The 55766-nt window shown below is 47.9% G+C and carries 63 protein-coding genes and 1 pseudogene (2 of these 64 cut by a window edge); 26 read left to right on the top strand and 38 right to left on the bottom strand.

Annotated features, from left to right (window positions below):
- Both ACYVAM_RS27515 and ACYVAM_RS27510 read right to left on the bottom strand, forming a co-directional pair.
- On the bottom strand, window positions 1-1041 hold the 5' portion of the coding sequence (locus tag ACYVAM_RS27515; RefSeq protein WP_461073116.1) for a Y-family DNA polymerase. The gene continues 243 nt to the left of window position 1, outside the view; only the first 1041 of its 1284 coding nucleotides appear in the window; the start codon lies at window positions 1039-1041; the stop codon falls past the left edge of the window.
- A complete protein-coding gene (locus ACYVAM_RS27510) occupies window positions 1016-1495 on the bottom strand; it encodes a LexA family protein (RefSeq protein WP_461073114.1) in 480 nt (159 codons plus the stop codon). Before ACYVAM_RS27510 ends, ACYVAM_RS27515 begins: the two co-directional genes overlap by 26 nt.
- Before the next feature lie 113 nt (window positions 1496-1608).
- On the opposite strand from ACYVAM_RS27510, the gene ACYVAM_RS27505 reads away from it, so the two are divergent.
- Complete coding sequence (locus ACYVAM_RS27505; RefSeq protein ID WP_461073112.1) at window positions 1609-1908, top strand: hypothetical protein; 300 nt, start codon at window positions 1609-1611, stop codon at window positions 1906-1908.
- 99 nt (window positions 1909-2007) lie between these two features.
- Here ACYVAM_RS27505 and ACYVAM_RS27500 read toward each other — a convergent pair whose 3' ends face one another.
- Both ACYVAM_RS27500 and ACYVAM_RS27495 read right to left on the bottom strand, forming a co-directional pair.
- A complete protein-coding gene (locus tag ACYVAM_RS27500; RefSeq protein ID WP_461073110.1) occupies window positions 2008-2319 on the bottom strand; it encodes a hypothetical protein in 312 nt (103 codons plus the stop codon).
- 100 nt (window positions 2320-2419) lie between these two features.
- On the bottom strand, window positions 2420-3148 hold the full coding sequence (locus ACYVAM_RS27495; RefSeq protein ID WP_461073108.1) for a hypothetical protein: 729 nt from the start codon (window positions 3146-3148) through the stop codon (window positions 2420-2422).
- Window positions 3149-3997: 849 nt separating this feature from the next.
- Between ACYVAM_RS27495 and ACYVAM_RS27490 the strand changes: the two genes are divergently transcribed.
- A complete protein-coding gene (locus tag ACYVAM_RS27490) occupies window positions 3998-5116 on the top strand; it encodes a RepB family plasmid replication initiator protein (protein ID WP_461073106.1) in 1119 nt (372 codons plus the stop codon).
- 530 nt (window positions 5117-5646) lie between these two features.
- On the opposite strand, the gene ACYVAM_RS27485 is transcribed toward ACYVAM_RS27490, so the two are convergent.
- The 16 genes from ACYVAM_RS27485 to ACYVAM_RS27410 all read right to left on the bottom strand — a co-directional run bounded on the left by ACYVAM_RS27485 (window position 5647) and on the right by ACYVAM_RS27410 (window position 18881).
- Window positions 5647-6279 (bottom strand): hypothetical protein, encoded by a 633-nt coding sequence (locus ACYVAM_RS27485; protein WP_461073104.1) that lies wholly within the window; start codon window positions 6277-6279, stop codon window positions 5647-5649.
- A 26-nt stretch (window positions 6280-6305) separates the two neighbouring features.
- On the bottom strand, window positions 6306-7325 hold the full coding sequence (locus tag ACYVAM_RS27480; protein ID WP_461073102.1) for a hypothetical protein: 1020 nt from the start codon (window positions 7323-7325) through the stop codon (window positions 6306-6308).
- Window positions 7326-7479: 154 nt separating this feature from the next.
- Entirely contained in the window at window positions 7480-7896 is a 417-nt protein-coding gene (locus ACYVAM_RS27475) for a TraQ conjugal transfer family protein (protein WP_461073100.1), read from the bottom strand.
- Entirely contained in the window at window positions 7893-8489 is a 597-nt protein-coding gene (locus ACYVAM_RS27470; RefSeq protein ID WP_461073098.1) for a conjugal transfer protein TraO, read from the bottom strand. Before ACYVAM_RS27470 ends, ACYVAM_RS27475 begins: the two co-directional genes overlap by 4 nt.
- Window positions 8486-9352, bottom strand: coding sequence for a conjugative transposon protein TraN (gene traN / locus ACYVAM_RS27465; protein WP_461073096.1), 867 nt, complete (start codon window positions 9350-9352; stop codon window positions 8486-8488). Before traN ends, ACYVAM_RS27470 begins: the two co-directional genes overlap by 4 nt.
- A 115-nt stretch (window positions 9353-9467) precedes the next feature.
- On the bottom strand, window positions 9468-10709 hold the full coding sequence (traM, locus tag ACYVAM_RS27460; RefSeq protein ID WP_461073094.1) for a conjugative transposon protein TraM: 1242 nt from the start codon (window positions 10707-10709) through the stop codon (window positions 9468-9470).
- Window positions 10710-10711: 2 nt separating this feature from the next.
- Window positions 10712-11026: a hypothetical protein gene (locus ACYVAM_RS27455; RefSeq protein ID WP_461073092.1), complete on the bottom strand. Its 315-nt coding sequence runs from the start codon at window positions 11024-11026 to the stop codon at window positions 10712-10714.
- Window positions 11023-11667 carry a conjugative transposon protein TraK gene (gene traK, locus ACYVAM_RS27450; RefSeq protein ID WP_461073090.1) on the bottom strand — a complete coding sequence of 215 codons (645 nt, stop codon included), beginning with the start codon at window positions 11665-11667 and terminating at the stop codon, window positions 11023-11025. Before traK ends, ACYVAM_RS27455 begins: the two co-directional genes overlap by 4 nt.
- A gap of 2 nt (window positions 11668-11669) precedes the next feature.
- Window positions 11670-12839, bottom strand: coding sequence for a hypothetical protein (locus ACYVAM_RS27445; protein ID WP_461073088.1), 1170 nt, complete (start codon window positions 12837-12839; stop codon window positions 11670-11672).
- A 152-nt stretch (window positions 12840-12991) separates the two neighbouring features.
- Complete coding sequence (locus ACYVAM_RS27440) at window positions 12992-15493, bottom strand: TraG family conjugative transposon ATPase (protein ID WP_461073086.1); 2502 nt, start codon at window positions 15491-15493, stop codon at window positions 12992-12994.
- A complete protein-coding gene (locus tag ACYVAM_RS27435) occupies window positions 15441-15797 on the bottom strand; it encodes a DUF4133 domain-containing protein (protein ID WP_461073084.1) in 357 nt (118 codons plus the stop codon). Before ACYVAM_RS27435 ends, ACYVAM_RS27440 begins: the two co-directional genes overlap by 53 nt.
- The gene (locus ACYVAM_RS27430; RefSeq protein WP_461073082.1) at window positions 15797-16117 is read right to left on the bottom strand and encodes a DUF4134 family protein; all 321 of its coding nucleotides are present in this window, start codon (window positions 16115-16117) and stop codon (window positions 15797-15799) included. The genes ACYVAM_RS27435 and ACYVAM_RS27430 overlap by 1 nt, the downstream gene beginning before the upstream one ends.
- Window positions 16118-16531: 414 nt before the next feature.
- The gene (locus ACYVAM_RS27425; protein WP_461073080.1) at window positions 16532-17068 is read right to left on the bottom strand and encodes a hypothetical protein; all 537 of its coding nucleotides are present in this window, start codon (window positions 17066-17068) and stop codon (window positions 16532-16534) included.
- 14 nt (window positions 17069-17082) lie between these two features.
- A complete protein-coding gene (locus ACYVAM_RS27420; protein ID WP_461073078.1) occupies window positions 17083-17667 on the bottom strand; it encodes a hypothetical protein in 585 nt (194 codons plus the stop codon).
- Window positions 17660-18130 (bottom strand): hypothetical protein, encoded by a 471-nt coding sequence (locus ACYVAM_RS27415; RefSeq protein ID WP_461073076.1) that lies wholly within the window; start codon window positions 18128-18130, stop codon window positions 17660-17662. Before ACYVAM_RS27415 ends, ACYVAM_RS27420 begins: the two co-directional genes overlap by 8 nt.
- Complete coding sequence (locus ACYVAM_RS27410) at window positions 18123-18881, bottom strand: ParA family protein (RefSeq protein ID WP_461073074.1); 759 nt, start codon at window positions 18879-18881, stop codon at window positions 18123-18125. Before ACYVAM_RS27410 ends, ACYVAM_RS27415 begins: the two co-directional genes overlap by 8 nt.
- Window positions 18882-19333: 452 nt before the next feature.
- On the opposite strand from ACYVAM_RS27410, the gene ACYVAM_RS27405 reads away from it, so the two are divergent.
- The 4 genes from ACYVAM_RS27405 to ACYVAM_RS27390 are packed head-to-tail and all read left to right on the top strand — an operon-like array spanning window position 19334 to window position 23499.
- Window positions 19334-19756, top strand: coding sequence for a plasmid mobilization protein (locus ACYVAM_RS27405; protein ID WP_461073072.1), 423 nt, complete (start codon window positions 19334-19336; stop codon window positions 19754-19756).
- Window positions 19757-19763: 7 nt separating this feature from the next.
- A complete protein-coding gene (locus tag ACYVAM_RS27400) occupies window positions 19764-21062 on the top strand; it encodes a relaxase/mobilization nuclease domain-containing protein (RefSeq protein ID WP_461073070.1) in 1299 nt (432 codons plus the stop codon).
- Window positions 21059-23068 (top strand): type IV secretory system conjugative DNA transfer family protein, encoded by a 2010-nt coding sequence (locus ACYVAM_RS27395; protein ID WP_461073068.1) that lies wholly within the window; start codon window positions 21059-21061, stop codon window positions 23066-23068. Before ACYVAM_RS27400 ends, ACYVAM_RS27395 begins: the two co-directional genes overlap by 4 nt.
- On the top strand, window positions 23068-23499 hold the full coding sequence (locus ACYVAM_RS27390; RefSeq protein WP_461073066.1) for a hypothetical protein: 432 nt from the start codon (window positions 23068-23070) through the stop codon (window positions 23497-23499). Before ACYVAM_RS27395 ends, ACYVAM_RS27390 begins: the two co-directional genes overlap by 1 nt.
- Here the strand turns inward: ACYVAM_RS27390 and ACYVAM_RS27385 are convergent.
- Window positions 23403-24185, bottom strand: coding sequence for a M23 family metallopeptidase (locus tag ACYVAM_RS27385; protein WP_461073064.1), 783 nt, complete (start codon window positions 24183-24185; stop codon window positions 23403-23405). The genes ACYVAM_RS27390 and ACYVAM_RS27385 overlap by 97 nt on opposite strands.
- A 103-nt stretch (window positions 24186-24288) precedes the next feature.
- Here ACYVAM_RS27385 and ACYVAM_RS27380 point away from each other — a divergent pair, with 103 nt between their 5' ends.
- The 3 genes from ACYVAM_RS27380 to ACYVAM_RS27370 all read left to right on the top strand — a co-directional run bounded on the left by ACYVAM_RS27380 (window position 24289) and on the right by ACYVAM_RS27370 (window position 27284).
- A complete protein-coding gene (locus ACYVAM_RS27380) occupies window positions 24289-25221 on the top strand; it encodes a DUF3945 domain-containing protein (RefSeq protein ID WP_461073062.1) in 933 nt (310 codons plus the stop codon).
- A 22-nt stretch (window positions 25222-25243) separates the two neighbouring features.
- Window positions 25244-26968, top strand: a complete 1725-nt coding sequence (locus tag ACYVAM_RS27375) for a toprim domain-containing protein (protein WP_461073060.1) — start codon at window positions 25244-25246, stop codon at window positions 26966-26968.
- Window positions 26969-27041: 73 nt separating this feature from the next.
- Window positions 27042-27284 carry a hypothetical protein gene (locus ACYVAM_RS27370; RefSeq protein WP_461073058.1) on the top strand — a complete coding sequence of 81 codons (243 nt, stop codon included), beginning with the start codon at window positions 27042-27044 and terminating at the stop codon, window positions 27282-27284.
- 47 nt (window positions 27285-27331) lie between these two features.
- Here the strand turns inward: ACYVAM_RS27370 and ACYVAM_RS27365 are convergent, their stop codons facing one another.
- Genes ACYVAM_RS27365 through ACYVAM_RS27355 form a run of 3 tightly spaced genes read right to left on the bottom strand, consistent with a single transcriptional unit; the run spans window position 27332 to window position 30589 of the window.
- A complete protein-coding gene (locus ACYVAM_RS27365; protein ID WP_461073056.1) occupies window positions 27332-28051 on the bottom strand; it encodes a LytR/AlgR family response regulator transcription factor in 720 nt (239 codons plus the stop codon).
- A gap of 19 nt (window positions 28052-28070) precedes the next feature.
- Window positions 28071-29516, bottom strand: a complete 1446-nt coding sequence (locus ACYVAM_RS27360; RefSeq protein WP_461073054.1) for a sensor histidine kinase — start codon at window positions 29514-29516, stop codon at window positions 28071-28073.
- 14 nt (window positions 29517-29530) lie between these two features.
- Window positions 29531-30589: a GNAT family N-acetyltransferase gene (locus ACYVAM_RS27355; RefSeq protein ID WP_461073052.1), complete on the bottom strand. Its 1059-nt coding sequence runs from the start codon at window positions 30587-30589 to the stop codon at window positions 29531-29533.
- 197 nt (window positions 30590-30786) lie between these two features.
- On the opposite strand from ACYVAM_RS27355, the gene ACYVAM_RS27350 reads away from it, so the two are divergent.
- The 10 genes from ACYVAM_RS27350 to ACYVAM_RS27305 all read left to right on the top strand — a co-directional run bounded on the left by ACYVAM_RS27350 (window position 30787) and on the right by ACYVAM_RS27305 (window position 37488).
- The gene (locus ACYVAM_RS27350; protein WP_461073050.1) at window positions 30787-31092 is read left to right on the top strand and encodes a hypothetical protein; all 306 of its coding nucleotides are present in this window, start codon (window positions 30787-30789) and stop codon (window positions 31090-31092) included.
- A 185-nt stretch (window positions 31093-31277) separates the two neighbouring features.
- On the top strand, window positions 31278-31478 hold the full coding sequence (locus ACYVAM_RS27345; RefSeq protein WP_461073048.1) for a hypothetical protein: 201 nt from the start codon (window positions 31278-31280) through the stop codon (window positions 31476-31478).
- 67 nt (window positions 31479-31545) lie between these two features.
- Window positions 31546-31857 carry an SH3 beta-barrel fold-containing protein gene (locus ACYVAM_RS27340; RefSeq protein WP_461073046.1) on the top strand — a complete coding sequence of 104 codons (312 nt, stop codon included), beginning with the start codon at window positions 31546-31548 and terminating at the stop codon, window positions 31855-31857.
- A 79-nt stretch (window positions 31858-31936) separates the two neighbouring features.
- Window positions 31937-32650 (top strand): hypothetical protein, encoded by a 714-nt coding sequence (locus tag ACYVAM_RS27335; RefSeq protein WP_461073044.1) that lies wholly within the window; start codon window positions 31937-31939, stop codon window positions 32648-32650.
- Window positions 32651-32709: 59 nt separating this feature from the next.
- A complete protein-coding gene (locus ACYVAM_RS27330) occupies window positions 32710-33294 on the top strand; it encodes a hypothetical protein (protein ID WP_461073042.1) in 585 nt (194 codons plus the stop codon).
- Between the two features lie 68 nt (window positions 33295-33362).
- Window positions 33363-34763 carry a DUF4942 domain-containing protein gene (locus ACYVAM_RS27325; protein WP_461073040.1) on the top strand — a complete coding sequence of 467 codons (1401 nt, stop codon included), beginning with the start codon at window positions 33363-33365 and terminating at the stop codon, window positions 34761-34763.
- A gap of 328 nt (window positions 34764-35091) precedes the next feature.
- Entirely contained in the window at window positions 35092-35442 is a 351-nt protein-coding gene (locus ACYVAM_RS27320; protein ID WP_461073038.1) for a DUF3846 domain-containing protein, read from the top strand.
- A gap of 81 nt (window positions 35443-35523) precedes the next feature.
- Window positions 35524-36150 carry a PD-(D/E)XK nuclease-like domain-containing protein gene (locus ACYVAM_RS27315; protein ID WP_461073036.1) on the top strand — a complete coding sequence of 209 codons (627 nt, stop codon included), beginning with the start codon at window positions 35524-35526 and terminating at the stop codon, window positions 36148-36150.
- A 12-nt stretch (window positions 36151-36162) separates the two neighbouring features.
- The gene (locus ACYVAM_RS27310) at window positions 36163-36501 is read left to right on the top strand and encodes a hypothetical protein (RefSeq protein WP_461073034.1); all 339 of its coding nucleotides are present in this window, start codon (window positions 36163-36165) and stop codon (window positions 36499-36501) included.
- Between the two features lie 579 nt (window positions 36502-37080).
- Window positions 37081-37488: a hypothetical protein gene (locus ACYVAM_RS27305; protein WP_461073032.1), complete on the top strand. Its 408-nt coding sequence runs from the start codon at window positions 37081-37083 to the stop codon at window positions 37486-37488.
- A 265-nt stretch (window positions 37489-37753) separates the two neighbouring features.
- Here the strand turns inward: ACYVAM_RS27305 and ACYVAM_RS27300 are convergent, their stop codons facing one another.
- Both ACYVAM_RS27300 and ACYVAM_RS27295 read right to left on the bottom strand, forming a co-directional pair.
- The gene (locus ACYVAM_RS27300; protein WP_461073263.1) at window positions 37754-38722 is read right to left on the bottom strand and encodes an IS3 family transposase; all 969 of its coding nucleotides are present in this window, start codon (window positions 38720-38722) and stop codon (window positions 37754-37756) included.
- Window positions 38677-39054: a transposase gene (locus ACYVAM_RS27295; protein WP_461073030.1), complete on the bottom strand. Its 378-nt coding sequence runs from the start codon at window positions 39052-39054 to the stop codon at window positions 38677-38679. The genes ACYVAM_RS27300 and ACYVAM_RS27295 overlap by 46 nt, the downstream gene beginning before the upstream one ends.
- Before the next feature lie 178 nt (window positions 39055-39232).
- Between ACYVAM_RS27295 and ACYVAM_RS27290 the strand changes: the two genes are divergently transcribed.
- From ACYVAM_RS27290 to ACYVAM_RS27280, 3 genes are all read left to right on the top strand, one after another.
- Window positions 39233-39565, top strand: coding sequence for an arsenosugar biosynthesis-associated peroxidase-like protein (locus ACYVAM_RS27290; protein ID WP_100994095.1), 333 nt, complete (start codon window positions 39233-39235; stop codon window positions 39563-39565).
- A gap of 113 nt (window positions 39566-39678) precedes the next feature.
- Window positions 39679-40725: an arsenosugar biosynthesis radical SAM (seleno)protein ArsS gene (gene arsS / locus ACYVAM_RS27285; protein WP_100991995.1), complete on the top strand. Its 1047-nt coding sequence runs from the start codon at window positions 39679-39681 to the stop codon at window positions 40723-40725.
- 7 nt (window positions 40726-40732) lie between these two features.
- Window positions 40733-42154: a dihydrolipoyl dehydrogenase family protein gene (locus tag ACYVAM_RS27280; RefSeq protein ID WP_100991994.1), complete on the top strand. Its 1422-nt coding sequence runs from the start codon at window positions 40733-40735 to the stop codon at window positions 42152-42154.
- On the opposite strand, the gene ACYVAM_RS27275 is transcribed toward ACYVAM_RS27280, so the two are convergent.
- The 4 genes from ACYVAM_RS27275 to ACYVAM_RS27260 form a co-directional block, all read right to left on the bottom strand.
- Window positions 42132-43004: a sterol desaturase family protein gene (locus ACYVAM_RS27275; protein WP_461073027.1), complete on the bottom strand. Its 873-nt coding sequence runs from the start codon at window positions 43002-43004 to the stop codon at window positions 42132-42134. The genes ACYVAM_RS27280 and ACYVAM_RS27275 overlap by 23 nt on opposite strands.
- A gap of 14 nt (window positions 43005-43018) precedes the next feature.
- Window positions 43019-43513: a DUF6169 family protein gene (locus tag ACYVAM_RS27270; protein WP_100991992.1), complete on the bottom strand. Its 495-nt coding sequence runs from the start codon at window positions 43511-43513 to the stop codon at window positions 43019-43021.
- Complete coding sequence (locus ACYVAM_RS27265; protein WP_100991991.1) at window positions 43503-43712, bottom strand: hypothetical protein; 210 nt, start codon at window positions 43710-43712, stop codon at window positions 43503-43505. Before ACYVAM_RS27265 ends, ACYVAM_RS27270 begins: the two co-directional genes overlap by 11 nt.
- 79 nt (window positions 43713-43791) lie before the next feature.
- The gene (locus ACYVAM_RS27260) at window positions 43792-44559 is read right to left on the bottom strand and encodes a TIGR04283 family arsenosugar biosynthesis glycosyltransferase (protein WP_100991990.1); all 768 of its coding nucleotides are present in this window, start codon (window positions 44557-44559) and stop codon (window positions 43792-43794) included.
- An 87-nt stretch (window positions 44560-44646) separates the two neighbouring features.
- Here ACYVAM_RS27260 and ACYVAM_RS27255 point away from each other — a divergent pair, with 87 nt between their 5' ends.
- Window positions 44647-46221, top strand: a complete 1575-nt coding sequence (locus ACYVAM_RS27255) for a hydroxymethylglutaryl-CoA reductase (protein WP_100991989.1) — start codon at window positions 44647-44649, stop codon at window positions 46219-46221.
- Window positions 46222-46277: 56 nt separating this feature from the next.
- Here ACYVAM_RS27255 and ACYVAM_RS27250 read toward each other — a convergent pair whose 3' ends face one another.
- Together ACYVAM_RS27250 and ACYVAM_RS27245 are read right to left on the bottom strand one after the other, a co-directional pair.
- Window positions 46278-47015 (bottom strand): SDR family NAD(P)-dependent oxidoreductase, encoded by a 738-nt coding sequence (locus ACYVAM_RS27250; RefSeq protein WP_100991988.1) that lies wholly within the window; start codon window positions 47013-47015, stop codon window positions 46278-46280.
- Window positions 47016-47020: 5 nt separating this feature from the next.
- Window positions 47021-48337, bottom strand: coding sequence for a family 1 glycosylhydrolase (locus tag ACYVAM_RS27245; protein ID WP_461073023.1), 1317 nt, complete (start codon window positions 48335-48337; stop codon window positions 47021-47023).
- Between the two features lie 183 nt (window positions 48338-48520).
- Between ACYVAM_RS27245 and ACYVAM_RS27240 the strand changes: the two genes are divergently transcribed.
- Entirely contained in the window at window positions 48521-49489 is a 969-nt protein-coding gene (locus ACYVAM_RS27240) for a glycoside hydrolase family 43 protein (RefSeq protein WP_100991986.1), read from the top strand.
- Here the strand turns inward: ACYVAM_RS27240 and ACYVAM_RS27235 are convergent.
- Complete coding sequence (locus ACYVAM_RS27235) at window positions 49474-50295, bottom strand: purine-nucleoside phosphorylase (RefSeq protein WP_100991985.1); 822 nt, start codon at window positions 50293-50295, stop codon at window positions 49474-49476. The genes ACYVAM_RS27240 and ACYVAM_RS27235 overlap by 16 nt on opposite strands.
- 92 nt (window positions 50296-50387) lie before the next feature.
- Between ACYVAM_RS27235 and ACYVAM_RS27230 the strand changes: the two genes are divergently transcribed.
- Complete coding sequence (locus ACYVAM_RS27230; protein WP_100991984.1) at window positions 50388-50969, top strand: TIGR04282 family arsenosugar biosynthesis glycosyltransferase; 582 nt, start codon at window positions 50388-50390, stop codon at window positions 50967-50969.
- Between the two features lie 31 nt (window positions 50970-51000).
- Here ACYVAM_RS27230 and ACYVAM_RS27225 read toward each other — a convergent pair.
- Window positions 51001-52025, bottom strand: a pseudogene (locus ACYVAM_RS27225) (TolC family protein); the annotation flags it as partial.
- Here ACYVAM_RS27225 and ACYVAM_RS27220 point away from each other — a divergent pair.
- The gene (locus ACYVAM_RS27220) at window positions 52024-52479 is read left to right on the top strand and encodes a DUF6691 family protein (protein ID WP_100991983.1); all 456 of its coding nucleotides are present in this window, start codon (window positions 52024-52026) and stop codon (window positions 52477-52479) included. The pseudogene ACYVAM_RS27225 and the gene ACYVAM_RS27220 overlap by 2 nt on opposite strands.
- 38 nt (window positions 52480-52517) lie before the next feature.
- On the opposite strand, the gene ACYVAM_RS27215 is transcribed toward ACYVAM_RS27220, so the two are convergent.
- The 4 genes from ACYVAM_RS27215 to ACYVAM_RS27200 all read right to left on the bottom strand — a co-directional run.
- On the bottom strand, window positions 52518-53177 hold the full coding sequence (locus ACYVAM_RS27215; RefSeq protein ID WP_100991982.1) for an MBL fold metallo-hydrolase: 660 nt from the start codon (window positions 53175-53177) through the stop codon (window positions 52518-52520).
- Between the two features lie 195 nt (window positions 53178-53372).
- The gene (locus ACYVAM_RS27210; RefSeq protein WP_317046657.1) at window positions 53373-53846 is read right to left on the bottom strand and encodes a CHRD domain-containing protein; all 474 of its coding nucleotides are present in this window, start codon (window positions 53844-53846) and stop codon (window positions 53373-53375) included.
- A gap of 850 nt (window positions 53847-54696) precedes the next feature.
- Complete coding sequence (locus tag ACYVAM_RS27205; RefSeq protein WP_100991981.1) at window positions 54697-55278, bottom strand: DUF305 domain-containing protein; 582 nt, start codon at window positions 55276-55278, stop codon at window positions 54697-54699.
- 50 nt (window positions 55279-55328) lie between these two features.
- A protein-coding gene (locus ACYVAM_RS27200) for a DUF305 domain-containing protein (RefSeq protein ID WP_100991980.1) crosses the window boundary here: on the bottom strand, window positions 55329-55766 show its 3' portion. It continues 192 nt past the right edge of the window; 438 of the gene's 630 nt are visible here — the last part of the coding sequence; its start codon lies beyond the right edge, outside the window — the gene reads right to left on this strand; its stop codon occupies window positions 55329-55331.

Here is a 55766-nt window from a genome sequence, read left to right as displayed (position 1 = left end):
CTGGTAATTGAAGCCAAAGCGAAAAATGGCTTTCAGGCCCGATTCCGCGTATTTGAGTAGTTCGGATGTACTACTGGTGGGATGAGGCAGAACGAGGGTAATGCTGTTACTGTACTGTTTGGCGGGTAGCCCATTGCCGGGCGTTTTTCGGAACCGATCGGTGTGCAGAAACACGGTCACCGCACCGCACAGCGAATCCTGTTTACGCAAATTTTCGCAGCACCGGGCTAAGTGGGTGGTCAGAGCATCAGTTACGTTGGCCAGATCGGGAATCAGCTTGCCGAAGCTGGGAGCCGAACAGATGGTTTTCTTGGTGGGCGGGCTTACGGCCAGTAGCTTGCAGGGAAATCCTCTTAGCTCATGCACCATACGTAAGCCGTTCACCGTCATTAGGCTATTGATCCAATCATCAGGAACGTCCCGAAGTTGGGCGGCCGTCGTAATGCCAAAACTTTTGAGCTTAGCGGCATAGCGACCGCCTACCCCCCACAGGTCTTTTACCGGAAACTCAGTCAAAGCCTCGGCAATAGCTTCCGGTGTATCAAGGACGCATACGCCGTTTAACTCAGGCGTTTTCTTGGCGAGTCGGTTGGCAAGCTTAGCGAGTGTTTTCGTTGGCCCGAAACCCACGCAAACCGGGAGCCTCAGCCACTGATCTACCTTCTCTCGGATAGCGGCTCCCAGGTCCTGATACGTCGGGTAAGCGCCCATATATTCTTCGATCCATAGAAACGCTTCATCAATCGAATACACCTCCACATCGGGCGCAAACTGCGTCAGAATGCTCATAAGTCTTGCCGACGTGTCACCGTAAAGCTCATACGCAGAAGAGAACACAACGATATCATGTTGCTCTCGAAGCTCCTTTGTTTCAAAGAAAGGTTGCCCCATTTTTATCCCCAAGGCCTTGGCTTCATTCGAACGGGCTACCACATTTCCGTCTCTATTACTGAGCACAATAATCGGTTTACCCTCTAGCGTAGGGTCAAAACTGCGGTGGGCTGAGCAGTAAAAATTATTCCCATCCACTAAGGCGTACATACTTGGGCGGTTTAGACACAATGAACGTTACGACACCGAGCACCCGAAACTGATCCTTACCCAGATGAACGTAGATCGGCGGGTAGGTCTCATTGCTGGATTCGAGCATGATCATATGCCCTTTGCGGACGAATCGCTTCACGCAGCATTCCCCGTTGACCCAGGCGACCACGACACTCCCCGAAAAAACCAGCTTCACCGAATCCACGACCAGAATTGAGCCTGGATAGATATAGTCGGGGGTCATGCTCTCCCCTACGGCCTTGACGAAGTACGTGCAATCCGGATGCACCACGCATAGCTCATCCAAACTCAGTTTTTCACGGATGTAATTCTCAGCTGGAGACGGAAATCCAGCCGGAACCAGCGACTCAAAAAACGGTAGTCGTTTACGCCGGGTGGGGTTGACCAGGTAGATATTTTCGGGTGGAATGCGGTCTAAGGTATCAATCATGGGCGGTAGGTGAATAAAGCAACAAACCGCTATATTATACTTTTGTTATATATATTGCAACTATCACACATTCAGCATCCTATTGGCTATCTACTTTTCGTTATAGTATTCCTATGTCAACTGAAGAAATTGCCCTGAATGCCCTGGCCGTTAGGCAGCTGGTTTTTGTGGATACTGTCGTCTTCCCTCAGAATGTTCCACTAATCTTTGTGGAGCTATCGCCGCGTCTGGTTTCTATCCTGCCAGCTGAATACCACGCGCTGCAACTAATGCGGGAAAGCTTTACAGTCGCCAATGTGATAGCCCGCTATGAACGTTATGTCGAGAAACTAAAGCGGCACGAAAAGTATGAAGCCATCGAGGTAGCCGAGGAAATGCTACGAATTGCTACCGTCCAGGCTACTAAGCGGTAAGAGGTATGGCCAATGATGGGTCGCATGGGGGATGAACAGCCGAGTTGCCGTCGGACCGAACTGCGCCGAAGTAGTCGGGAGGAAACCTCCGTGTGTCCATTAATTAAGATGTAGTTGCTTGAGGCCATGGAGTTGTTGATTTAACTCATCGAGTTGGTTGGCCTGCCGTTGAATCATCACCCAGTGCTCTTTGAGGAGTTGTTCCTGCTCTTGTTGCAATTGGATGTGAAATAATCGCTCAGCCTCCAGTCGCTCTAGTTGCTCGGTATAGGCTTTCTTTTCGAGTTGTCGTTCCCGGCGAAGCACCGTATTTCTGGCGGCTACATAAGCCACGATGTTCACCAATAAAAAGGCCACCCACTCCTCTTTGGAGGGCATATGGCTCAGGAAGTAGGTCAAAAACTCGAGCATGGTTAATCCAGCTTGAAAAGGTTGTCAAAACGTACCTTGACGATTGTTTATCAATGACTATGACAACCAGTTATAAATTTTAAACATATTCTTGTTATTCTCAAACCTCTCGAAGATACAGGGTTGTAATACCTTGTCGAAGGTGAATAGGGTAGTTTTTCAGTTCTCGGTCAATTAATTTGTGATCATGGGGCACCGCTTCATTCATGTACTCGGGATCAATGAAGATGATGTTGAGCCGCTCATGTACTTCATGGCCAGCCCGCTCAGTGTGCTTTAGTAAGTGTTCACTGCTAGTAGTGGTTTTCATCGTGGCCAAATCATCAAAATAACGATAGGTGCAATACCAATAGTAATATTTGTGGTGGTAATTGGAAAAACAGGCTTGGTAGACATCGGGTTGCTCCCGGACGGTACGCAACAGTTCGTCCGTTTGCTGGAGTTCTTTGAGTTGACCCACGCTGAGTTGCTGCATTAAAGACATATTCAATAGTTCGTCCCGGTAATTCTTGATGTGCTGCACCACATCGGCGTGGGTGACAGCCCGTTCAATGGAATATTTGTGCTTGTAAAAGAAGGAAAGCGAAATGGCCGGCTTGTCGTAATTGACCAGTTTCAAGTTTTTCAGGGGTTTACCGGGCCGGTTATAGGCTTGATACTGCTTCATATATTGCATGGGAATGAAGTAATATTCCAGATGGGGATCAGCCGGGGGCGGATTGCTAATCTGATTGATTCCCGGAGACAGGGTAATCGCCTGGGATTTGAGGACGGTGCGCAGGCCTTCCAGAGGGGCTTCGTCATTCCGTTTGGCCGGTTTTCTAGGCATTATTACAAGCTTGAATTGTATGTGTTTTATTTACTATAAAAGTAAATAAGTAATTCTTCTTTTGCAAAAACCTTTTTCCCCTTTTACACCAAAATTTTCTTTTTTGATCAGTTATCCTTTTTATCAATACCTTATTTGATTGATTTAGGGGTCTCATAAGTATCACATTTTCAATTGCTTACAAGTCATAATACAAGGTTTAGTCGGCATAACTACAAGGTTTAGTCGGTAATAATAACTCATAACTACGAGGTTTAATCGGTTTAAATACAAGGTTTGATCGGTGTAATTACCAAGTTTAGTCGGTGCATTTTTTCAAATACAAGGTTTAATCGGTATTCAAAATAATACTAGTATTATTTATTTTTTTATTGTAAAAGTTATATTATAGGACCATTAAGCATAGGGTAGATATAGGCTCAGGGGAGTTTTTGTCCGACAATTACAAGGTTTAATCGGTACAAATGGGACTTCTCTATGTATATTGATGAAGGATTAATTAAGAACATTATTAGATCATATGCATTGATTTCCAGCAATTTACAGAAATGAAGCCTTTCTAGTATAATTCGACTAAAGCGTTAAACCGATATAATTTTGCTTCTGAGTTATATCCTAAAATTATATTCCTTTTTAAAGTACAGTATTTATAGATCGGACAGGTAAGGGTTATAGAGCAAAAACGCCTAGTGTTATCCTAATAAAACCCACCATAGTAACACCGGGGAGCGTCTCTTGGGACGCTTGTGATAGAATTTTACAACGTGACCCAAATTATCTAAATACAAGTTTTGAGATAATCAAACTTGTATTTATGTTTATCTAATTATTCAGACTTGACTATCAGCCATGAACCAGATCCCTTCAGAGCTCCCTAAAATTACAAATTCAGTCTTTAATAAGCACCCGACAAATTACCAATCCAATCTCTTCACAGAGTCCCGTCATGAGTTCACTGAACTCGAAAAGAAGATTGTTGTGCTTGTGGTTAATCAGATTGGCCACATGGCTGTGAAAGGGGAATTAAAGCCGGATAGCAACGTCAAATTTCACATTCCCTATACGGAACTCACCAAGGATCGATATAACCTCATAGCAGATGCAGCGGATACGCTCCAGCAAAAAAGGTTGATGTATCGAAATGATAAGACAAATGATTTTCACTACATCACACCCTTCCCTAGTGTTAAGTCTGCTATGGTAGATGGCCGAAAGGTTATTACCTTGATTATGTTTGCCGAAGTGGTGCCTCACTTTGCTGAACTTGGCCAGCGCTACACTAAGTACGATATTGATGTAATGCTTTCGCTTTCTTCAGTCTACGCGCAGCGGATGTTTGAAATTGTGAGTATGTACCACAATCGGGGGCAATATCAGTTTACCTATCCAGTTGCCGAGCTTCGCATGATGCTTAATTGTCCCGAAACGTATCGATTCAATGACTTTTGCTCTAACGCTTTAGTAGTAGCCCAGCGGGAGCTGATAAAAAAAGCCGACATACACCTAGAATGGCAAGCGACAAAAAAAGAAGGCAAGAAGGTGTCTGAACTGACTTTCTTTGTAAAAACAGCTAAGCAATTAGCGGTTGACGCGGTTAAGCAGGATCAGCAGACTGTCAACAATATGTCAATCAATGAAGCCTATACAACGGCTTGGCAGTTAATGAAGAACTACAAGCTAAAGGGCTTTCAAAAAGACCGCATTTTGTCGGATCATAGCCTATTGGATACCTTTTTCCGAATTGATTCTGAATTAGCCAATGGTGTTCGGCAAAATGTCAAGAATCCAACGGCTTATCTGGTTAAGTCTCTTGGTATCGATCAGTTGAAAGATCCCAAACCAAAGACGAAGCCTGAGTCTAAAACAGCTCAATCAACGCTTTCACTTTTTCCTCAGGGACCAACCCTTCGAAGTGGGTCAGTCAAATCCATAGGTGCTATTTTTGGTGATATGATTATGAACGAATAACTCAATTACGAAAAGAATTATCGAAAAAATTAGTGACTTATGGGGTGCAATAATGATATATCAATTGACCAGTATTGAAACTAAAAATGAAAAATTTGCAAACTTGTAGATTTGTAAACTTGTAAACTTGTTTATCATTTTACTTGTAGAGTAATTTATCATTTTACAAGTTTACAAACTGCTAAGATTTAAAATTCTGTCCATATCACAGCACAGAATATACTGTGCCTCATACGGCTCAATTGAGTACAATTGCCCAACCGGCAAAGAGCTTCAGGCAAATCTTCCCTATTGCCTAAGTCGTTCAAAAAGGCCTAATATGGGCAGCGTTAAAACTAAGACAATCGTTATCAGGATAAGCTTACTATCCCGGCTCAGAGAGCGTTCAACGACTACCAGCGAAAGGAGTAACGAAAGGCCAACTGAGAAAACAACAATAAACAGGGTCACAAGTAACCGGGCAACCTGGTCTCCAGGTCGGCGTTTTTGTAGAAATATGGGTACCATATAAATGTCTGGGTAAGGAGGTGTTATTCGACTAACAGCAAATCAAATGTGCCGGTAACGTCGTAATCCTTCGCTGACGAAGTACCGACGCCGGTACCAAACAGGGCGGCCTGAAATGTACCCTGAATCCGATACAGCTTATTTTGGCCTTCGGCTTTAACGAGCGTCGATTCAGAAATTGTCAAGGTGCCCGATCGGGCCGAGTACAGCTGGGGACCGGGCAGGTTCAGGATCAGATCCGCCTGCGCGCCGGTAGGGGTTGGCTTGGTTTCAAAGCCCATAGGGTAAATGCCCGTTTCAATGGCGTTAATAACCAGCAATTGCCCGTTAGATTGATACGCTGCCGGCACGGCGTAGGTTTCAGCAAACGTTCTGGGCTGCCCAACGGTGAAATTGGCCGTGATATCCCCAATGACGATTTTGCCCGATACACCTGTATAGGTCTTTGTCGAGGCATCCTGAGTTTCTGGCCCCTCGGCCAGTAGGTTTAGTCCACCGCTGAGGGCAATACGCCCGGAACCAACATAGCCGGTCAAGATTGCCGGAATTCGGAGATAACCGGGTAGCTGAGGCTGTGGATCTGGATCTTTCTTACCACAAGTCCACAAGCTTACCGTTAAGACCAACACCAAAACATAACTAGCGTATCGTTTCATTTCCCTTTCCAACCGTGCGACGGTCGCTACTTTTTAGGTCCGTATAAAATCGTTTCGTTACGCGATTGCGTAATGTTCTCGTAACGTTTCTTTACCTCTGAGTTCATATTTGCCCGAAGTGCCATGCCTTTCTGAAAGCATTCGGAAATTCGCGTATGCAGCTCATCGATCATCTTGAGCCGCTCAGCATCAGTTAGCTTTAACGTCTCCGAATCATAATACTCGTCTGGAATTGCAAACTTATCAACGATAGAACCTACTAAACCAGATATGGCACTAGTGTTACCACTGGCTATGCCAGCGATGAGTGAACCCGCCCCTGGTACGCCAAACAATGTGCCAACGACATTGCCTAACAGAGTGAGGGAAGACTTTGTTGTAGCCGCCATCGATTCCTTTAAATTCTTTTCAAAGTCAGCTTTTGCGGCTGCTACGGCACTGTCAAATGCAGCCTTTTTATCTGCTGAAAGGTTATTGATGTCGTCCTGAGATTTTACACCGAATGTCGACATAATACCGTTCATCGTTGAGGCAAATGAGCCAACCATATCATCCGTGGAATTCGCAGGCGATATACTGAACGTCGGCATCGGGGGCAAAGCGATAGGCTTTCCGTCTTTAATTAAAGTACCTAGTTGCGTTTTAATCGCTCCAGCTGTACTCATAGCTTCGTTGAACTGGCTCATATAAGTCCAGATAAAATTGTTTCCCGCTTCCCCAAAGCCAGGATTCGCTTTAGCCAGGGCAGCGGCTTCATTGGTCAATTGCACCCGCATGCCCCACATCTTATCATGCATCTGTAAGATTTCGCCAACCTTGTAATAATTCTTTACACCCGTGGAGACTAATACCCGGGAGTTGAGTTGAGCAACGGTTAACTTATTGAGCCGCTCCTGGAGAATACGGATCAACTCCAGCTTAGCCGCCTGTTCGGTATTGGCGTCCCCCTTCAGGGCAATATTCAATACATCACCGGCGCTCTGGGCATTGACCAGCGAGCTACTAACTAAAAACAGGGTGAGAATGCGAATAAAAAGAGTTTTCATATCTGGTTTGATTTAAGATTGATTACGGCCTAAAGGAAGATTTGCCTGATTGGGATGAGCCTTTTACGAGTATACCCCGGAATGCTTCAGGCAGGAACCGGTTGCGGTTGAGAAGGAAACGTAAAAGCCTTTTCACTTGGGTACGTGTTATCGGTTAGGGTTCGACTTGAAAATTTAATCGGACTGTATCTGGCTGGGTATAGCCCCGCTCCTGTTGAGCGATCAAGACAATTTGAGAGGTACCGGTAGCTTCGGGAGTATACTGCCAGGATGATTTCCCAAGTGGTATGGGAACGCCTACTTTCTGCAGGACGGGTAGTTGTTCCAAATCGCTACCCTTTTCTAGTCGACCCAAGCCAGCCTGTTGATAGAATTGAAGCTGGTAGCCGTATTCCGAATAGTAGGAGTCTGTTAGTAGCTCTAGGGGCAATGCATAACGTTGATGTACTTTAAGTTTTGCCCCTGGATAGGTTGCATTCAACTTGATTCGGTAGTTTGCCCGAATATCTAAAGATTCCGATTGGCAGTCCATGGTTAGCGCGATCAGCGCGAGGTAGATGAGAATTTTCATTTGTATTCGGAATCCGTGTCTAAAATGAATTTAATACCGACGCCCAGATTGAAGCGGGTTGGGATGATATTGGAGCGGAACAGATAGTATTCCTGAGCCCTTACGACCAGAATCGTACGACCAGTCAAAATGTATTCCCCTTCAATTGCCAATGTCGGCCCGACAATCCATTCGGATTTGTTCATCAGCGTAGCGCCCTGCACTTCACCACGGTCCTGATTAATGGACTCATAGCCACCGGCAACCCCGCCCCCTACATTGATCACCCAGGAACGATTGATCAGCCCCATCACCCGCGTGAAGTAGGTTGCCTCACCCAGCCACTGAGATACCGGCACTAACGCCTTATCATAGGCGTAGAATTTCTGATTGAGGTGCACCGTGCCTTTCCAGTACGTATTCAGCGATCTGTATTTGCTATACGACAGACCACCGAATACGCCAAAATTATCCTGACCCGGCAGTTTAAAACCGTCGACTATACCCGCAGATAATTCAATGGTCGTTTGTCCGGCCTGATGGATTTGAGCGCTGGCAACAGTGGCCAGGCAGAGTAGGCTTAGTAGCCCCAGTGTAGTGAATCGATTTTTCATAGGGGACGAGCAGTTGCAAGTTCTTCGGGACCAATTGAAATCGTGAGCTGACGTCCGCCACTTTCCTCCCCTACCTGAACGATCAGGCGACGATCTTTTTCGAGAGTTAGCCGCTCAATGGCAATGACTTTGGTAATCTCATCATGCCGGGGAATAACCATTTCGCTGGCATCAAAAACTCGAATTGGATCGACCGGTACATCCTGAGTAGCGGAGCTCTCCCCTACTTTCTTCATTTGCATGACGTAGGTGCGCAGGTAATCGATGCCATAATCGAGTTTGGAATCATTTTCCATGCCCAGTACCACATACATCACATCATCCTTGTAGAGGATATTACGCAGGTACAGATTCATGCCCTGGGCTTTGTAGCCAATGTGCCGAATCTTTCGGCGGCTGTGCATGGCCAGCTCACCTTGACGGTTCAGGTTATCAGCTAGCCGGGCCTGCGAACCAGAACTTACCTTGGCTGACTTACTGACATCCCCATCGAGCAACACCTTCGTCAGATCGTAGGTTACTGCATCAGGTTGATCCTTGTAGCTGACCACAAAGCTGAACAGCCGTCCGTCGGCCGTTACAATCGTCAGGTTGGTTTCTATGAACGGATTTTGGTGCATGGCTTTCAACCGAAATACGTTCCCTGCTTTCTCCACCGCTTCTCCAGCAATGTCTTTACTGCCCAGATCGGCATAGCGGATTTCATAGGGGAAAATAATGTGCGTGGTCTTATTGGCGCTCACCTGGAGGGCGTAGGAAGGCCGAATCGTTGAATTAGTCATGGGCAGCACAAAGGCCAATTGCGCCATCACTGGGGCCGTGGCTAATGCCAGGCAGAAGGGGAGAATAAACCGCTTTTTCATCGCTGATACTGGCGTGTTTGGTGAATTGAAAAGGACGTTTTTCTTTAATTTTGGATACATTTTTTAACTTTAGTTGAGTATTTTTTAACCTTTAGATTAATTATTCAACTCAAGTTTATTGTGCCTTCAGGAACAGATTGTAGCCAGCCCGTAAGCGAATCGTCGTCTGACGAACCGAATTCGAGGCACTCATCCGGGCCTGATTGGCGACGTTATTAACCAGTCCACCAACCCCCGGAAGTTGTAGTCCCTGAATAGCTGACGATTGAATTTGACCGCTGGCCTGACGCGATAAGCCCGGTACGTTTACGCCCATTGACCCATCCGTGTCATAGACATCCAGATCAAGCGGGATTAGCTGGCCACCCAGTTGCAGACTACGGACAGTCAGCCGTAAACGGTCATCCGACAGCTGACAGATCGCGTGCAGAATTGTGTTGGCGGGAATCGTAACACCATCGGCCGTGATCTCTTTCAGTAGCCGCAGCTTCACCTGCTGGCCATCATGAATCGCCTGATCTTCGTGCACCACAACGGGGATCATCCAGGCAATGACTTTCTTCTGGCCATAGTTGCCACCACTTAGGACCGCGCGGGAAGGCTCTTTTCGAGTACCACCCGTTGGCGCCGTTAAAAAAGGACTTTCAGCCTCAACCGGATCGGATAACCGACTAGCGGTTAAGTTGTCACTTAACCGAACAGCTGCTGCATTGTCTTCAGAACCGGCCTGTACAGGTTGTACCATGGACGCCTGAGTAGCATACGGATTTGGGGGAGGAGTTTGTCGGCTCGTCTCATAGGTCCGCAGTTGAGACTCCAACTGCTTATCCGTACCGGTATAATAGGTACTGCCCTTGGGCGCATCATAATAATAGGCTCCAGGTTTCTCCGCTCGTTTCCGGTTAGATACCCGCTTGGTTGGAACAGATGAATAGGAGCGAGTTGTGCCCGGATCGGAAACTGGTGTAGCCGCAACTGCCAGGCTGGATCGATGTTCAGTAGGTGTACCGGCATTATTCACCGGGATCGCCTTTAACTCTCCAGTAGCAGAATCCCGGCGCGTATGGCTGAAGCTGGAGAGAACCTGGCCAACCGCAGCTTTACCGTAGCCAGGACCTTCCACATCACGGCCGTTAATTTTACCCGTTTTGGCATTGGGCACATTGGCATTAAAGCCACCAGCTCCAGGCTTGCCCGCAGCTATTTCTTCAGCTTTGTATCGCTCCCCTTTCCCACCTCCCAGAATCCAGAATAAAGCAAATACGAAGGGAAGAACGATCCAGGGAAAAACCAGCATGGCCTTCCGTTTCCGAAAGAACGCATCGTCACTGTGCGTTGATGATAGGGCTATGGTCATGGTCAATGAGGGCTTTGTTTCGTTGAATACTGCTTAGCCAGGCTATCCAGCTGCTTAATTTGTTGCTGACGAGCCTGTTGATACTGACTGGCATTAGTTGCGGTTTGCAGAAAGAGCTGCTGCATAGGCTCAATGAGTTGCTGAGGGGAGGCCGCTGGCATAGGTTGATTAAGCCGGTCGATGCTAATAATCAATTTGTAGATTGCACCGCCCCCCAGAAGGAGCATGAGCCCAAAAACAAGGGCTTTTCGCGCGCCATCGGAGAGCTTCATCAGGAAGTCCCCCATTCTGGTGATTAGGGTAGCGATGTGTCTCATTGGCGCAGGCGTTCTTCGATATCAGTGTTATCTACCACGGCAAACTTTTCAATTAGGAACCCATGTGGGTTATACTCCGAACGGCTGACGTTCCGCAGGTATCCACTGGTGATGAGCTTACGAACCGTGATGTTGGTCAGGCGTATGATTTGCTGCCGGGCATAGGTTCGGAAGTGATAGGGGTATTGATTCAGATCCAGTTGAATGCTGTCGACCTGAATTTCCTGCGAAGCCGAGGCCTGAATTAACTGACTGTAATACCCTTTCTCCTTGGTATCCAGATAAAGCCGTGATACACTTTCATCAGCATAAGGAAGCGCTTCATTGATATGCTCCTCAATGCTTTTGGCATCAGGATCGAGCGTAAAAAACAATTCGTGGAACCGTCGGATGTGGTCACGACCTTCTACCGGCCGATTCTCCCGGACATCGTTACGTAAAGCGGCTATGAGCGACTTTCCTTGCTCAACGACGTAGATTCTACTTTCTGAATCCGTTTTGACGGTGTAGGCAAATACCAGGCTTCCTATAGCAATCAGGGTAAAGGCCCCCACACTGACAAAGGCCAGTATGCGAATGTTGCGATACGAAGTCTCCAGATTTCGGAGGGATTTAAAAAAGGTTTGATCCTGAGTGGCCATGATTAATCCTGATTTTTGGTGATGTTCCTCATATTGTTGTATTCCTGTTTGACGGCTTGCCCATAGTAGGAGCCGTAGTTAGAGGCTGTTTGTCCGACCGCCCGAGCAGCTACCAGGGTTGCCCCCAGCCCCATCATAGCTGCCCCGCCAACAACACCCGCCCCAGCTTTGCCAACATCCATCGCTGCCCCACCCATATGACCCGCTGCTGGCATTGCTCCATTCATGACCATAGCCGTCGACATATTCGTCATCCGTTGAAGGGCACTGCCGACGCCGGACGATGAAATGATATAGGAGCCAATCGTGGGAATGGTGAAGTAAGCCAGCGTAGCAATGATCATGAAGACCATGTAAATAAGCTCACCGCTCTGGGCCTCGTCGGGTACGTTATTGACCAGCTCCAGATACTGAAGGGTGATGACTTTTCCCTGGAGGTACGTAACAATCGTTCCCAGGATATTAGCCAGGGGAAACCAGAGCGAAATCTGCACGTACCGGGCAATCCACATTAGATGTGAATCCTGAAACCCGTTGAAGATGGCCAGGGCAAACGAGAGCGGGCCGATGATGGTCAGGACAATTAAAAAGAAGGCTCGGGTTGTCAGGATGACTAATCGGGCAGCCAGGTACAGCGCATAGAACAGATTCTTCAGCATCTGATCAAATCCCTGATTCAAATAGATGCCAATTTTCTCGGCAACTAAGGCCATGTATTGACCTGTTGCGGTCCACATGCTGACTTCTTTCATTTTCTCGTCCAGTTGATTCATTTTCTCAGCCAACTTCTCCATGCGCAATTGCTCCAGTTGCTGAATGCGCGTTGTCTGCACATCGATCATATTCTGAGTGACGACTTCCACCGGTTTGATCAACGCGTCCAGAAAGTCGGTGACAATGGTGAAGTTGAGGACCAGAAAGCCGATGGCGAAGGGCCGCAGCAGGGGAAATACATCGATGGATTCCGCCCGGGCGAAATGACCCAGCACCCGCATACCGATGTATAAGGTTGCAGCAATTGCGGCAATGGACGAGGCCACTGCGCCTAGGTTACCCATCCCCTGCTGCACTTCCGTGTAAGCTGTGGTGATGGCCGTTTCCATGGACGAAAACTTCTGGTAAAAGCCATAGTCCACGTAAGCGCCACCGCCTGGTATTTGTAGTAAAATCATGTCGATAAAAGGGAGATAAATAAAGACGAACCGGGCTTATGTCGATCCGGTAAACGTGAGGGATTAAGAGCAACCAACGCTTACTTTCCTGCAAAAAGGACATTTCCTATAAGTGCCTTACAGATAGACCATTCCTGCTTGCTTAACATCCGTCAGGCCAATTCAGGCTTGCGCCTAGCATCCGCGAAATCGACAATGGCGACCTGGATATCACCCCCATTTTGATTGGTTCGTCGGATAACCTCTGACTTCTCAGGCCCTTCCGTAGTGTAGGCGGCATACTCCTCCAGACTCACTTCCGTGGCATAGACTTTGGCCCGGGCTCCCAAGGCAATAAACACCTCTTTGTATTTACGCCGGGCGTCATTGTCCTTGTTGACCGACAGAATCAGTTGCTTCTGTTTTTCGGAAAGACCCAGCAGCTGGCGAACCTCTTCAAAGCGGTGCTGATACTTGCTCTGATCAAGTAGGATCTTACAATCCGAATTGTTGATAATGGCATCTTTGACGATGGTGTTGCCGATGATATCATCAATCTCCTGAGTCACCACCAGAGCTTCTCCAAAGTGTTTACGAACCGTTTTGAACAGATACTTGATATAATCCGCCATCGATTCTTTAGCGATCGCTTTCCAGGCTTCCTCGATGACCATCATTTTACGTACCTCGATGGGCAGGCGTCGCATCTTGGAGACAAAGGTTTCCATGATGATCAAGGTTACCACCGGGAACAGGATCGGGTGATCTTTGATGTTGTCCAGTTCGAAGACAATGAACCGTTTGTTCAACAGGTCCACGTTCATATTCGAATTGAGCAGGTAGTCATATTTGCCACCCTTATAGAATGGCTGCATGGTGATGATAAACTGCTCGATGTCGAAATATTTATCCGTGTACTTCTTTTCCTTCAGGAAAGCCCGAAAGCCATCGACGTCATTACAGTATTCATAAAAGCCATTAAACGAAGCCTCTGATTTCCTCTTTTTCACCTGTTTGATAAATTCCTCGACGGCATCCGAAAGCGCTACTTCTTCGGTTCTGGAGAAACTTTCGGTTTCGTTTTTCCAGAGCGTTTTTAGCAGGGTGTTGATCGAGGTTATTTTATCAATCGAATAAAAGCCATCCTCCACGTAGAAGGGATTGAACGTAATGGGCTTATCCTCTTCATAGGTCAGATAGATGCCATCCTTACCCCGCGTTTTACGGCGCACGAGCTCACAAAGACCCCGGTAGGAATGGCCGACGTCCACCAGCACAATGTGCGTATCCTGTTCATAGTATTGGCGTACCAGGTGATTCATGAAAAAGGATTTCCCTGATCCGGAGGGGCCAATCACAAACTTGTTGCGGTTGGTTACCCACCCTTTATTCATTGGCTCATCTGACAGATCTACCCAGACCGGTTTACCCTGACGGTCACAGAGCCGTATACCAAACGGGGAGACTGAAGAGTGATAAACCGACTCCAGGTTAAAGAAGCAAACGGCCTGCTCGACGAAGGTATAGAACGTCTCATCGAACGGCAGATCACCGGCGTTCCCTGGTATACCTGCCCACAGCAAACGGGCTGCATCCATCGAATTCTGCTTGGGCAGACAATCCAGCTGAGCGATAGCCGAGGAGGTACGGGCCCGCAGGTAATCGAGTTGTTCAGGCTTTTCGGTCCAGACCATCACATTAAAATGTGACCGGCAAACCGTGCGCTGATTCTGAATGGCTTCCTGAATGTAGCGCTGTGTCCAGTCCCGGTTAATGCCGTTCTCGGACGAGAATTGCGAAAGGGAATTCAGGTGCCGGGCCGTCTGTTCAAACTCCCTGAGGGCAGCCTGGGCGTCATCCAGACAGATATACTGATTGTAGACATGGTTACAGGGTAACATCAATCCAACCGGTAAGACGTTGCCGACAGCAAACTGTGTACTATCCGAAGAAAGTGGCCCATAATTGGCCATCACGTCGACTACCTGTGGCATCGTCTCTGCATCCGATATCGTAAAGCACATGACCTCTTTGGAGCCAATACGTACCCGGCCGTCGATGTCCCAGTCTTCCAAAATGACTTTCTTCGTCCCATCGGGCTGAAGCCGGAAATAATTGGGAACAATACCCCGATCCCCTTTCTTACTAACCAGATCCTCATCGGTTAGCCGTTCGGCCGTGATACCGCCATCCAGCAGGATTCGTTCGAACTGAGAAATAGCATCAAAGAAGGGTTGCAGCTCACGCTGGGTCATTTGTTCCCTGGGTACCAGTCGACGTTTGGTCAGTGAATGCTGATTGCTCTTTTGCTTCTGGCGATACTTGGGCAGTTTTGAAATGTAGAGATAGCAATGATGATTCAGAAACGGCCGCTCGACGAAGTGTCGCTGGAAGGCCTGGGTCAGAAAACTATCATCCCCCTGCTCATGATCGGGTTGATATTTTTCCTCAATAAACCAGTCCTGTTTGTGAATCACGGTACCAATCGGCATCAGCTTGATCGCCTTGGTTAAGGCATTGTGCAGCGATCGGTAATCGTCAGCTGACAGCGTAAAGATTTCGGGCAGGTTCAGTCGAAACCCAACAGTAATATCAGCCATTTTACTGACCAGGCAGTTGTTCTCAACGGCCAGTAGTGGTAGCGCGGCTTCGAGACTTCGGGCGTTTAGTTTCACGGAGTTGGGCGAATGGTTTGGCGGAGGTGATCAGAATTGCCTTAGGTTGATTGCGCGTTGCTTCGAGCTTCAAAAGGCCCGATACGCCGTGTTTTGCGGAAAGTCGCATGCAGTACCAGATCCCACCTATCCCACTGCCCACCACAATGAGCGTGGCCAGGTAGGTGTTTAGACCAAAAAGCCCGTAGAGGATCAGAGCGAGTACCAGGCTGCTGACAATGATGCCAGCCGATAAATACAGATACGTGCCTTTTAATCCCCTAAATTCTACGGGCTTTCCGATACCCTTGTTGATTTCCAGCATTAACCGAAGAAGCTGGTTAGAATAGCGCCGACAGCGACCAGGAAGAGGGCCGCACCAAACCAGCTTACCATGGCTTTCTGCGTGTCTGGATCACCATTGTGCATTTTGCTGTACACCCGGACAGCACCAATCAAGCCGATGACTACCCCCAGTGCCAGAATAATGGTCTGGGCTGCCGTGCCGTAACTGCGAATGGTTGTAGCCGTAGTGTTCAGTGCAGCGGCACCATTACCCTGCTGGGCATCTGCCAGCATCGTCATAAACATCAGGTCAATCGTCAGGGCAACCTGCATACCCAAAGTAATCTTGCGGTTACGCATAAAATTGAAGGAGTTGGTAAAAAATTGGTTTGAAAAATAAGAATAGTATATATTCTGCAACTAAATTACAGGTAAATTTTAAATTCAGTAAAAATAAATAAAAATTATTTGTTTAGAAAAGAATACAATCTATACAATCTATTAATTATCAGTAATTTAACTATATATTCTAAAATCTCAATTATGGAGTCAATCAGTGCTTATCCCCTACCCTATCCGATTTTAAAGCCAAAAATAGGTTTATTATACAGTTAGTGACATAGAATATTATCCATGTAAATACATCTATTGTATATTTTTACTTTTACAGTTATAGAATTTATTATTTTTGCTTTATCGGATTGCAGATTAGGGCAAACAAAAAAGGCCAGACATATCGGTCTGGCCTTTGGGAACTCCTAAAACGAAATAGGCTTACGCTGTTTCGGCAAACAACTCATCCAGGTAATCATAGCGCCGGATCAGCTGTCGACCAGACCGTTTTTGGGACGGTGAGCGTTCATTGACATCTTGAATCAACGACTTTAAAGAAGGCTCTTCTGTATAGATGAGCGGAGCCTTAGGACGAGTCCAGTATACCAGGCAGCGGAAGCCGACGTACAGCGCGAAGGCCAGCAGCCAGGTTAGCCCGATTGGTCCAACAACATGCTCCTGGTGAAGTAGTGCCAACAAGCCAGCCAGCAAAAGGAAGCTACCCCAAAGAATGGCAAACCGAACATGCGCCTGATTCCAGAAGATAAAGCGCGATTTATGATAGGTCTGCTCATCGTAGCCGATCAGAATGGCCAGTAACAGCTTCGCCAGCGCATGCATTCCGCTCTGGGTCATAAAGGCGATCACGCGTTCGGAACCAAGGGCTAGCCACCAGGTCAGCCGGAAAGCAACTACGAGCAATCCCCCACAGAAGATTAGGGCAAGGATGCTCCAGAAATTGAGTGTCGTCAGGATCATGATCGATTCGGTAATTAACGGGTAAAGGCAAGGCCAGCGAATGCGGAATGGTTCTGCTGTTGGTTGATAACCTCAGCCAGATTAGCGGCAACCACGTCGGTTGGATCATCCGGTATCAGTACTCCCTCGTCATTGGCCTGAAGTCGCTGGGCAGCGCTAATCAGCTCCGCTACCGATTGTTCAGCAGGGCGCTCAACATCGGCCAGAATAGGCATACTGAATTCAGACGGTTCATCCTGATCAAGAGCGATGCCATTCAGATCCGGCTCAGCAGCCTGAGAAGTCGAAACGGTTGGTGAAGGGGTCTGGTACGTTCTGCCCTGGGACATGTGCTCGGGTTCGGGAGTCACTTTAGGAGCAGGTGCCGACTCAGACTGATTACCAGTAACCGGCGCGTAATGACTAACTGCATAAAGTTCTGAATGATCAGCTTCTTCCGATTCATCCTTACTGGGTTGCGTGTCAGGTTTATTGCCCCTATTGCTGATCCATTCCCGGATATCTTCCCGGTAGTATTTGATCAGTACGTAAGCGTAATAAATGATGAGTGCGACGAGGACTACTTTAATAAGATCTCCCCAGGAATATTGACTAAGCATGGCTTTGTTGTTCACGCTGGTAGGTCTGATCAAGAGCCTCCAGCAGGTTATACAGAATAGTATTCATGGGTTTGCGGTGCTTGAAAGCAATCTCCCGAAGAAGCTCGTGATGTTTCTCCGCGATCCGGGTCATCTTGGCAAACGTTTCCTCTTCGGGAGCTTTAGTACCAAGAATATCATCCATGGACAGCGTGCCACTCCGCTTCCGGGCAGCCTTGGTCACTGGAGTTACTTCAGCCTGAACCGTGGCGACTGCTGGTGTACTGACCAGAACTACCGGTTCAACTGCGGACGCTGGTGCAGGGATTGGCTGAGCCACGGCCGAGGGTGCCGATTCCACTTCTTTTTCAACCGGTTGGCTACTGACTTCCGGAGCGGCCGGGACAATGGAGTTGGCAAACTTGCTGACGCGTTTTGAATTGTTTTCGCGAGCTACATCGGAAAGGCTAGGCTTGTTATTCATGGGACTGAAGATTTGGTAACAACGATTCGATTTCAGTAAACAGGTCTTTGAGGCCACTATTCCTCAGGTAAGTCGTCGGCATCGGAAATAAGGTCGAGCGGTTACCTTGATCCTGATAGGAGTCCCGTTGCGGAATCCGGCTTTTCAGGCAAGCAAACCCATACTGGGCAAACCGCTCCTCCAGCTGATCGGCTAACTCGCCATCCCGGGAAGGCTTGTACTTATTCCACACAACCCGGCAGCGATCAGTAGGCAATAGGCCTACCTGTTTGATAGCCGTCAGGAAATTAAAGCCAGTGGTCACCGAGTATTCGGAGGTCTCCATAGGTACCAGCAGATAGTCCAGTTTGCCAATGGCCAGGTCGTATCCGTCGACGTCAATGTTACCCGGCATATCGATCAGCACCAGCTGCACATCATCGGGGAGTTTGGCCAGCAGGCCAGGCACGTTCCGCGGGTTTCCCGAAAGGATTGCGTAGGGTTCAATGTCCTGCTCATCAAGCCGGGTTGTGGTCTCGTCATCCATATTTTCAACTTCTCGGAGCCGCTGATTATAGACCGACAACTGTGAGCCATCGACGTCTAGCAAAGCCACCTTGATACCCCGTTTGTAGTGGAGCCAGGACGCGACTAAAACCGATAGGGTTGTTTTTCCCATTCCACCTTTTTGGGTGGCGAAAGCAAGGACAGTAGGGGTGCCTGAAGGCAGGGCAGCAGTCACCGGCTGGGACTCTGGAGTAGGGGTGTTCATGAAGGCTTATGTTTGATAACGGGGGTAAAGGAATTACATATTTTACAACTTTACAAATTTACTTGATAATTAATTACGTAATTACTTAATAAATTAATCAATTACGTAATTTACAAATTTACAAGTAAAGTACGTAATTAGTTAACAGAGAAGACGTAAGACCGCAAGAAGTAAATCAGTTTACAAGTTTACAAGTCAATTAGTTTATTGACGTGCTGCCCTGTACTCACGCACAGAACCCTGTTGCGTAGTTTACTATTTTACAAGTTTACAAGTAAACTCAAAAAAAGAGCCTTAAAAAGCCCGCCTACGATTACAAATTCTGCACCTGAAAACAGGATCGCGTTACGATAGCAAGATGTGTTTTTGTCGGACAAAAACCTCTGCCCACATCAAAAGTGGGCATTCACTAACAGGCCTTCGAAGTCGGCCTGTTTAAATCAAAAATCGCTATGGAAAACAAATTATATCGGGGTGGAAGGCCCGAATTGCCAGAAGAGGAACGGAGTGACTTCAAAGTAACCGTTCGATTCAATCAACAGGAATATACGCTACTTAAGGAACGCAAGTCAACAACGAAAGCCAAAGACTTATCCGCTTTCATTCGGGACGTCTGTTTGCAAAAACCCTTGCTGATGAAGACGCAATTGGATTCCTATCAGGACGAAGCATTGTCACTTTTAATTGAAATGAGAGCCGATCTATTGCGCATTGGTGTCAACATTAATCAGTCTTCCAAGCGGATTAACAGCACTACGGATTACCATGATTTACAGCGTGACGTCAGTAGTATGGCTGGCAATATGAGCCGCATCGATCAGCAGCTGCAACAGCTTATGCAGATCCTATCAGGAGAGTCTCAACCTGTTTATTGAAAGCCCAATGGTCGTTCGAATAAGTAGCGGAAGTTCACCCACCGGTGCGGTATGTTACAACGAGAACAAGGTTGGGAAAGGGGAAGCAGAACGACTGGCTGTGCGCAATTACCGGGGTGTAAAATTGACGGTGCAGGAACTTGGTTTAGCCACCGTAGCTGCCAAGCTGGAACAGCAGGCGGACCTAAATCCGAAAATTAAAAAGCCAACATTCCACGCCAGCTTATCCCTGGCTCAGGGAGAGAAGCTAACACCAGCGGAGATGCTGGCCATCGCCGATCGGTACATGGATGGGCTGGGTTATGGCAAACAGCCCTACGTCGTTTATCAGCACTTTGATACATATCATCCACACCTGCACATCGTATCGGTTCGGGTCGATAGTGCTGGTAAGAAGGTACCTGACACCTACGAACGGGAACGCTCCAACAAGCTGCGTCAGGATATGGAGAAAGAGTTTGGTTTGCAGGTTGCTGAGAAAGCAACCCTCCGCCCGGAGCGTGCCCAATTGCAACCGGTCGAGTACGGCAAGGGGGATTTGAAACGGGATATATCGGCCGTCGTGAATGGGGTTTTAAAGGATTTCACCTTCAGCAGTTTTACCCAGTTCAATCAGCTACTCGGCATTTACAACGTGAAGGCCACAGAAGTGGCTATGGCGGGTAAAAAGCCCGGTCTGGTGTATTCAGCCATCGATAAGGACAAAATCGCTCAGGGGGCCGCATTTCGCGCCAGTAGCCTGCCGCAGCAACCAACCATGGAAACCATCAATCGTCGGATGAATGCCGGTAAGAAAGTCAAAGGGGACCGGGTAGCCCGGCTCCGATCACTGACTGAACCAATCCTGAAGGAAAGCAAATCATGGGATGGGTTTCAACAGCGCCTGTCCAAAGCTGGAGTGGAAGTGATTCCGCATCTGGGAAAGGACGGTAATCTATTCGGTATCTCGTTCATCGATGTTCGACAGCGGGCCATTTATACCGGGAGTGAAGTAGGGAAAAGTTTTACGGCCGGATCGCTGAAGACTCAGTTGGGGGAAACCTACACCCCACCCAGTCGGCGTGAAGTGCCAGAACCAAAACAGAAACAGAGTAGGGGAGAAGATCAGGAAAAGTACGTCAGAGAATCGAAATCAGAAAACGAAAAAGTCACCAATCAAAAACAGGAAAAGGAGTCCGAGCCTATACATAATCTAGACCTGGTAAAGCAACTACTGTACGCCATCGGACGAGGTGGGGATGAGCAGGAAAGTGAACAAGAATTAAAGAAAATGCTTAAACGAGCCCATAAACACCGATTGTCATGAGAGACGACCGCAAACAACTCAAGCAAAGTTCAGAAATTGTATTATGGTTTGGGCTGGCTGCCCTGGCCTTTCATCTGTACATCGAGCTCCACACGTTTTGGAGCAGTTTTAACCTGGCACATCCCATCAGCGATGGGATGTTAGACAAGCTGGTCCGCAATTCACCGAAGCTGGTGGACCATTACTGGGTTAAGTTATTTGGCGGGTTCTGCATCGGGTATTACAGCTTTTCCAATCGAGGGGTGAAATCAGTCACCATGACGCTCAAAGGCGTCTCAACCGATATTGGCTTGGGCCTGCTGTTGTATGTTGGCAGCATTCCCATGCTGAATAGTGACTGGCTACTAGAAAAGCTCGGCGTTTTTGGCCTAAGCCTGAGTTACCTGGTGCTGACAGTCGCAGGTGTACTCTACATCATCAAAGGGGCTCAGGGGATCAACCGGCTTTTGAACTATAAGCCCGGTGAGGATGAAATGAATGAAGAAAACGAAACCTTTCTTCAAGAAGAGCGGCTACTGGAGAACCCCTATTCGGTCAACCTGCCTACTCAATACACCTACAAAGGAAAAATTCGCAGAGGCTGGTTAAACATAACCGCTCCCTTTCGGGCGTTGCTGGTCATGGGCATTGCCGGTTCCGGTAAATCGTATGGCATAGTCAACAGCGTTATCCGGCAACATTTATCCAAAGGATTTGCGATGTATGTCTATGATTATAAATTCCCTACGCTGTCGCTGGTGACCTTTAACGCCATGATTCGCCATAGAAAGCAGCTGGCTAAAAACACCAAATTTTACTGCATCAGTTTTGAATTTCCCCAGAAATCGCACCGGTGCAACCCCTTGCACCCCCGGTATCTTCCAAACCGGGAAAGCGCAGGCCAGACGGCGCTAGCGATGATGCTCAACCTCAATAAAAAGTGGATCGATAAAGAAGGAGAATTCTTTGTTGACTCACCGGTTAGTTACGTAACGGCCCTGATCTGGTTTTTGCGCAATTACCAGGGGGGTAAATATTGCACTGTGCCACACCTGGTCGAACTGGTCAACAAAGGTCACCGTAAGATCTTTCCGATCCTAGCCAGCTACGAGGATTTAGAAGTAAATATGGCCCCGTTTATTGCGGCTTATGAAGATGGGGCCGTAGATCAGCTGTCGGGTCAGATGGCCTCCTCTCAGATTGGATTCGCCCGGATGTCAAGCCCGAACCTCTACTGGGTCATGAGCGGCAATGATTTCAACCTGGATATCAATAATCCCAAAGAGCCAAAGATTCTATGCCTGGGCAATGATAGCAAAGTGGAGAAGGTATATGGAGCTGCCTTGGGGCTGTATAACTTCCGGGTACTGGAATTGATCAACCAGCAGAAGTTGCATCAAACGTCGGTTGTTATCGATGAGTTGCCGACGATTTATTGCCCTGACTTATCAAATCTCATTAATACGGGTCGATCAAATCGGGTGGCCGTGACCATTGCCATGCAGGACTTTGCCCAATTAGAAGAAAAGTATGGCCGGCCTCAGGCAGAAGTCATCAAAAACACCTGTGGTAATATCATCAGTGGCCAGGTCTACGATAAGACCGCAGAAGCCATGCAGAACCGATTAGGTAAAAACGTGCAGCAAAAACAAAGCATTAACATCCAGTCGGAAGATACTACGCACGGCATATCGACCGAACTGAACTACATGGCGCCAGCGGCTAAAATCGGCAGGCTATCTCAGGGTGAAGTCGTAGGCGTACTGGCTGATAACAAAGGGCAGGAGAGCCGTAATAAAGCCTTTAATGCCCTGGTGTTAATTGATGATAAGGATTTCCAGGCGGAGCAGAAAGTAGAAGAATTGCCCAACTTTTCTACATTTGCTCAGCAGAGCCTGGAAGAGAGGATACTTGAGAACTACAAACAGATCAAAGCTGACATCAATGAGCTGGTCGAATCGGAACTCGCAAGACTCGAAAAGGAAGTAAAGAAGGCTCCTAAAAAACCAAAAACTGGAGACGAGTAATGGCGGACGTAATTGGCGAGCGGTTGATCAACCTGCGAAAACACCTAGGCGAACGACTGGGTACCAAACTAACTACCCAGGATGTTGGCGAGAAGTGTGGTCTGGAGAAGCACAAAGTATACCGGCTGGAAACCGGACTGTTAGGCACCACGCATAATCTGGTAGACCTGCTGCTGTTTTATCGCAGCCATGGTTACAATCTCGATTGGATCATGATACCCGATAATAGCCGCATCCCCATGATGCTCTCATCGGGAAAGGAACTGTTGAAAATCAGTGATCAGATCCACCAGTTAAGCCGCCTGTTAAATAAGGGCTATACTGATCTAACCACTCAATTACGTGAGTTGGGATACGAACCCTTCGACGATAAAGATCTTCCAGGATCAGAAACGGAATTGCCCGAAGCGGCTTCTTTACTCACATTGTAAAGCCAGAGCCGACGGCGCAGTAAAAAGCAGAATTGAAACGGGTCTACAACGGACCCGTTTTTTTTTATGACGTAGTGAAGATGAGGGCCGGTTGCCAGGCCCGTTCGTCCAACCTTTCCGATCTGCTCACTACGAGTTACTAGTTGACCAGGAAGAACGCAATAGCCCGAAAGGTGACCATAGGTCGTTTCAAAGCCAAAGGCATGCTGTACGCGAATAAATACGCCTAATCCGGGATCATACCCTACATGACTTACTACTCCGGGAGCCGTAGCCTTGACTACCATTCCAGCGGATGCCTTCACATCGACACCGGCATGAAAACGGAGTTGCTTGTGAATCGGATGCTGACGAATGCCAAAGGGAGAAGAAATTCGAAATTGCTCAATCGGCACCTCAACCGGCAGGACGGCCGGCACCGAATCCAGATACATGGAACGGGTGGAAATGCTGGCCAACAGCCGGTCTAGCTGCTGATAAGTTTGAGTTGCCCTCAGCATCGAGACTTCCAGCGAATCCCAAACTCTGAGCATTGAATCAGGATAGACAACGGTTGACGTCTGTGCCGTATCAGGACTCACTACACCGATCAACGAATAAGCCGGGCTTGTTTGTGCAACACTTACCTGCCAGCCTATACTTAGCCAGGCCCCCAAACAAACACAGATTATTTTAAGTAGTTGCATATAATGTAACTATTGAATCACAAATTTGCATATTTTATTTTTACCGTAATTTATTTTTATACATTTACCGAAACTTCGGTTTTCACCCCTAAACATCATGCTCATGGAACAAGCAGCCACTAATTATGCCCGAACGCAGGCCGATGGCTTAGACAATATTGCCCCAACCTCGCTCCAGGGTAAAGCCGCCTGGCAGTATGCGCAGTCTGACAATTTTTTTAGTCCTGAGGAGCAGGCGGCCGTACTTCGCCGGGAGCTGGAGCCTTACCGGGCAGAGCTTGAAACCAAGCTAAATCAAATTGGCTGGGGGCGTGATCACCTGGCAAAACTGCCCGCAATTCAGGAGGCATTGTATTCGGGTCGACCGACCGTTCCCCTGGAAATCAATCTAAGTCAGGATTTAAAGATGTTTGGCTCTTTACGTATAGTCATGACTGAGGCAGGTCCAGACATTCGTATTACACCCCTTCAGCAAACCATGTCGATTCCAGAAAGCATTGGGGGCGTTCGGTTAAGCCCCGCTGAACAACAGCAGCTTTACCGGGAAGGAGCCCTGCCAAGGCCGCTATTGGTCCCCGAAAATGGCACATTCGTTCCCACCTTTTTGCGCGTCGATGAGCAAACCAATACAATTGAGTTATGGCGCGTCAAACCCGAACAGCTACCCACTAAACTGATGGGCATTGATCTGACCAAAGATCAGCAGTTGCAACTGGTTAGCGGTCACCCCGTTCGCTTGAGCGGGCTAATAGACCGGCAAGGTGAACCATTCAATGCAACGGTCAGCATTTCTCCAGCCCGGCAAGAATTGCAATTTTCAGATATAAATCGGCTCGACATGGCCGTCAAACCCGACAACCAACACCGGCAGCAGGTGGCTCAAAATAATGAAGGAGCCAAGACCGATCTAACCCGCAGTCAGGAAGTGGCCATTGGTGCACCGACCATGAGTAACAGCCAGCGGCAAACGGTTGAAAAATTACTGGAGGGAAAGCAGGATCAGCAGCCATCTGGCAACAAATTAAAGGTTCACTAATCCCCTCCACCATTCACGCAACATGACAAAGTTTGATGAACTCCGGGAACGGTTTCCCAATCTGATTCCGGTTCAGGAACTCCGGGCAAACGTTTCGATCATTGAGTTAGCCCTGCATTATGGCTATGAGCCCCAGGTACACAAAGGCAAGAGCCGACCCGTATTGGAAAATGCGCAGTATAAGGATACGATCATCATCAAAAATCCGCAGGATGCCACCAAGCAGGTATATCAACGCGCAGGCGACTTTACCGATTCGGGTACCATCATTGATTTTATCCGTAACCGGTTAACCACCGTGTTCTCCATGTTCAACCGGCCAGCGGACCATGAATTCAAAAACGTGACCGGTGTACTCTACGATTACCTTCGGGTTGATTCGTCAGAAGTGGCCAGAAACCGACAGACGGCGGTTAAATTAAGTGATGATAAACCGAAGCAGGCCTTTGCCAAAGAGATCTTTGATATTCGACCGCTGGAAGCGAATAATTACCTGACCACTCGCCTGATTGCCCCTCAAACGATCAATAGTCCAGAATTCGTTAACAAAGTTGTTTCCCAGGTCTCCTATTTCGATCCCCAAAAAGGACATTCCGAGAGCTTCCTGACGGTCAAAGAGAATTCAGACCGTAAATACATTACGTTCAGCAACGTGGCTTTCCCTTACTACAATGGCTTGTCGACCGAAGTTACGGGACTGGAATTGCGCAATGAAAAAGTGAAGCTGCACGCACCGGGTAGTGATCGGTATAGCAGTGTATTTATTTCAAATCCACCCCCCAATCCTACTCATTTCTTTATTCTGGAGAGTGGTATCGATGCCCTTTCCCATAAACAGCTTCGAAGCGTTCGGGGGGATGATGCCTTCAATGCCGTTTATTTCTCAACTGGTGGCCAGCTGACGGCTCAGCAGGTTAACACCATCACCCGCTACATTTCTTCGTTTGATAAAGCACCAGACTGGAAAATCAACCTGGCCTTTGACAATGATTCAAAGGGGCACCTGTTTGATCTGCAATTCATTCAGCAGCTTACCGCTACCAAATTTCCATTAACGTCCACCGTTGCCGGTATCAATCGAGTGGGCTATCTATTGCCCGAGCAGGATGCTTACAAACCTATGCGGGAAGCGTTACTGGATCGGATTGAAGAGTATAATAAAAGTGTGCAGGCGCAGTTTTCACCTGAAGCAGATCCACTGGGAAAAAAGGAATTGAATGGGCAGCTCATTACCGTTGGGCACAATCAGGGGCAGATCGTCCTGAATATCCCGGAATCTGTCGGACCCTTATCGGCCGTCAGCAAAAGTCTCCTTGAATTAACCCGGCTTGATCATCGCATTGAAATCAGTAAATCGTTTAGCAAGGATTACAACCTGGAGCTCACCCGGGAAATTAAGCAGGGAGAAAAATTTGGTTTTGTCATCAAGGATGAATCGGGGATGGAACTGTTGAACGGAAATTCGGCTGTTAAAATGGCCCGCTCCTTTAACCAGTTTAAAAACCAGGCTGAATCGGAAGGTTTTACCGGCTCGTTTACCCTTTTTCAACGGAATGATTTTGGCTTTCTCAAACCACTGGCTGAATTGACCCTGGAGAAGGGCATTAGTATTAAGTCAACGCAACATCCAAAGCTCGATGAATTGGTTCAGGCCGAAAAGAAACAGACGAACCAGAACCAGCAAGTCAAAAGTGATGAAGTTCCGGAGAAGTCCACAACGCAAAAATCAGGGTTAAAACCCCGATAGTTGTATGATCAGCCAATCGACAATGATTAGTTTTGTGACGGATCGGTCAGGAAAGTAGGCGGTCACCAATCATATGACGTATGTTATCAATATTGAAGATGGCGGAGGCAAAGAGTTTTACCTGGCACCGGATGGCAAATTAATCAGCTTGGCTTCCAATGATCCGCAAGAACCACAGGAATTTAAGGCTATCAAACTGGCTTTAAAAAAAATGGATCAGTTGCGCCCCAAGTATCCACCGGTCTGCCGGGTTTATGCCGTAGAACGTACTGAATTTAATGACCGTCGGCAACTGCTTCAGAAGCCGCAGTCATAAACCTACCGCCACCGATTATTCGTTGACCCGCTCCTGATCAGGCGGGTTTATTTTTTCTTAATTGGGAAAATAGCCTGCATCAGGGCTTTCCGATAAGCCTCGCCAATGGGAATGAGCCTGGTTTGACTATCTTTCTTAATGCCCAGCTGCTCTTTCTCAATCAGATCAATCCGCTTCTTGGCCACGATGTACGATTTGTGAACCCGTACAAACAGTTTGGGGGGCAGGACCTCTTCTATTTCGCTAATGGGAATGTGTAAATTAATGCGATCGTTAAGCGTGTAAATGGACACATAGTTTCGCTCACTCTCGATCCAAAGTATTTCCGTAAAGTCGATTCGTTGATGTTTACCGTCAATCCGCACAAAGCCATGGTCATCCGAATCAGGCTCTTCGGATGCCGTTTCAGTCAAGGCACGAACCTTGTTAACGGCTTTTAAAAAACGCTCAAAAGGGAAAGGCTTACACAGGAAATCGACCACATCATAATCGTAGCTGGGTAGGGCATATTTAGGATAAGCGGTCGTTAAAATGTAATTCTGTTTGTTGCCCGTTATCTTAATAAACTCCAGGCCATCGATGGCAAAATTGGGCATTTCTATGTCCATAAAAACCAGCTCAACCGGATGATTTTCCAGAAACGTAAGTGCCTCTGTTGGATCGGTAAATGAACCCTCAAGGCTTAGAAAAGGCACCTTAGCGATATAGCCGAGCAGGTGCTCGATTGCCATTTCTTCGTCATCGACGACAATACAGGTAATAGCCATAAAAAGGTGTGATAGGTTATTATGTTTGAATAATTAAGTGGCAACTATACTGGTTCTCATCCTGGTCAACGGTATAGGAATATCGACCCTCATACGTTAAATCCAGTCGTCTGGTAAGGTTAGCCAGGCCAATCTTGTTGGACTCGGGCCGGTTCTTTTGGTTCTTCCGATTGCTGGAGTAAAAACTGATACTGGTTTCGGTCGTCTCGATTCGAATAATGAGGGGATGTTCAGCCTCATTCATTTTCCCATGTTTGAACGCATTCTCGACCAGGTTAATGAAAATAAAGGAAGGAATCATTTTTTCGGATGTCATTCCCTTGACGGTAAAGTCGATGAATAGCTTCGCTTTATAGCGTTCCTGGTGAAGGGCAATAAAATGGTTCATATAGGTTATTTCGCCATCCAGATTGACCAGGTTCAAATCATCCTGCATGCTATAGCGCATGATGGCGGAAAGCTTTAAAATGGCCTCCCCTAATTCGGGCAACGCTTGCGAACTTTTGATGTAAAAATGATACAGGGTATTGTAGAGAAAATGGGGGTTAATCTGGGATTTCAAGGCTCTTAACTCTGCCTGAAGTGTTTGTTCCCGTTGTTGAAGTTTTTGTTCTTCGGCCTGGCTGCGTTCCCGTTCCAAGGCAAGTTCCTGCCTTTTTGAGGTATTGATCGCTTCCTTAATGTCTTCCGTCACGGTCGGTATGACATTAAACACGTCCAGGGTGATACTCATAAAGAAATAGGCCGTAAAAAAGGCAATCAGAATAAAGACAACCCAGGTATTGAAATAGCGCGAAATGGTCGGCGGATTCAGGGAGTGCGCTTTTAATTCCTGCTGACGGGCTAAAGCCCAGGGTTTATGTTGGGTAAGGGCTGTCTCATACCGGGCCGATTCAGTTGGCGTCAAATAGTTAAACCGGTAGGAATAGCTATTCTGAAAAAACGAAACGTAAACCAGGATACCCAGCACAAGTACAAACCAAACGATGGAGGCCTGACGCCCCAGCAGCATGGCCGATAGGACGATGAGCGAATGAGCCAGGGCAAAGTCGGTTAAAATCGCATCACTACTGGGATTACCTACCCCCAGCATATGACAGATGCTCATGATCATGATGGAGATCAGGCTAGCCCAGCGAAGGACGATATCCAACTGTTTGTCATTGGATAGTGATAGTCTTCGATTAAAAACAACAATCGATTGTTTTCCCAGCAGTAGTAGGCCGTTATAAATGAAAGAGGCCAGGTTCGCTAGGCCAACCCCCGCATAGACGTAGCCTAAAATGGGATCAGGGACAAAATGCCCATTGGCCAGTTTTTCCATAACCAGAAAAATGGGCGTCAGTAGTATATAGCTGGCGTTGAGCATCACCAGCAACGTTCGCTGGGTTCGGGCAAAGGGTTTGGTCAGCTTTTGTCGGGAGCTTTCCAATAAGTCCTGGAGGCCAATTTCTTCATTTCTCATCTAGCAAACTGGATTTAGGCATAATCAAAGCAGGAAACATAAACGGGGGCTTTCGACTCAATTACTGGCTCGGAAAGACCAACTGCTTTGACTAAAACATGCGTTTTGACATCCTTTTCAAAACCGCTTAACCGGCCCATAGACGGATGCAATAACAGCCCCACCAGTGGATCTAGTTGATCGATCTCACACATGGCTGAATGAAGGCCATAATGAGCCAAGACACTTTCTAACAAAACGGGCAGGAGTTCGGGCCGATCTTTCTGAAAATAGATTCCCTCCAGTACCGCAAACTCATTGCGAGCCGGATTGAAAAAGCGCCGGGAAGCAGAAATGAGGGGCACCAAATTCATCAATAACCAACCCATGACGCCGGGCATCTGGTAGAAACGCCAGGCAACGGGATTGGCCTGAACGCCGGCCACGATCTGTCCTTGCTCCTTGAGCACAAAATATTGATGCTGGTAGCCGATCTGGGCAAAGGTCTTGAACCGGTAGGATTGGTAAAACTGCCTCAGAAGCGGCTGAAGCTGCTGCAAATCATCGGCTGTTGCGGGGCTAAATCGCTTGTCCTGAACAGGGGAGTAGCGCCGAAAAAAATACGTTTTCAGTGTGGCCACCGATTGAAATCCTTCTTTTTGGGAGATGGCAATAGAGCGAACATTTTTGCCCTCGATAAAGGAATAAAATAGGAAAGGGGAGGGGGTATGCTGCTCGACATAGGCAACGGCCTGTTGTTTCAGTAGCTGACCATATCCCTTTCCGGAATGAGCCTCGTCAACGGCCAGGTAGCGGCCATAAAAACCACTCGTCTGAACCGATCCCAGATCAAGGATACGTTCATCCAGGCAGTACGTTCCAATCAACTGACCAGCCCGCCGTAAATGAAAAAACAGGGGTTTGGCTAAATCGTGGATTTTGGTTTGCTGATTGGTGTGCTGGTAGCGAACGCCCTTTGTCCCATAGATGGTACGCTTCAGCAGGTCAATAGCCGCCGGATCTATTGTCCCGCCAGCCGTCATGATCGATTCCCCATTCCGATAGATCTCTACTTCAGGTTGCGAATTAGGCATATTGGATTCACTCACATTTGAATAATTTCTTCTTGTAGTATAACGATCCAGGACGAAAAAGGTAAACCCTGTTCGTCCACACTTTTGTCCCGTTCGTCCACACTTTTGTCCTGTTTGTCCAAGGTGTTCCAAAAAAGCAACCTCTTAACCTCCTTTCATGCGTTGAGGGAATAACTTAAAACATATTAAGGGAAGTCATGACACAGCCCAATTATGACCCAACAGGTACCGATAAAATGCGTGAGGTGAAGTACGGTAGTGAGATGGAAATTACGTATGTGGTTTACCTGATTGATAGCATTGGCAACGAGTTCTTTATTACCCAAGAAGATGAACAAGTTCGGGTCAATGCCCTTAATGATCAGAAGCCACTAGTCGTTAAAAACCTGTTTCAAATAAGTGCGCAACTCAGCAGACTTCGACAGAAATACGCGTCCAATTGTCGGCTCTTCGCCCTCGAATATGGTGAATTCCTGGAGCGGAAGGACCAATTAAGCGAGTAGCTAAAAGGGTTGGAAAGGGGAAAAAAGAACAGTATTTACTATTGATTTACCCGTGCAAGAAAAAGAAAACAGGGCTTTAACCGGCCCTTTTTTTTGCCTATTATCTTACATAAAAAATAATATTTTTCTTTGTTTTTATGTAAAATGCAGCTATCTTTATACTGTTATTCAAGCACTTAAAGAGTATGATACTGGAAAAAGAAGTACCCTTCGACTTTGATTTCAAATACACCCCCGGCGAACCGCCAACCCGCGATTATCCCGGAGATGGGCCAGAGGTTGAAATCGTGAAAGTTCGGCTTAATGGCGTTGACATTCCGCTCTCAGCCCTTACCGAACAGATGCAACAGGAAATGGTAGAACAGGTTTTGGAAAACTACTACTAACCCCTTAGCCCGACGACCCAGCGGGCTAAGTCTGGGTTTCCTCTATTCCCTTTTACATCTCAATTCCATGAACTCGCTTTCTTCTCCTGTAACCTTAACGATTCGCCAGCAAGCCACCACCTTAGCGTGGCAGCTAGTACGGGCCGCTCGACTACCCTTTAAAACTGCGCAGTCCCAAGCGTGGGCTACTGTCCGGCTCCTGAGTCAGATGCAAACCGGCCCCACCCAATTTAGCTATATCAAAGATGATCGCACCCGGCGCGTAGCTATCGGGGAGCGGCCAGCCCCGGCCACTGATAAGCCTTTAGTCATTCGCTATTTCGACCTTGAAGCGGGGGGCATCCGCTCGTTTCGGGTTGATCGTCTGGTGACTGCTTAATGAATAACCGTAGGCCGGAGCAGTTTAAATCCGGCCATTACTTCACTTTTTACTTTTCAGATACTTTTCATTTACCACTATGGCAAAGCAATCAACGACCGCCAAACCCTCAGCCGAGGAAACCACCAATTCAGGCCAACCAACGCTAAAACCTTACCAGACCATTCGGGAGGCAACCGGGGAAGTAATTAACAAATACAAGTATTTAGAAGGACATCCGCGCCAGTATCGGTTTGATGCCAAAGAGGGCGTTTTTAATATCAATGGTACGGAAAAGCTAGGTCGGACGCTGACCTTTCAGCCAATCGCGTGGCGCATATTCAATGATAATATCCTGAATATGGGTACAAAAAACTGGGCTGAAATCTTCTTTATTGATGAGAAAGATTGTGTTTCCTCAGTTCTGTTTCATGGATACAGCGTCGATAACATTTTTCGTTTGATCGAACCCCTATACTACGATGATCTGACGTTGGCTGATGTGGTTATTACCGCCGTAGCCGAGAAGAAAGAGTATACCAAGAGCCAGCCAAAAGGCACGTATTACATTGCTACGTTCAGTTATAAAATGGCTGATATACAGCGGTCAGCCGGATTAAAGCTGTTTTCTGAGGAGGTGAAGATTTTCCGGCAGGAGACCCTTACAGACATTGCCAATGTCAAAACTTCATTCAATTTCTACAACCCGCTTCTGCAAGGTGAAGCCCTTGAAGAATTGCCCGAAGGCGTAACCTATAGCGAAGTACGCGGAGCGGTCGAAGAAGTCTATCAGATCGGCAACGGGGAAGCTTAATCAATAAACTGGTTCCGGTTGCTGAGGTGATAGCCAGCGACCGGCCAAACCTCACTTTTATGTCTGAAATAATTAAAATGCTCGAAGCTGGACAGCAAATGCCCGAAGCTACCAGTAGTAAATGCCCGGAGCAAACCAGCGTTGGTAAATTACTTCTGAACGCTTGGAGCGCAGAATTAGCCCTACGCATTAAACCAGTCTGTTCCGACCGCGATTTTTTGAATGCGTCCCTTAGCTGGTCTTTTCCCCAAGCCTATTTTGCTGTTCTGTTTTCGGCTCGTGCCGTGCTAGCTATTGACGGCATCCGCATTGCAAATCCCGAAGTAATTGAGAGCTTATTGAGCCGGTGGGCAACATGCGGAAAGTACGGCCCCATTTATACCCAGCAGGGTAACCCATTCGCTGATTTGATTCAGCACCGATTAACAGGCGGTCTTAAGCCTCAACGTTTAAGCGGTCCAGAAGCCGCAGCCATGCACATTAAACTAACGGAGAAAGTACACGCGGTCGGGATTATACACGAGACGTATATACTAAACCGTATGGGTTCTGAAGCGTACAGAAACCTCGTGGATAGTTTACCCGACTACCTTAAAAATGGCTTTGTGGGTGCAAGAGCAACCTTTCTTTTATCTGACGACTAACAGCTACTTACCCCTAACTCACCCCTGACTAATGGGGTAAGTCAGGGATAAGCCAGAACCCTTTTCCTATGAATCCCGACTACTACCCAACACCGGACTTTTTGATTAGCCGAATGATTAGCCCCTATTATAACCGGTTATCAAAAGCCCAGATTTTGGACCCTCAAGCGGGTGGAGGTGCCATTCTTGATTATATAAGCCGTGGCCGAAGTGGACAGAAAAACAATTTGTACGCTATTGAGAAAGACCCCGAACTGACATACACGTTGCAGGGAAAGGATTACAAAGTCATTCATAATGATTTTCTAACCTATTCAGGTGATTACCTGTTCGACCTGATCTTGATGAATCCACCCTTTAGCAATGGGGATGAACATTTATTAAAGGCATGGGACATTCTGATTGAGGGAGATATAACCTGTTTGCTCAACCGGGAAACGCTTCGTAATCCGTGTACGGCCAAACGTCAGCAGTTGGCCCGAATCGTCGAGGATCATGGCACGGTAGAGGAAGTAGGACAGGCTTTTAGCCAGGCCGCCCGGCGTACCATGGTTGACGTGGTTATGGTTCGGCTGCATAAAGATGAAAGCAGCCCCCGGTTTGATTTTTCATTCGATGGGGCCACCGACGAGCAGCACGCGGATTTCAGCGAGGAAACCGTAACTAGTGAGCTGGCCATGTCCGATCTAACCGGGGCCATGCTTCGCCAGTACGAAAAAGCAAAAACGGCCTACGTGAATTATGTCAAAGCAAGGAAGGAAATAGAGTTCTATTCTGGGGGCCTGCTGAATCCTCACGTTGGCATAATTAAGCTGGTAGAGGAAACACTAGATCCAAATCCAAAGATCGCTTACAATCAATTTCTGACACGATTTAAAGCCGATGCCTGGTCTAATATTTTGGGTAAACTCAATATGAGTAAATACCTGACCAATGGCGTAATGACCGACTTTGAAAAATATAAAAAGGCGCAGGGGGCAATGGATCTGACGCGCGAAAACCTGATACAAGTCATCTTTCAAATTCTGTCCAATCGGGAAGGCATCATGCAACGGGCGATTGTGGATGTATTCGACAAATTCACCCAGTACCATAAGGAGAACCGCTGCCATGTTGAAGGCTGGAAAACTAACGAGTCCTGGAAGGTCAATAAGAAGGTGATTCTACCGGGCTATCTGGGGGATATACGTTGGTCTACATTCTACAGCACAAATTACCACCGGTACCGGGAGTTTGCCGACATCGAGAAAGTAATGTGTTATCTAACGGGTACGGATTATGATAAAATAGAATCGCTCGAACGGCTTATTGGCAAGGTGAAAATTGGCGATACCGACGAACATGACAGCCAGTTCTTTCGGTTTCGATGCTTCAAAAAAGGCACGCTGCACCTGCGTTTCAAAGATGAACGGCTTTGGTCTACATTCAACATAAAAGCCTGTCAGGGCAAGAACTGGCTACCGAGTTAACTTGATGAAGTAACGACAACTAGATGAGCGATCCCTAATTACATCACACTAGCTAATTAAGTCGATTCGGCCGATTCACTAACTTAGATAGTTATTTCCGCTAACACAATGAGAGAAGCCAGCCGGAGTCCAGCTGGCTTCTACGGTGTTATTCAAACATAAGAATATTAGACTGAAAGTCTCAAAATTCCCAGATAGCAAAGGTACATGGGGCTCTCGAAAAGAAATGATCATAATAATTCAAATATCTTTTTTACGTTATTACATATAATATTATCTTTTTTAATGTAAATTCCATATCTTTGGTGTACTATCAAACATAAGAATAATGAGACTTATTAAAATTGATCCACAAACACAGACCGTTGAGGCTGTGGAAAGCACCGGGCTACTTGGCGATCTGTACCGGCTCCTGAATTGCCGTCTAATTGATGTCTGCGCGCGCCAGGATAATGGCGATTCCTTAACGGTTGATGATGAGGCACTGGATTTAGAGCCACAGTCAGCCGCATTTTCCTTTAACGGGTCCAACCCGATTCATGGCGTTGCCCTACTGACGGGTACTGACGACGAGGGCGGTACAGTGGAGCCTGTAACGACGGTTGACGAAGCGATTAAGCACCTTACTTGGCTGGGTTCGATCCATACCGAGCCTTTTCTGGTTGTGTTGTCCTTCTAACCGAGTAACTCAATTACTCGCCTGAATAAGTTTACCACGGTTAGATAGTTTCTTCTCCAACATTTATTCCCCTTTCCAATTATGAATTACCGTACAATGCCCCGGTATGCCAACTCGGATTTAGGTGAGTTTCGTAACCAACTGTTCAGTAATAAGGTCGTTAAGCCATCCGGTGCGGCTCAGGTATTTGGAACGCTATACCATTCTCTTTTACTACAATCTCAGACTCCTTCCGACGTAACGCCCAAAATGGATAATCAACTCAAGGCTATGCGGGAAGCAGCCTTGCAGAACAAGTTTTTACGATCTGTGCTTGAAAGGTCTCAGGTCGAGCAGGTACAGCTTTGGGTGGATAAACAGACCGAACTTCCCTGCAAGGCCCAGACTGATATATGGTTAGCAGAAGATGAGTTGATCGTTGATATCAAGACGACCAGTTGTAAAACTTATAGTGAGTTTCTGAAAAGCTGTGAGAATTACAACTATGATCGTCAGGCGGCTTACTATCTGGATGGAACACCGAATGCCAAATGCTTTGTCATCATCGGGGTAACAAAACAAGCTCCTTATGGAGTATTCTACTTTGAAGCATCGGCCTGTCGGGGATGCGTTGAAGGAGGTCGTAAAAAGTATCAGGGCTTACTGCGCGGCATTCAGCGAGAAGGCTTTATTCCTTCCTCTTGGCAACTTAATTCCTCACTCGACTAACTCTTTATAGTTATGTATTTCGCTAAAATCACCAATTCCTATAATGCGAAGAATCGGCTGCAAGACTATCTCAGCAAGCTGCTTAAATCGCTGGAGTGCCTAATGGTTGAGGACCCGGAAGCCTTCAAAAAGTACTTGGAAACGACTGTATATAGAGCCAATCGGAAGTTTCCCCGTTGCCGTCCATTGGTAGCTTATCTGCACACCGCCTATTCCAGTGGCGGCTTTTCTGCCGGGGTGAGCGATCTAATTCAATTTAACCTCTACGAGCAACGTGGCGTGTTTGAGCTTGCGCAAACGCCTGAACCAGTTCATTCTGATGAACTGGTTCAGGCATCTCTATTTCCTTAATCCAGCCCACTATGACTTACGCTATCGAAATACGGTATGAGAAAAGACGGGTTTCTTCTCCCCACGAAATCTATATATCTTTCAATCCGTAATCTATCTTTCGTGCTGTGTGCTTAATTCATCTTCACGGATGACGGAAAATTCGCCAACTACTGACCAGATAGAATCCCTGTTCTGGTCCGTTGAGACCGAACTAGCCAAGCGCTGGGCCTTCCATAACATCCCTCCGGTATTTGCGTGCCGGCCAATCATACACTTACGGGTCATTGTTAAATCATGGTGGCAACTTTATCATGAATCACGATGCGCGCGTCTCGGGATAAACCGTTGTATCTGGGACCGTAATCAGGCAAATCCGGTTATACCGCTGGATACTTCTACGCTAGTGGCCAGTTTGGAAGAAATCTGGCGGCTCATATACCTAGAAGATCTTTCCGGATTTCGTCCCCTCTCCAAAGCAGAGGAGGCTAGTATGTGCTTATTAGCCCTATTGGTTAAGTTTTATTCAACCCCTGATCATGAAAAATGGAGGCATGTTTTGTAAATTTTGTAATATTGGCCCCACCAATAGTACATTATATGCCATTTGGAGCCGCTGAAGAGCAGATTATTGATGCTGCCAAGAACTATAGTACCGTCCTGCACAAAGCCAGTGAGCTAGTCACCCAGGCTCCTGATGAGCTACTTTCGGGCTCTCCAGCAACGATCTATTTAAAGAAACTTGGACATCGACCACTTACTTCAGAGGATTTAACGAACGTTATCAACGCGCTGGGAAGCGCGGACGATAAGCAAATTGTGCTCGACTTTCAACAGGCTCAGTTGGAGCTATCCCAGCGCCTTCAGCAGACAAAAAATATTGGCTTAGTCCTCAAGCAGGCCAACATACCCTATCAACAGGCGTATGCCCGCTTTAGTCGAAGTGACCTCTGGAAACCTGATCAGATGATTCAGATAATAGAGGTACTTCGGCGCTTGCAGCTCTGAAACTTAAGCTTTAAATTAAAGGGAGGTTTTCGTGAACGATTTTTGGTGACATTTGAAATAAAGGCAAATCATTGGTTAACAATGGATTACAAGTTTAATAAATAAAATTTAGTTGCCTTTTAATGGACGAAAAGGGCTATGTCCCGTCCGGAAAAGTGTTGACCGTTGTCTGATCCTGAAAATAAGTTGTCAGTTTTTGAGTCAAAAAGTATGGGTTAACCTTAATACTGATATAGCGTTGTCAAAGTAGATAAATCGGATGGACTTACCCAAATTGGCCTTGGTCCCGGACAACCTTGGACCGTTTATACACCTTTGGCTTCCAGTGCTTTTTGAGCGGTTGCTCGCTCTTATGAGCCATCACTGGAGTCATGTATCCACAACTCATGTGGGGCCGAAGATGGTTATAATTGTAGATACTTTTTTCAACCGCCTTCTCAGCCTCCTCAAAAGTAACGAACACTCGGTTCAGCCGGAAATCCGTCTTTAGAATTCCATTCACCCGTTCAGCAATGGCGTTTTCATAAGGGTCGCCTTGCTGAGTCATGCTAATCAAAATATTGGCCCCTTTCAACTTGCGAACGTAGTCAAAACTACAGTATTGGCTGCCTCGATCAGAATGATGGATCAGTTCGTCTTCCCTTTCCAAATTGGTTGATAGAGCCATATCCAGGGCCTTAAGACTGCCTTCCGCCGTCAAGAATGGATGCAAACAGTAACCCACAATCAGCTTTGAATAAGCGTCCGTTATTAATGATAGGTAGCCAAAGCCCAACCCGATATACAAGTAAGTTATATCACTAACCCAAACCTGCTTGGGAGCGTTTATAACCCTATCAATAAGCAGATTAGGATATCTCTGTAAGCGATGATTGGAATCAGTTGTCTGGGGTACCTGTCGACCCTGACGGATAACCATAGCATGATTGTATAAAATCTTGTGCAACTTGTCACGACCTAGTTTGATGCCACTTTTAGCTAATGGTTCTGCCAACAAAAGATGTAATTTCCGAGTGCCCAGCCCAGGCACGTCTCGTCTGAGGGCCGTCACCAGGTCCAGTACTAACATCGCATGGCTCACCGATCGCTGAGCACGTTGTTTTCTAGCATGAAATGCTTGTCGGCTCACACCAAACAGTCGACAAAGGCTTCCGACGCTCACCTTTGCTATCTCGTTTTCACGAAGGTTTAGGACCGTTTGGTGCCAGACTTTTTTCTGATTGGCACGTTTAATTCTTTTTCAGCGGTCTCAATCATGGTGTTGAGCGCTAGGATCAGCAAATTGGCTTGCTGTAAAGTCTGTTCCAACTCCTCATTACGCTGTTTTAAGGCGGCCATGCCGCGCTTTTGGGCTTGCTTCATGGCGGGTAAAGTTAGCAGGCCCGTCTTCATCTTCTGGCGATAGAGTTGCACCCAGCTACGAATCGTGTATCCACTGTGAATTCCTAGATCATCCATCACTTGGCTTACTTCCTCACCGCCAAAGAGGATTCGAAAAACGGCGGTCTCTCGGAGTTGTTCGCTGTACTGAAAGCGACTCAGCAGGTCGCGAATGTGGTCTTGCATGGTTGTCGATTTTGGGTGAAAATCTGACAACCTATTTCAGGGTAAGACACAATCACTACGGCAATTGTATGTTTACAAAATCAAGCTTACTACCTGGTTGGGATTCGTGCTTTTTAAGCGAAAACTAACCAGGTATTTCTGAGTTCTATGTATGCTTAATAAAGACGAACCAAATCCTATGCAAACCTATTACAATCCCGAAGACCTTAAAAAATTTGGCAATATCGGAGAGTTTCAGAAAGAAATGGCCGATAAGTTTTTCGCCTACTACGGCTCTGTATTTGCCGAAGGAGCATTGACGGCTCGCGAGAAATCGCTGATTGCGCTGGCGGTGGCGCATACCGTCCAATGTCCGTATTGCATAGATGCCTATACGACTGATACGCTTGAAAAAGGCTGCTCGGAAGCTGAAATGATGGAGGCTGTTCACGTAGCGGCTGCGATTCGGGGTGGTTCGTCGCTGGTCCACGGCGTTCAGATGATGAACAAGGCCAAAGAAATATCCATGTAATCAATGAGTGAATGAGCGAAAGAGTGATATGCAGATACGTATTTCACTCTTTCGCTCTTTCGCTCATTCACTCTTTCACTCTTTCACTCTTTCACTCTTTCACTCTTTACTACGTGAAATCCCTTAAAGCCAGCGGACACCCCTTAGCCAACTCTGCCGTTCAGTTGCAATCATTGCAGAGCGAAGTTGCTGATACGTTAAAACTGCCGCCGTTTCATCAGAAACTGGCAGAAGCCGGACTGTTTCCATTACAACCGCTCGAACCGGCTGTTTTTCAGGTCAATGTGGGGAAGATGTGTAATCAGGTCTGTAAACATTGCCACGTCGATGCCGGCCCCGACCGTCAGGAAATTATGACCCGTGAAACGATGCAGCAGTGCCTCGATGCGCTGGCCAAAACGACTATCCCAACGGTCGATCTGACCGGTGGTGCGCCCGAAATGAATCCGGATTTTCGTTGGTTCGTCGAGGAAATCCGTAAGCTGGGACGAAAGGTCATGGTGCGTTGTAATCTGACCATTATTGTCGCCAATCCTAAATACCACGATTTGCCTGAGTTTTTTCGAGAACATCAGGTCGAAGTAGTAAGCTCGCTGCCCTTTTATAATGCCGACAAAACCGACCGGCAGCGGGGCAAAGGCGTTTTTGATAGTTCCATTCGGGCGTTGCGGATGCTCAATGCTGTTGGATACGGGCAACCTGATTCAGGTCTGTTGCTCAATCTGGTGTATAATCCCAACGGGGCTTTTTTGCCCGGTTCGCAGGAGAGCCTGAAACGCCAGTTCAAGCGGGTGCTACTGGATGAGTTCGGCATTGTTTTTAACGATCTCTACGCCATTACCAATATTCCTATCAGTCGCTACCTCGATTACCTGATTTCGTCGGGCAATTATGATAACTACATGGAGAAGCTGGTTAATAGCTTTAACCCGACAGCAGCTGCGGGCGTAATGTGCCGAAACACGCTTTCCATTAGCTGGGACGGGTTTATTTATGATTGTGACTTCAACCAGATGCTGGATTTAAAAGTCGCCAGCCCGGTGCAGCACGTTCGGAATTTCGATGAGCCTGTATTGAACCAACGTGCCGTGGTTGTTAACAAGCACTGTTACGGTTGCACGGCGGGAGCGGGATCAAGTTGTGGGGGCACAACTGCCTGAAAAACCTATGAAACGATATGATTTACTAGTCATTGGTACCGGTTCGGGTGGTCTTAGCATTGGCCTGACCATGCACGAACTGGGTTTCAGAGTGCTGTTCATTGAAAAGGATGCCCAGAACATTGGGGGCGAATGCCTGAATACGGGCTGCGTACCCAGCAAGGCACTCATTCACGTTTCCCGGCTGATCCATCAGGCGAAAACGGCCCAGGAATTTGGGCTGACAACTACCGGCAAACTAGATTTCGAGCGCGTTAAGCAGTACATTCAGGAGCGAATTGCGCTGATCCGAAAGCATGAAAATGCGGATTTCTTTCGCAAGCAGGGCGTCGACGTAGTGATCGGTACAGCCCGCTTTACAGGAAAAGATCGTGTGGAAGCGGCTGGTGAGACCTTCACGGCCAGGCGGATTGTCATTGCCACCGGTTCGCAGCCTGTTCAACTTCAGGTTCCGGGCGTTGAACAGGTCGTCTTGCATGATAATCAGACAATTTTTTCGATGGATACCTTGCCAAATCGGCTGCTGGTCGTTGGGGGAGGACCGGTTGCCATTGAACTGGGTCAGGCGTTTCATCGGCTTGGGTCGCAGGTTACTGTCGTTCAGTCGGGTGAGCAGATTCTGGATAACGAGTCGCCGGAGGTGTCTACGCTGTTACTGGATCGACTGACCAGCGAGGGTATCGACGTTAGGCTACAAACGAAGCTTATCGCGTTTGAATCGGCTACCAGTGCCATCCTGGAAGATACAGCTGGCCTAAAAAGTCAACTTGCCTTCGATGCGGTGCTGGTCGCCATTGGCCGTCAGGTCAACGTAGATGCCTTACAACCCGAAGCCGCCAGCATCGAGACTGAATCCGGCAAGCTAAAGCTGAATGATTACCTGCAAACGACCAACTCTCGGGTCTATGCTATCGGCGACGTAACGGGCCAGCTTTACTTTTCGCACACCCCCGAAATGCAGGCACCTATTCTTATCAATAACTTCCTGTCGCCCTTCAAGCAGAAAGTTTCCTACACCCACTTCTCCTGGGTAACCTTCACCGACCCCGAAGTGGCCACCTTTGGCCTTTCGGAAGTACAACTTACCCAGAAGGGCATCGCTTATGAAAAGATTGTCTATGACTTTGCCGAAGACGACCGGGCCGTTATCGACAATTATGACTACGGCAAACAATGGCTTTATCTGGCTAAGGGGAATAAGCTGTTCGGGAAACGTAAAGTCCTGGGCGGCAGTATCGTAGCACCTCAGGCGGGCGAAATGATTCAGGATTTGATACTAGCCAATACGTTCGGGTTAGGGGCAGGAGCTATTCAGAAGAAAATATATCCGTATCCGGTGGCGTCGCGCGTCAGTAAGTCAGCCTTGTTAGAGCAGTTAAAAGGCAATATTCCAACCTGGGCGAAGGCTATTCTTCGGTGGCTGTATTGATGTTTGTTTGCCTAACGGGTACTGTGCCGTTGGGCAGTTTCCAGTCCCGCTGTTTGCCAAATGGCATACGAAATAAGTGCCCCAGATTCAGTTCGTTTTCATCCCGATAGGCCGGTACGCCCAGCGTAACATCTTCCTGAGCAATGTCCATCCGATGGGTTTTGTGAAGTCGGTCCCAGACGGAAAAAAGCGTTCCCCAATTTGAATTGAATTCATCACGGACAATGGAATGGTGAATGCCGTGCATGCGCGGAGTTACGAAAAGTGTATTCAGGAGACGCTCCACCCTGGCGGGCAATCGCCAATTGGCATGATGAAACTGGGCCGCCGTATCAAAAAACACTTCGTATACAATGGCCGACCAAAAACTAATACCCAACACCCCAACGAGTGCGACTCGAAAGAGCACGCTCAACAGTAATTCGCCAAAATGGAATCGAACGGCTGTCGAAACATCCATGTCCAGATCGGTATGGTGTACATTGTGAAAACGCCAGAGCAGCGGCACCTTGTGCGTGGCATAATGCCACCAGTAATAGGCATAATCGAAGGCCAGAAACCCTAGTATACCGCCCACCCAGCCCCTAATGCCCGTATGGGGAAGCAACCAGTTCAGTAAACCCACCTGATGGTCATGCGCCCAATGGGCAGCCAGCAGCGGAATCGGCAATAAAACCAGCCGAAACGTAACAAACGCCGGTAAGGCAAAGCCAATGTTTCGGACTAACCGGCGCAGGAGTTTAACATGTAGCCGACGTAATGGACGACGCCACTGCATAATCAGCAAGAGAACGAAAAAAAGGATTAGTAACGGTGAGCCAACGGAATCAAAGAAGGGGATTTTTGACATAACGTATCGGCAATTTATTTGTCGCTGTTATACCCACTTATTATGGCGATAAATTCTCCGATGATCTGCGCTTTGTAGGGGTTTTGTTCTTTTAGGATTAGCGCTACGGGGTATTTTTCTCCGTCAATGTTACGGATGATGTCATCATATTTGACGAAGTCATCCTTGACAAAAAAGTAAAACCAGTAGTTGAATTTTCGTTGCCGGGTCAGTTGCCGACCATCGGATGAATCGCAGATATAAATCGTAATTAACGCATCATTTTGCTCATAAAACTCAGTAAAAATTGCCGCCACTGTATATGAAGTGCGCTCATCAAAGATTGGCTCTAAATCGGTTGGGTTATCGGCGACAAGGATCGAAAATTCATACACATAGGAGGCAAACGGGCTAGCTTCATCAAACAGATAAGGTGTGGGTATGAACTTTACTTCATAGACGATTCTATTGATGGTTTGAAAAACGTAGCTGTTTTCTGAGCCACCCATAAAATCAAATTCATAATTCATTCTTTTCCGGGATTGTAATGCCTTTGGCCGCGTTTCGTTCGCGTAATTTTTTTAGAATATCCTGGTATTCAGGGGTTCTGACTCTGGCTTGCGTTTCTTCTTCTGATAGCTTCTTGCGCTCCTTCCAGCGGTCAATCAACTTCGATACGTTGGCCTGACGTTCTTGTGGCGTTAGGTTCGGCTGATGAATAAGCTTCATATTTTCTACGATTTGTAAGGTACTCAAAGTTAGTGTTTTCTATTCATTTTCCCGATTGGGCTCATGTAGAGTTGTTTTTCTATCGAATATCCTCGTACAACTGTTTCAGTTTCTCGGCCGAGTAGCCAACACCCCACAAAACACCTACGTACAGAAATAAGGCGTTTGCCCGCCAGAAGCCCCATTTGACCAATCGCCTGTCCGACGATTCGACTACACGGTTCACTTGCCGGATTCGTCCAAATTGAACGATACGAAGAAGCATATCGGCTTCTTCCATGATGGGTAAATCGTCGGAATAGCCTCCACAATCGAGAAACTGCTGCCGTCTGCAAAAAATAACCTGATCGCCAAAAAGCAATCGCGCACCCTTGAAAAAGAATAGATAGGGCCGAAAAAAGAGCGGGGCGTAGTAGGTTTTGATGAAGTTATGAAACGAAGTAATCCAGCGGGTTCGCAGGGGGCCGCGCATCAGGGAAATAAAGCCACCGGCCGCTATGGTGGATTGCGACAGGGTTTCGCGGATGACCAGAAGTGCATCGTCGGGCAGGGACGTATCGGCATGCAGAAAACACAGGTACTCGCTGGTAGCCACCTGAACACCCAGATTCATTTGGTAAGACCGGCGGGCAAGCGGGCTTTGTATCAGACGGATAGGTGGATAATCTGCCAGCGCTGTTTGCTGCTGGATCTGCTGTTGAATGATCGAAATCGTCTGATCGGTACTGCCTCCATCGACTACAATCAGCTCGTCTGGCATGGGGTACAACTGCCGAAGCTGCCGGAACGTACGGGCCAGCGTTCGTTCCTCATTGACTGTCGGAATAATGATGGAGATGCTTGTCACGAGTGATTTACCGAATAACTGTTTTGCCGATCAGAGAGTTTACCTTGTGCCTGACTTGAAACAGGACCCTGGCCCCAGAAGACAACTATGTTTCGCTTTATACCCAATGTGCTGTTAAAGCAGCTATATACCCGCAGTAGCCTACGAAATACACCGACTGGTTTTACCTTTTCGCTGAAAAATCGGCTGGCCGATGCCCAGTTTACGGGTCTGACGCAGGTTCGTATTGACGGAGAAGCCTACCCAGTCGATGCCTTTACCCTGGAACTGGATGGGCAGGAAGCCATCAGGGTTAGTGCTATATCCACCAAAAATCCACTCAAATTCCCTCTTCGCCGGAAGGTAACGGTTCAGGCAACTGCTGCACCGTTGATAACTGGTCGTCATACCATTGAGTTGATTTTACAGTCGCAGCCATTTGGTAGGTTAACGATTATGATTGAGGATGAGTTACAGGTGGATCAGGCTCAACATCAAGGCGCAGGAGTGCAAAAAAACGCCACTATCCCGCGCCATCCGGTCGATGATATGTCGCCGGAAATTATCCGGGAACGACAGGATTTTCTTCGCCAGTATACCCAAACGTTACCCAACTACCTCACCACTGTTCCCTTTGATCCGGCGCTTGTCCGGGGCAATTGCGAGCAATTCGTTGGCGTTGCTCAGGTGCCTATCGGTTTGGTAGGCCCCCTGCGCATTAACGGCGAACACGCTCAGGGCGATTTTTTAATTCCGTTGGCCACGACTGAGGGTACATTGGTGGCTTCCTACAATCGGGGCATAAAACTACTCAACCAATGCGGTGGCGTTACCTGTACGGTGCTGGACGAGGGTATGCAACGGGCGCCGGTCTTTGTGATGCATGATGCCCGAGCCGCCCGTGATCTGTCTCGCTGGGTAGCCGACCATGAGCCGGAACTACGTTCAGAAGCGGAATCTACGTCGCGTTTCGCCAGGCTACGTTACATTACGCCCTATCAGGCGGGACGGATGCTCTTTCTGCGGTTTGGCTACACAACAGGCGATGCCGCAGGCCAGAATATGGTCAGTAAAGCAACGCTGGCGGCTTGTAATTACCTGCTGCAACAGGTAGCGGGTGTTGAGCATTTTTACCTGGAATCCAATATGGCCACCGATAAGAAACCCTCGTTTGTGAACACCCTTCAAACGCGGGGCAAGCGCGTAACGGCCGAGGTAACTATTCCCAAAGATTTGCTACTCCGTGAATTGCAAGTTGAACCAGAACAACTCGACCGGCACGCCCGTATCGGGAACGTCGGTGCGTTTATGGCCGGAACCAATAATAACGGCCTTCATTCGGTCAATGGTCTGGCGGCTTTATTCATTGCCACGGGTCAGGATGTTGCCTGCCTGGCAGAATCCTCGGCGGCCATTACGACGTCAGAGCTATTGCCCAACGGCGATTTATACGGCTCCATTACGTTGCCTTCCCTCATTGTCGGAACCGTTGGCGGGGGTACGGGTCTGCCGACCCAGCAGGAATGCCTGAATATACTGGGATGTTCGGGTACAGGTCAGGTGTATAAATTCGCTGAAATTGTAGCGGGTGTCGTGGCGGCTGGTGAACTGTCGCTGGCCGCAGCTATTTCCTCACTGGACTGGGTATCGAGCCATGAATCGGCCCGGCAGTCGAAAAGTTAGACATGGCTGGAAGGAGTCACACTAATGCTCGGCAGCGAAAGTAATGGGGCTTGCCCTCACAGCCGATCAAGCCGCCCACCATCTACACGAACTTCAGCTCCCTGCACAAATGCGGCATCGTCCGATGCCAGATATGCAATTGTAGCCGCTACGTCCTCTGGTTTGCCGACGTCTGCCCGGTCAATTTTTTCCACTCCTGATTTTACATTTGGATTGCTCCACAACATTGGCGTGTCAATGGCACCGGGCAGAACCGCATTGATCCGCAGACCTTTGGGTTTTCCTTCCAGCGCTGAGGAACGCGTCAGCGAGAGTACCGCAGCTTTAGCCGCTGCGTAGGGAGCCACCAGGGGTTCTGTTTCAATAGCATGAATACTGGCCACATTCACAACCGTGCCGCCGGGCTTCATATGCAGGAATGCCTGTTTGGTGAAGTAAAACGCACCCAGCAAATCGACATTCAGGATGCGCAGCCAGTCCTCACCGGTCAATTCTTCCAGCGCCTTGAATTGCATAAGTCCGGCATTGTTGACAATCACATCCAGTCTGCCAAAACGCGTCAGCGCTCCCTGTACGGTAGCTTCTACCTGGGCTTCAATGGCGACGTTGCAAACACTACCCCAAACATCGGGCGCACCGGCTGCTTTTACGTCGGGCAACGCTTTATTGAGGTTGTCTTCGTTTAGATCGGCCAACACCAACCGGGCTCCCTCCGAAGCCAGCCGTTTGGCGATTGCCAGACCAATACCGCTGGCACCGCCCGTAACAATCGCTACTTTATCCTGAAATCTCATCGTCTTTACGCGTCGGCTTGGTTGTTTTTTGAAACGGTATTGGTCACATTCTGACGAGCCTCTTTGGCATCGTTCTGCTTCTGGTAAGCCCAGGGTTGTTCACTCTCACTAGGCATGATAATCGGCACCTCCAGACAGACGCTCTGGGCCGGTAGTACTTGCCGCCAATCATCAATAAGCTGTTTATAGGCCTGGCCTACGGGACGAATCTGTCGGTTGAGGTCGCACAGGCCCAGCGGATTGACGGTGCCGTTGTTTTCACGCAGCTCCGAATCCCAGTCAACCTGATCGGTGAGCGAATACCAGGTAAAGCCTACCATCGGTACGCCATCATTCCGAACCCGTAATACGTTGGCCCATTCCTTCCAGAGCCAGTTCACCGCTTCGTCGCCGTTCGGTCCCTGCCATAGATTGGTTTCGGTATGCATAACCGGTAGTCTATATCGGTCGTGGTACTGGGTCGTAATGACGTGATAGCCAAATATTTCACCCGAGCCTCGGGTGCTACCGTCGGCCGATACCCGGTGCTCATTGGTCTGATAATAATCATTGCCCATAATGCAATACTGCTTCAGGTTATGACCCATAAAGAAGTGATACTCATCGCGGCTCATACCGTTGTCCATCAGGTATTCGTACATCTCCGAATCGACCCGGCGGCCATAATTGAGATCGAGCGACAGAAAGCGTTTGGCATTCAGGATCTCGGCGGGTTTGATAGCCGCCGGATTTTCGGCATGGAAATACTCCGACGATTCACTCTGGATAAACAGGGCATTGGGTCTTACTTCCAGAATGGCACTCATGGCCAGTACGTTTGCTTTGACAATATGCTTCAGGGCATTCACAAAAGCGACATCACTCCGTAGCTGCTCATTCCACCAGCCATACAGGGCCGAAAACTCGGCGCAGACATACATTTCATTGACGGGGGTATAGAGTTGAACCCATGGAAACCGCTTCGCGAAAGCGTGGGCATATTCAGCAAAAAGAGTTGGAAAATCGGGATTCTGGAAATTGCCAATCCAATCGGGTACGCCAAAATGACACAGGTCCACAATGGGTACGATGTCGCGTTTGCGTAATTCACCAAACGTTTCATCGGCAAAAGACCAGTCGTATTTCCCTTCGCCCAGAAAGGTGGTATGGATAGGGGGGCCGTAGCGCAGAAAGTGAATGCCCAGTTGCTCGACCAGGTCAAAGTCCGTTCGCCAGTGCTGATAATGACCACATTTCGCTAATTCATCCTGACGAAAGCTACCTCCTTGAATCGTCGGATTGCTATTTTCGATGCCCGTGGCAAACATAAATTGACTGACCATACTAGGGAAAACTGGCGCACAACCAATGGATCTGGATGCCGTTTAGTAATCCCTTAACCTATTCTCGCCGGGAGTGTTTACCAAAGAGGATTAAGAGGAGATTAAGCCCATTTTCCTGATTTTTTGTTTCGTTATGGAATCCATAGACTAGTCCAGCTTGCTGCCTTTAAATCTAATTCGAACATGGAGCAGACTTCGTATCAGAATCCACTGGTATCTACCGATTTTCCGGACCCGTCGGTACTTTTCGTCCACCAGAAGGGTTACTACGCCTATGCAACCCACGACCAGTTTTCGCCCACTCAAGCCAACATTCTGCTTCGTCGTTCGCCGGATTTAATTCACTGGTCGGAGCCAACCGGAGCGTTGGTCGCTAAGCCAGTCTGGGCGCGAAAGTGTGAGCGTTTCTGGTGTCCGCAGGTCGTTTATGTCAATGGCCAGTACCGCTTATATTATGCCGCCGAGTCGGATGCTAAAGATGGTATGCACCTGGCTTTAGCCCTGTCCGATACGCCCGATAACTTTGTCGATATAGGCGTACCGCTCTCAGACTCAAACGGCTCCTATGCCATGATTGATCCCTGCTTTTTTGCGGACCCCAAAACGGGTCGACATTATCTATATTACGGTTCGGCGCATGAACCCATCCGGGCCATTGAATTGGCCGCCGATGGTCGAACGTTTATCGGCTCACCTACAGACGTACTTTGGCCCCGGCCCGGCGTTCCGTTTGAAACCTTACGGGAAGGCGCTTTTGTGACCTATGTTTCGGCCTGGGATCGGTATTTTTTGTGGATATCCGGCGACAATACGTGGGCGACGAATGGCTATGCGGTCAGTGTATACTGGTCGACGAACCCAGTCCGGGATTTTGCCCCCATTCCGGAACCGCATAGTATCCTGAAACCCAATGAGCACTGGGATTCACCGGGCCAGGCTTGTGTACTACCAGACGCAGCGGGCGTTGACTGGCTGATCTATCATGCCGTTGATACAACTGATCGCTACATTACGGGTACTAACTTTTTTTTGCGAAAAATGTGCATGGATCGAATCGTGTATTCGGCTGAAGGATGGCCTTCTATTGCCACCAATTCACCTTCCTTTGACCGTCAGCCTGGACCAACTACGGAGCATCAATCATTTAGTTGACCAACCAGGGCTTTCATGAGGGCCGTCAGCTTCGGTTCGGCAGTACCCGCAGCCGCAATGATTTTGGTGATGTCGGCTTTTTCCAGCGTATCGGGGAAACACATATCCGTAATGACCGAGGCACCGAAAACGGCCATCCCCATCTGATTGGCCACAATAACTTCCGGTACGGTCGACATGCCCACGGCGTCGGCTCCCCATTGGCGCAGCATTCGATACTCGGCCCTTGTTTCGAGTTGCGGCCCCGTAACACTGACGTAGACACCCCGTTTGAGGGGAATCCCTAGGTTGGCCGCGAGTATAAACGCCAGATCGATCAGGGATTTGCTGTAGGGTTCGCTCATATCCGGAAACCGATCCCCGAATTCGGGCGGATTTGGGCCTACCAGTGGATTTTGGGGCAGCAGCAGGCTAATGTGGTCTTCGATGACCATCAAATCGGTCGTTTGGAAATCCGGATTCATACCCCCGGCGGCATTCGACACGAGCAATGTTCGAACGCCCAGCGCGTGCATTACCCGAACCGGAAAGGTGACCTGCTGCATGGAATAACCCTCATAATAATGAAAGCGTCCCTGCATCACCACAACCGGCTTGCCTTCCAGGGTTCCCAGAAGTAACTTACCCGAATGGAACTCAACCGTCGATAGGGGAAAGTGTGGAATCGTCTCGTAGGAGAGCGTTGTTTCAATAATGAGTTCTTTGGCCAGAGCGCCGAGGCCGGTGCCCAGAATAATCCCAATCCGGGGTGTTCGTTGTGTTTTTGACTGAATAAACTGGGTTGCCTGTTGAATTTGTTCAAGCATGATAAATCGAGTAGTTGGCCTAACTTTTTCTGCAAGTTAACCGTTTGGCGGGTAGTCGCTGTTTGAACCCCACGCATTTATTAACCAGGAATATGACCGCCAACCGCCTTATTGTCTTTGTCAAAAATCCGATTCCGGGTCAGGTGAAAACCCGGATTGCCCGCACCGTGGGAGATGCCAGAGCGGTTGAGGTGTATAGGCACCTGCTGGCCTATACTCAACAACTTGTCAAAGGCTTTGCAACCGGGTGCGTCGTTTACTACGGTGATTTTATCAACCCGGATGATGGCTGGAACGGGTATCCTAAACAGCAGCAAACAGGCATTGATCTGGGTGAGCGGATGCTGAATGCCTTTCAGGAGCAGTTTGCATCCGGCGCCAAAAAGGTCATCATCATTGGCAGCGACTGTCTTGACATTACCCCCGATCAAATCAGCCGCGCAATTGACGTACTCGATACGGTAGACGTAGTGATTGGACCGGCTACCGATGGGGGATATTATTTACTGGGGATGAATCGGCCTCGCCCGTTTTTATTTCGGGATATGCCCTGGAGTCAACCGGAGCTTTGCCAGCTCACGGAACTGGCTGTTTTGCAACATAACCTGACCTTCGTCCGACTCGATGAACTGAACGATATTGACGAATGGGCGGATTATGAACGGTATGTATAATCCAATCCCAAAAGATTATCGAATCGATCCCCTATTCCCATCCGCCACCCAATGCCCGGTATAAATCTGTCAGGGCTAAGAATTGAGACTGTTTGGTGGTAATCAGGGCCAGTTCCGCTTCCAGCACGCTCCGTTGCGCGGTGATTACTTCCAGATAGGACGCATAGCCACCCCGAAACAAATCGTTCGATGTCGAGACGGCCTGCTCTAAAACGGCTACTTCCTGCGCCTGAAGATCAGCAACCGACCGGTGATTCTCGACACCCCGCAAACTGGTGGTTACCTCACTGAAACCCGTCAGGATGCTCTGTTGATAGCGATACAAAGATTCCCGGCTTTGCGCTACCGACTGCTGGTAATTGGCTTTCACAAAACGCTGGTTCAGGATGGGTGCCGACAAACCACCCAGCAAACCCGCAGCAATGGAAGCCGGGTTGAACAGCACGCCCGTTCGGAAGGCGTTCAGTCCTACGTATGCCGTCAGGTTCAGACTGGGCAGAAATTCGGCACGGGCTACATCAATGTCAATATTAGCAGCTTGCAGATCAAGTTCAGCTTGCCGGATGTCGGGTCTACGAACCAGCATTTGCGCAGGAATACCCGTCAGCACCTGGCCGGGTAGTTCACGAGCTTGAAGGGAGTTGCCACGCGCAATTGGTTGCGGATAGCGACCCAGTAATCGGTTCAACTGATTCTCATTCTCGACAATCTGCTGGCGAACCTGACCCTGTCTGCTTCGGGTATTCAGGAGTTGGGCGGAGAACTGTTGAACGGCCAGTTCAGTTACCCGGCCCGCTTCTTTCTGGATGCGGACCAGGGCCAGCGCATTCTGCTGATACTCGACGTTTTTCTGAAGGATTTCCAGCTCACCATCCAGGGCCAGTAGCGCGTAGTAGTGCCGGGCAATTTCTGCTACTAAGGCAGTTATAACGGCATGACGGCCCTTTTCAGAAGCGAGTAGTCGCAGATAAGCTGCTTTTTTCGGTTGTGAAGTTTACCCCAGATGTCGATTTCCCACGTACTGCGGGCACCCAAAAAATAGTCGGGGGTAGGGTTGCTCCACGAAGTGCCCGGGGCAAAAACTAAACCCGAAACGGGGCTTGCCAATCTAAAGTACCTGATTGTCGGTCTGCTGTTTGGCATTGTCTTCGTCAAAGCCGAAATCATTTCCTGGTTCCGGATTCAGGAAATGTTCCGGCTTGATTCGTTTCATATGTACGGGGTTATCGGCAGTGCCGTCGTGGTAGGGCTCCTATCTGTACAACTCATTAAGCGATTCGGTATCAAAACGATGACTGGCGAGCCGGTTCATATTGCGCCTAAAGTCTTTCACAAAGGCCAGATCTATGGCGGGCTTATTTTTGGCTTGGGCTGGGCCATTACCGGTGCCTGTCCAGGCCCCTTATTCGCTCAGATTGGCAGTGGGTATGTCCTTGTGGCCGTTACGCTGCTGAGTGCCCTAGCGGGAACGTGGCTGTATGGCTACTTCCGGGAGAAACTGCCGCAGTAATAGGGCCGTTTATGTTTCACGACGGCGGTTTTAGGGATCTATAGTATAACGGCCTGTCCTGGTTCGGTCAGGTAATGAAACTGAATACCTAATTTCTCAACGTAAGGCCCGTATGTTTCATACCGCTGCTGGAGAAAGAACGATTTGGCATACCCATCGTGAACGGGCAGGATCTGTTTCGGTTGCATCTGTTTAGCAAAATCGGCCACCATGAGCTCGGTCAGAAACGGAGCCATGACGGGCAGCACCAGCAACTCGATCCCCTTATAATTCAGCAAAATAGGCGAGAACGAGTCCGCTGGATTGAGTACCTGATTGTCAATTATAAAGGCAAACATCTTAGGTAAGTGATCGTCCAAAACGGGCTCATGAGGGACCGGAATCGCTTGTAGGGTAAACGGACCGAGTTGAAGGGTTCCTTCCTCAATAACCCGCACAGGTATTGCCTGCGGGTGGAGTTTATCGGCCACTTCCTGCGTCGAAAATACCTGGGCACCACTCAGGTTTACAATCTGCTTGAGGATATCGACGTCCAGGTGGTCAGGATGGTCATGGGTAATGATCACCTGCGCTACGTGTCGGAAGGTTTCGGGTTTTACCAACCCCTCGATAAAGGAAAATTTGCCGGGATCGAACAGGAGCTGTTGCCCGTCCTTTTCCAGTAATAGGCAGGAGTGGATATATTTAGTGATTTTCATACATTAAAAGAATAGGCACTACCTACCAATTCCATTATGAAATAATGAGCCTGACTTTCCAGTCAGGCTCAGGTACCAGGCGCTTACCGATTGTATAGTAAGTAATTCGAGAATTTATCCATTCCTAAACATAAGTAATTGGCCTTATAGGACTTAATAAGCAGCTAGTGTAAGGCCAAAAACGGTACAGCTTTATTACTTTCTGACATCGCCCCAGATCGCTCCACCGGGATAAACCTTAGTATGCATATTGGCGTAGTACTTGCCTCCTAAAAGAGAATCTACTTTGCTTTGCGCCAATACACCCGTTACCGCCATAAAGGGTGAAGCTGGTAAAGGACTGGGGAAATTTATGTCAACTGGGCCGGTACCATCCGCATTGGTGACCCGATGCAGGTGGCCTGCCGTTGGTGGATCGGTGGTGGGAAAACCCTGGTAGGTGACCGTGTAACTAAGGATCCGGGTCGTCGTGTTTAAGTCGCCAACAAACGTACCCGTAGCCGGAGAGGTCGTGGAAGATGGTTTTTCATTAGCACCATTCAGGCTAGTCGTCAGACGCGTTGTTGTAGAAGCAACAACCGGATTTTCATCACTCTTTTTACAAGCGGAAAAGGATAAGCTCAGGGCCAATAGTACTGTCAAGGCCACGGGAGGGATGTGCATATTCATAAAAGAAACGTTTATGGACTCTAGCAAAGGATATTGCTAGAGGCAGTGAAACCAACCATATTGGTTTGTCAAGATGATGACCAAGCGCAAGCGTTTAATGCTATATGTACGCTGTATCTTCGTAAATAGATTGATAGGCGTACCGGCAGTCTAGTTAGTTCCGTGAAACGGCGCCCCCTACTAACCTGCCTTAGCCAATTATTTACGGGATTATCTACCCCAAATTCAATGCTCTGTCGTATGTCTCTACAATTCGATCCCTACAACCACGGGCAACCCATTAGGAATCGCCCATAACCCGGGTATAAAGAATAACTGGTACAATATATATTCTACAGCACTTAAACTATTATAAGTCAATATGTTACGGCTAAAATTTCATTTTAACGGTCGATTAATTGAAAGGGATAGAAAATGAAATTATTTCATATTTTCGATCCCTACAAACGTTTCATATTGCCGTTCGCGTAATCAACCGGGACGCCGGAGCGTTTTCACGAAACCTGCTCATTTATCGAGTTTTCTGAAAGGAACCGGGCCGCGCCACGGTGGCTGCCGGAGCAGTATACGTTTTGAGTAATTCAGGTTTGATAGCTCCAAAATCTTGACTGTAAATAGCTTTAAGACAAGTATTTATAGCTCCAGGTGAAAGTATTGTACCACTCTTACACTTTACCCGGGTGATGGTCATGAACATGATGCGGGGCATTAAGGGCATGGGCGGTATGCAACACAACCTGAAATAAGCAAACGATAGGCGTTTCAAAAGCCACTTGGAAACATAATCATCAAATTCAAAAATGCCCAGCCTGTACTAATCAGGCTGAGCGTACCAATTGAGGAGAATAGCCTACCCTTTCAAACTGGTTTCCTGTTTCTTGAGATCAGCCAACTCTTTGGTTTGCTCACTAATGACTTTATTCGCTAGCGTCTTCATTGATGAGGTTTTACCTTCTTTCAAGAACGCACGGGCCATATCAATACCTTGTTGATGGTGCTGGGCCATCATACTGGCATAGTCATGGTCCACGTTGCCATTCATCGAGTGCTTGCCGCCGTGCATAATTTCCATGCCGGTTTGTCCCAATTTTGACGAAGACGACATGGGTTTGTGGCTGCTCAGAAACTGATCCAATTCCTTAATCTCTTTCTGATTGCTGGCTTTGATCTTGGTCGCCATTGCCTTTACCTGAGCGTTCTTTCCCTGCTTGATTTCCAGGTCTGACATATCGACGGCTGATTGGTGGTGCATCTTGAGCATCATCGCAAAGTCATGATCAGGGTCTCCCGTCATTTTCATACCCATCATTTTGTTCATGCCTGACATCATTGATTTCATCATGGCATTACTAGTCGATTGCTGGGCCAGAATAGGCTGAACCATCAGCATAGTTACTAGGGTAAAAGCTAACATAAGTCTGTTCTTTTTCATACTTATTTTGTTATCTTATTTCACAAATATGACATCAGCGTTAGCTGTTTTCAATAGGGTTTGTTCTTGATCAGCCAGTCTTGAAATTGGCTAATCTCAGTTTTCTGCTCCTCGATTATTTTCTGAGCCATCTGCTTCATAGAATCCACCTTACCGTAATTCAATTCCATTTGAGCCATATCTAATGCGCTCTGATGGTGGTCGATCATTAAGGCGGTGAAATCAACATCAGAATTGCCGGAAAGGAACCGGGTATCCTGGGCTTTCATCATTTTATCCATGCCTTGCATAGCCATTGCATCAAATGTCTTGCCTGCATCCGAAGCGACTGCCTGATGACTGCTGAGAAACTGAGTAAACTGAGACTTTTCACTCGTCTGTGAGGATACTACATTTTGCGCCATTGTCTTAATCATCGGATCATTCCCACTTTTGAGCACTTCATTGGCCATATCGATAGCCCCCTGGTGGTGCATCGACATCATCAT

The organism is Spirosoma horti (assembly GCF_054776595.1).
Note: the sequence above shows the minus strand (reverse complement) of the source record. Positions and strands in the feature narration are given on the sequence as shown.

Coding starts and splice junctions, on each gene's coding strand:
- ACYVAM_RS27510 (WP_461073114.1), bottom strand. CDS start 1,495: ATGATTGATACCTTAGACCGCATTCCACCCGAAAATATCTACCTGGTC.
- ACYVAM_RS27505 (WP_461073112.1), top strand. CDS start 1,609: ATGTCAACTGAAGAAATTGCCCTGAATGCCCTGGCCGTTAGGCAGCTG.
- ACYVAM_RS27500 (WP_461073110.1), bottom strand. CDS start 2,319: ATGCTCGAGTTTTTGACCTACTTCCTGAGCCATATGCCCTCCAAAGAG.
- ACYVAM_RS27495 (WP_461073108.1), bottom strand. CDS start 3,148: ATGCCTAGAAAACCGGCCAAACGGAATGACGAAGCCCCTCTGGAAGGC.
- ACYVAM_RS27490 (WP_461073106.1), top strand. CDS start 3,998: ATGAACCAGATCCCTTCAGAGCTCCCTAAAATTACAAATTCAGTCTTT.
- ACYVAM_RS27485 (WP_461073104.1), bottom strand. CDS start 6,279: ATGAAACGATACGCTAGTTATGTTTTGGTGTTGGTCTTAACGGTAAGC.
- ACYVAM_RS27480 (WP_461073102.1), bottom strand. CDS start 7,325: ATGAAAACTCTTTTTATTCGCATTCTCACCCTGTTTTTAGTTAGTAGC.
- ACYVAM_RS27475 (WP_461073100.1), bottom strand. CDS start 7,896: ATGAAAATTCTCATCTACCTCGCGCTGATCGCGCTAACCATGGACTGC.
- ACYVAM_RS27470 (WP_461073098.1), bottom strand. CDS start 8,489: ATGAAAAATCGATTCACTACACTGGGGCTACTAAGCCTACTCTGCCTG.
- traN (WP_461073096.1), bottom strand. CDS start 9,352: ATGAAAAAGCGGTTTATTCTCCCCTTCTGCCTGGCATTAGCCACGGCC.
- traM (WP_461073094.1), bottom strand. CDS start 10,709: ATGACCATAGCCCTATCATCAACGCACAGTGACGATGCGTTCTTTCGG.
- ACYVAM_RS27455 (WP_461073092.1), bottom strand. CDS start 11,026: ATGAGACACATCGCTACCCTAATCACCAGAATGGGGGACTTCCTGATG.
- traK (WP_461073090.1), bottom strand. CDS start 11,667: ATGGCCACTCAGGATCAAACCTTTTTTAAATCCCTCCGAAATCTGGAG.
- ACYVAM_RS27445 (WP_461073088.1), bottom strand. CDS start 12,839: ATGATTTTACTACAAATACCAGGCGGTGGCGCTTACGTGGACTATGGC.
- ACYVAM_RS27435 (WP_461073084.1), bottom strand. CDS start 15,797: ATGCTGGAAATCAACAAGGGTATCGGAAAGCCCGTAGAATTTAGGGGA.
- ACYVAM_RS27430 (WP_461073082.1), bottom strand. CDS start 16,117: ATGCGTAACCGCAAGATTACTTTGGGTATGCAGGTTGCCCTGACGATT.
- ACYVAM_RS27425 (WP_461073080.1), bottom strand. CDS start 17,068: ATGATCCTGACGACACTCAATTTCTGGAGCATCCTTGCCCTAATCTTC.
- ACYVAM_RS27420 (WP_461073078.1), bottom strand. CDS start 17,667: ATGCTTAGTCAATATTCCTGGGGAGATCTTATTAAAGTAGTCCTCGTC.
- ACYVAM_RS27415 (WP_461073076.1), bottom strand. CDS start 18,130: ATGAATAACAAGCCTAGCCTTTCCGATGTAGCTCGCGAAAACAATTCA.
- ACYVAM_RS27410 (WP_461073074.1), bottom strand. CDS start 18,881: ATGAACACCCCTACTCCAGAGTCCCAGCCGGTGACTGCTGCCCTGCCT.
- ACYVAM_RS27405 (WP_461073072.1), top strand. CDS start 19,334: ATGGAAAACAAATTATATCGGGGTGGAAGGCCCGAATTGCCAGAAGAG.
- ACYVAM_RS27400 (WP_461073070.1), top strand. CDS start 19,764: ATGGTCGTTCGAATAAGTAGCGGAAGTTCACCCACCGGTGCGGTATGT.
- ACYVAM_RS27395 (WP_461073068.1), top strand. CDS start 21,059: ATGAGAGACGACCGCAAACAACTCAAGCAAAGTTCAGAAATTGTATTA.
- ACYVAM_RS27390 (WP_461073066.1), top strand. CDS start 23,068: ATGGCGGACGTAATTGGCGAGCGGTTGATCAACCTGCGAAAACACCTA.
- ACYVAM_RS27385 (WP_461073064.1), bottom strand. CDS start 24,185: ATGCAACTACTTAAAATAATCTGTGTTTGTTTGGGGGCCTGGCTAAGT.
- ACYVAM_RS27380 (WP_461073062.1), top strand. CDS start 24,289: ATGGAACAAGCAGCCACTAATTATGCCCGAACGCAGGCCGATGGCTTA.
- ACYVAM_RS27375 (WP_461073060.1), top strand. CDS start 25,244: ATGACAAAGTTTGATGAACTCCGGGAACGGTTTCCCAATCTGATTCCG.
- ACYVAM_RS27370 (WP_461073058.1), top strand. CDS start 27,042: ATGACGTATGTTATCAATATTGAAGATGGCGGAGGCAAAGAGTTTTAC.
- ACYVAM_RS27365 (WP_461073056.1), bottom strand. CDS start 28,051: ATGGCTATTACCTGTATTGTCGTCGATGACGAAGAAATGGCAATCGAG.
- ACYVAM_RS27360 (WP_461073054.1), bottom strand. CDS start 29,516: ATGAGAAATGAAGAAATTGGCCTCCAGGACTTATTGGAAAGCTCCCGA.
- ACYVAM_RS27355 (WP_461073052.1), bottom strand. CDS start 30,589: ATGCCTAATTCGCAACCTGAAGTAGAGATCTATCGGAATGGGGAATCG.
- ACYVAM_RS27350 (WP_461073050.1), top strand. CDS start 30,787: ATGACACAGCCCAATTATGACCCAACAGGTACCGATAAAATGCGTGAG.
- ACYVAM_RS27345 (WP_461073048.1), top strand. CDS start 31,278: ATGATACTGGAAAAAGAAGTACCCTTCGACTTTGATTTCAAATACACC.
- ACYVAM_RS27340 (WP_461073046.1), top strand. CDS start 31,546: ATGAACTCGCTTTCTTCTCCTGTAACCTTAACGATTCGCCAGCAAGCC.
- ACYVAM_RS27335 (WP_461073044.1), top strand. CDS start 31,937: ATGGCAAAGCAATCAACGACCGCCAAACCCTCAGCCGAGGAAACCACC.
- ACYVAM_RS27330 (WP_461073042.1), top strand. CDS start 32,710: ATGTCTGAAATAATTAAAATGCTCGAAGCTGGACAGCAAATGCCCGAA.
- ACYVAM_RS27325 (WP_461073040.1), top strand. CDS start 33,363: ATGAATCCCGACTACTACCCAACACCGGACTTTTTGATTAGCCGAATG.
- ACYVAM_RS27320 (WP_461073038.1), top strand. CDS start 35,092: ATGAGACTTATTAAAATTGATCCACAAACACAGACCGTTGAGGCTGTG.
- ACYVAM_RS27315 (WP_461073036.1), top strand. CDS start 35,524: ATGAATTACCGTACAATGCCCCGGTATGCCAACTCGGATTTAGGTGAG.
- ACYVAM_RS27310 (WP_461073034.1), top strand. CDS start 36,163: ATGTATTTCGCTAAAATCACCAATTCCTATAATGCGAAGAATCGGCTG.
- ACYVAM_RS27305 (WP_461073032.1), top strand. CDS start 37,081: ATGCCATTTGGAGCCGCTGAAGAGCAGATTATTGATGCTGCCAAGAAC.
- ACYVAM_RS27295 (WP_461073030.1), bottom strand. CDS start 39,054: ATGCAAGACCACATTCGCGACCTGCTGAGTCGCTTTCAGTACAGCGAA.
- ACYVAM_RS27290 (WP_100994095.1), top strand. CDS start 39,233: ATGCAAACCTATTACAATCCCGAAGACCTTAAAAAATTTGGCAATATC.
- ACYVAM_RS27280 (WP_100991994.1), top strand. CDS start 40,733: ATGAAACGATATGATTTACTAGTCATTGGTACCGGTTCGGGTGGTCTT.
- ACYVAM_RS27275 (WP_461073027.1), bottom strand. CDS start 43,004: ATGTCAAAAATCCCCTTCTTTGATTCCGTTGGCTCACCGTTACTAATC.
- ACYVAM_RS27270 (WP_100991992.1), bottom strand. CDS start 43,513: ATGAATTATGAATTTGATTTTATGGGTGGCTCAGAAAACAGCTACGTT.
- ACYVAM_RS27265 (WP_100991991.1), bottom strand. CDS start 43,712: ATGAAGCTTATTCATCAGCCGAACCTAACGCCACAAGAACGTCAGGCC.
- ACYVAM_RS27255 (WP_100991989.1), top strand. CDS start 44,647: ATGTTTCGCTTTATACCCAATGTGCTGTTAAAGCAGCTATATACCCGC.
- ACYVAM_RS27250 (WP_100991988.1), bottom strand. CDS start 47,015: ATGAGATTTCAGGATAAAGTAGCGATTGTTACGGGCGGTGCCAGCGGT.
- ACYVAM_RS27245 (WP_461073023.1), bottom strand. CDS start 48,337: ATGGTCAGTCAATTTATGTTTGCCACGGGCATCGAAAATAGCAATCCG.
- ACYVAM_RS27240 (WP_100991986.1), top strand. CDS start 48,521: ATGGAGCAGACTTCGTATCAGAATCCACTGGTATCTACCGATTTTCCG.
- ACYVAM_RS27235 (WP_100991985.1), bottom strand. CDS start 50,295: ATGCTTGAACAAATTCAACAGGCAACCCAGTTTATTCAGTCAAAAACA.
- ACYVAM_RS27230 (WP_100991984.1), top strand. CDS start 50,388: ATGACCGCCAACCGCCTTATTGTCTTTGTCAAAAATCCGATTCCGGGT.
- ACYVAM_RS27215 (WP_100991982.1), bottom strand. CDS start 53,177: ATGAAAATCACTAAATATATCCACTCCTGCCTATTACTGGAAAAGGAC.
- ACYVAM_RS27210 (WP_317046657.1), bottom strand. CDS start 53,846: ATGAATATGCACATCCCTCCCGTGGCCTTGACAGTACTATTGGCCCTG.
- ACYVAM_RS27205 (WP_100991981.1), bottom strand. CDS start 55,278: ATGAAAAAGAACAGACTTATGTTAGCTTTTACCCTAGTAACTATGCTG.